The 56,683-nt window shown below is 33.4% G+C and carries 61 protein-coding genes; 11 read left to right on the top strand and 50 right to left on the bottom strand.

Features of this window, described 5'->3' with window-relative positions; genetic code table 11:
• Positions 1-272: 272 nt before the first annotated feature.
• The 5 genes from rsgA to NK213_RS06805 all read right to left on the bottom strand — a co-directional run bounded on the left by rsgA (position 273) and on the right by NK213_RS06805 (position 4,863).
• On the bottom strand, positions 273-1,349 hold the full coding sequence (gene rsgA, locus NK213_RS06825) for a ribosome small subunit-dependent GTPase A (protein ID WP_253348138.1): 1,077 nt from the start codon (positions 1,347-1,349) through the stop codon (positions 273-275).
• A gap of 323 nt (positions 1,350-1,672) precedes the next feature.
• On the bottom strand, positions 1,673-2,146 hold the full coding sequence (locus NK213_RS06820) for a heme-binding protein (RefSeq protein WP_253348136.1): 474 nt from the start codon (positions 2,144-2,146) through the stop codon (positions 1,673-1,675).
• 206 nt (positions 2,147-2,352) lie between these two features.
• Positions 2,353-3,120 (bottom strand): SDR family oxidoreductase, encoded by a 768-nt coding sequence (locus NK213_RS06815; protein WP_253348133.1) that lies wholly within the window; start codon positions 3,118-3,120, stop codon positions 2,353-2,355.
• 168 nt (positions 3,121-3,288) lie between these two features.
• On the bottom strand, positions 3,289-3,915 hold the full coding sequence (locus tag NK213_RS06810; RefSeq protein WP_253348131.1) for a flavodoxin family protein: 627 nt from the start codon (positions 3,913-3,915) through the stop codon (positions 3,289-3,291).
• A gap of 96 nt (positions 3,916-4,011) precedes the next feature.
• Complete coding sequence (locus NK213_RS06805) at positions 4,012-4,863, bottom strand: RluA family pseudouridine synthase (protein WP_253348130.1); 852 nt, start codon at positions 4,861-4,863, stop codon at positions 4,012-4,014.
• 165 nt (positions 4,864-5,028) lie between these two features.
• On the opposite strand from NK213_RS06805, the gene pstB reads away from it, so the two are divergent.
• The 5 genes from pstB (at position 5,029) to NK213_RS06780 (ending at position 9,370) form a co-directional block, all read left to right on the top strand.
• Positions 5,029-5,832 (top strand): phosphate ABC transporter ATP-binding protein PstB, encoded by an 804-nt coding sequence (gene pstB / locus NK213_RS06800; RefSeq protein ID WP_371926384.1) that lies wholly within the window; start codon positions 5,029-5,031, stop codon positions 5,830-5,832.
• 21 nt (positions 5,833-5,853) lie between these two features.
• On the top strand, positions 5,854-6,567 hold the full coding sequence (locus NK213_RS06795; protein WP_253348128.1) for a PhoU domain-containing protein: 714 nt from the start codon (positions 5,854-5,856) through the stop codon (positions 6,565-6,567).
• A gap of 24 nt (positions 6,568-6,591) precedes the next feature.
• On the top strand, positions 6,592-7,290 hold the full coding sequence (locus tag NK213_RS06790) for a response regulator transcription factor (RefSeq protein WP_253348125.1): 699 nt from the start codon (positions 6,592-6,594) through the stop codon (positions 7,288-7,290).
• A gap of 125 nt (positions 7,291-7,415) precedes the next feature.
• Positions 7,416-8,585 (top strand): cell wall metabolism sensor histidine kinase WalK, encoded by a 1,170-nt coding sequence (locus NK213_RS06785; RefSeq protein WP_253348123.1) that lies wholly within the window; start codon positions 7,416-7,418, stop codon positions 8,583-8,585.
• A 140-nt stretch (positions 8,586-8,725) separates the two neighbouring features.
• On the top strand, positions 8,726-9,370 hold the full coding sequence (locus NK213_RS06780; protein ID WP_253348121.1) for a TMEM175 family protein: 645 nt from the start codon (positions 8,726-8,728) through the stop codon (positions 9,368-9,370).
• A 19-nt stretch (positions 9,371-9,389) separates the two neighbouring features.
• Here the strand turns inward: NK213_RS06780 and NK213_RS06775 are convergent, their stop codons facing one another.
• The 5 genes from NK213_RS06775 to NK213_RS06755 form a co-directional block, all read right to left on the bottom strand.
• The gene (locus NK213_RS06775) at positions 9,390-9,659 is read right to left on the bottom strand and encodes a type II toxin-antitoxin system RelE/ParE family toxin (RefSeq protein ID WP_253348119.1); all 270 of its coding nucleotides are present in this window, start codon (positions 9,657-9,659) and stop codon (positions 9,390-9,392) included.
• Positions 9,631-9,936 (bottom strand): CopG family transcriptional regulator, encoded by a 306-nt coding sequence (locus tag NK213_RS06770; protein WP_253348117.1) that lies wholly within the window; start codon positions 9,934-9,936, stop codon positions 9,631-9,633. Before NK213_RS06770 ends, NK213_RS06775 begins: the two co-directional genes overlap by 29 nt.
• A gap of 132 nt (positions 9,937-10,068) precedes the next feature.
• Positions 10,069-10,338 carry a hypothetical protein gene (locus NK213_RS06765; RefSeq protein WP_253348115.1) on the bottom strand — a complete coding sequence of 90 codons (270 nt, stop codon included), beginning with the start codon at positions 10,336-10,338 and terminating at the stop codon, positions 10,069-10,071.
• Between the two features lie 3 nt (positions 10,339-10,341).
• Entirely contained in the window at positions 10,342-10,632 is a 291-nt protein-coding gene (locus tag NK213_RS06760; RefSeq protein ID WP_253348113.1) for a hypothetical protein, read from the bottom strand.
• Positions 10,633-10,643: 11 nt separating this feature from the next.
• Positions 10,644-10,850 carry a hypothetical protein gene (locus NK213_RS06755; protein ID WP_253348111.1) on the bottom strand — a complete coding sequence of 69 codons (207 nt, stop codon included), beginning with the start codon at positions 10,848-10,850 and terminating at the stop codon, positions 10,644-10,646.
• A 522-nt stretch (positions 10,851-11,372) separates the two neighbouring features.
• On the opposite strand from NK213_RS06755, the gene NK213_RS06750 reads away from it, so the two are divergent.
• On the top strand, positions 11,373-11,846 hold the full coding sequence (locus NK213_RS06750) for a MarR family winged helix-turn-helix transcriptional regulator (protein WP_253348110.1): 474 nt from the start codon (positions 11,373-11,375) through the stop codon (positions 11,844-11,846).
• 137 nt (positions 11,847-11,983) lie between these two features.
• Positions 11,984-13,213 carry an MFS transporter gene (locus tag NK213_RS06745; RefSeq protein WP_253348107.1) on the top strand — a complete coding sequence of 410 codons (1,230 nt, stop codon included), beginning with the start codon at positions 11,984-11,986 and terminating at the stop codon, positions 13,211-13,213.
• Between the two features lie 114 nt (positions 13,214-13,327).
• Here NK213_RS06745 and NK213_RS06740 read toward each other — a convergent pair whose 3' ends face one another.
• Positions 13,328-14,587 (bottom strand): DKNYY domain-containing protein, encoded by a 1,260-nt coding sequence (locus NK213_RS06740; protein WP_253348105.1) that lies wholly within the window; start codon positions 14,585-14,587, stop codon positions 13,328-13,330.
• A 511-nt stretch (positions 14,588-15,098) separates the two neighbouring features.
• On the opposite strand from NK213_RS06740, the gene NK213_RS06735 reads away from it, so the two are divergent.
• The 4 genes from NK213_RS06735 to NK213_RS06720 all read left to right on the top strand — a co-directional run bounded on the left by NK213_RS06735 (position 15,099) and on the right by NK213_RS06720 (position 20,535).
• Complete coding sequence (locus NK213_RS06735; protein WP_253348103.1) at positions 15,099-16,652, top strand: PTS transporter subunit EIIC; 1,554 nt, start codon at positions 15,099-15,101, stop codon at positions 16,650-16,652.
• 24 nt (positions 16,653-16,676) lie between these two features.
• Positions 16,677-18,053 (top strand): adenylosuccinate lyase family protein, encoded by a 1,377-nt coding sequence (locus NK213_RS06730; RefSeq protein WP_253348101.1) that lies wholly within the window; start codon positions 16,677-16,679, stop codon positions 18,051-18,053.
• A 15-nt stretch (positions 18,054-18,068) separates the two neighbouring features.
• Positions 18,069-18,857 (top strand): carbohydrate deacetylase, encoded by a 789-nt coding sequence (locus NK213_RS06725; protein ID WP_253348099.1) that lies wholly within the window; start codon positions 18,069-18,071, stop codon positions 18,855-18,857.
• 106 nt (positions 18,858-18,963) lie between these two features.
• Positions 18,964-20,535 (top strand): hypothetical protein, encoded by a 1,572-nt coding sequence (locus tag NK213_RS06720; protein WP_253348096.1) that lies wholly within the window; start codon positions 18,964-18,966, stop codon positions 20,533-20,535.
• A 97-nt stretch (positions 20,536-20,632) separates the two neighbouring features.
• Here the strand turns inward: NK213_RS06720 and gdhA are convergent, their stop codons facing one another.
• The 39 genes from gdhA to NK213_RS06530 form a co-directional block, all read right to left on the bottom strand.
• Positions 20,633-21,970: an NADP-specific glutamate dehydrogenase gene (gene gdhA, locus NK213_RS06715; protein WP_253348094.1), complete on the bottom strand. Its 1,338-nt coding sequence runs from the start codon at positions 21,968-21,970 to the stop codon at positions 20,633-20,635.
• A gap of 229 nt (positions 21,971-22,199) precedes the next feature.
• Entirely contained in the window at positions 22,200-22,712 is a 513-nt protein-coding gene (locus tag NK213_RS06710) for a YfbM family protein (RefSeq protein ID WP_253348092.1), read from the bottom strand.
• Positions 22,713-22,809: 97 nt separating this feature from the next.
• On the bottom strand, positions 22,810-23,217 hold the full coding sequence (locus NK213_RS06705; protein ID WP_253348090.1) for a type II toxin-antitoxin system HicB family antitoxin: 408 nt from the start codon (positions 23,215-23,217) through the stop codon (positions 22,810-22,812).
• Positions 23,218-23,261: 44 nt separating this feature from the next.
• On the bottom strand, positions 23,262-23,444 hold the full coding sequence (locus tag NK213_RS06700; RefSeq protein ID WP_253348087.1) for a type II toxin-antitoxin system HicA family toxin: 183 nt from the start codon (positions 23,442-23,444) through the stop codon (positions 23,262-23,264).
• Positions 23,445-23,577: 133 nt separating this feature from the next.
• The gene (sufU, locus tag NK213_RS06695; RefSeq protein ID WP_253348085.1) at positions 23,578-24,024 is read right to left on the bottom strand and encodes a Fe-S cluster assembly sulfur transfer protein SufU; all 447 of its coding nucleotides are present in this window, start codon (positions 24,022-24,024) and stop codon (positions 23,578-23,580) included.
• Entirely contained in the window at positions 24,021-25,220 is a 1,200-nt protein-coding gene (locus tag NK213_RS06690) for a SufS family cysteine desulfurase (protein WP_253348083.1), read from the bottom strand. Before NK213_RS06690 ends, sufU begins: the two co-directional genes overlap by 4 nt.
• A 10-nt stretch (positions 25,221-25,230) precedes the next feature.
• Positions 25,231-26,358, bottom strand: coding sequence for a Fe-S cluster assembly protein SufD (gene sufD, locus NK213_RS06685; RefSeq protein WP_253348081.1), 1,128 nt, complete (start codon positions 26,356-26,358; stop codon positions 25,231-25,233).
• A gap of 12 nt (positions 26,359-26,370) precedes the next feature.
• On the bottom strand, positions 26,371-27,783 hold the full coding sequence (gene sufB, locus NK213_RS06680; protein WP_256478669.1) for a Fe-S cluster assembly protein SufB: 1,413 nt from the start codon (positions 27,781-27,783) through the stop codon (positions 26,371-26,373).
• A 16-nt stretch (positions 27,784-27,799) separates the two neighbouring features.
• On the bottom strand, positions 27,800-28,546 hold the full coding sequence (gene sufC, locus NK213_RS06675; RefSeq protein ID WP_253348078.1) for a Fe-S cluster assembly ATPase SufC: 747 nt from the start codon (positions 28,544-28,546) through the stop codon (positions 27,800-27,802).
• 495 nt (positions 28,547-29,041) lie between these two features.
• Complete coding sequence (gene acpS, locus NK213_RS06670; RefSeq protein ID WP_253348076.1) at positions 29,042-29,413, bottom strand: holo-ACP synthase; 372 nt, start codon at positions 29,411-29,413, stop codon at positions 29,042-29,044.
• A gap of 234 nt (positions 29,414-29,647) precedes the next feature.
• Positions 29,648-29,893 (bottom strand): hypothetical protein, encoded by a 246-nt coding sequence (locus NK213_RS06665; RefSeq protein WP_253348074.1) that lies wholly within the window; start codon positions 29,891-29,893, stop codon positions 29,648-29,650.
• 95 nt (positions 29,894-29,988) lie between these two features.
• Positions 29,989-30,318: a DUF4870 domain-containing protein gene (locus NK213_RS06660; protein WP_253348071.1), complete on the bottom strand. Its 330-nt coding sequence runs from the start codon at positions 30,316-30,318 to the stop codon at positions 29,989-29,991.
• Positions 30,319-30,398: 80 nt separating this feature from the next.
• A complete protein-coding gene (locus NK213_RS06655) occupies positions 30,399-31,154 on the bottom strand; it encodes a TatD family hydrolase (protein ID WP_253348069.1) in 756 nt (251 codons plus the stop codon).
• A gap of 88 nt (positions 31,155-31,242) precedes the next feature.
• On the bottom strand, positions 31,243-31,725 hold the full coding sequence (locus NK213_RS06650; protein WP_253348068.1) for an S-ribosylhomocysteine lyase: 483 nt from the start codon (positions 31,723-31,725) through the stop codon (positions 31,243-31,245).
• 27 nt (positions 31,726-31,752) lie between these two features.
• The gene (locus NK213_RS06645; protein ID WP_253348066.1) at positions 31,753-32,670 is read right to left on the bottom strand and encodes a D-alanine--D-alanine ligase; all 918 of its coding nucleotides are present in this window, start codon (positions 32,668-32,670) and stop codon (positions 31,753-31,755) included.
• Positions 32,671-32,924: 254 nt separating this feature from the next.
• Positions 32,925-33,410, bottom strand: a complete 486-nt coding sequence (locus NK213_RS06640) for an STAS domain-containing protein (protein ID WP_253348064.1) — start codon at positions 33,408-33,410, stop codon at positions 32,925-32,927.
• A 140-nt stretch (positions 33,411-33,550) separates the two neighbouring features.
• A complete protein-coding gene (gene hslO / locus NK213_RS06635) occupies positions 33,551-34,444 on the bottom strand; it encodes an Hsp33 family molecular chaperone HslO (RefSeq protein ID WP_253348062.1) in 894 nt (297 codons plus the stop codon).
• Positions 34,445-34,462: 18 nt separating this feature from the next.
• Positions 34,463-35,704, bottom strand: a complete 1,242-nt coding sequence (locus NK213_RS06630) for an NAD(P)-dependent oxidoreductase (RefSeq protein ID WP_253348060.1) — start codon at positions 35,702-35,704, stop codon at positions 34,463-34,465.
• Between the two features lie 74 nt (positions 35,705-35,778).
• Positions 35,779-36,417 carry a hypothetical protein gene (locus NK213_RS06625; protein ID WP_253348058.1) on the bottom strand — a complete coding sequence of 213 codons (639 nt, stop codon included), beginning with the start codon at positions 36,415-36,417 and terminating at the stop codon, positions 35,779-35,781.
• A gap of 128 nt (positions 36,418-36,545) precedes the next feature.
• On the bottom strand, positions 36,546-37,556 hold the full coding sequence (gene lpxD / locus NK213_RS06620; protein ID WP_253348056.1) for a UDP-3-O-(3-hydroxymyristoyl)glucosamine N-acyltransferase: 1,011 nt from the start codon (positions 37,554-37,556) through the stop codon (positions 36,546-36,548).
• A 14-nt stretch (positions 37,557-37,570) separates the two neighbouring features.
• A complete protein-coding gene (locus tag NK213_RS06615) occupies positions 37,571-39,622 on the bottom strand; it encodes an outer membrane protein assembly factor (RefSeq protein WP_253348054.1) in 2,052 nt (683 codons plus the stop codon).
• 14 nt (positions 39,623-39,636) lie between these two features.
• Positions 39,637-44,148 carry a translocation/assembly module TamB domain-containing protein gene (locus tag NK213_RS06610; protein ID WP_253348052.1) on the bottom strand — a complete coding sequence of 1,504 codons (4,512 nt, stop codon included), beginning with the start codon at positions 44,146-44,148 and terminating at the stop codon, positions 39,637-39,639.
• 34 nt (positions 44,149-44,182) lie between these two features.
• Complete coding sequence (locus tag NK213_RS06605; protein ID WP_253348049.1) at positions 44,183-44,989, bottom strand: ParB/RepB/Spo0J family partition protein; 807 nt, start codon at positions 44,987-44,989, stop codon at positions 44,183-44,185.
• Positions 44,990-44,998: 9 nt separating this feature from the next.
• Complete coding sequence (rsmG, locus tag NK213_RS06600) at positions 44,999-45,694, bottom strand: 16S rRNA (guanine(527)-N(7))-methyltransferase RsmG (RefSeq protein WP_253348047.1); 696 nt, start codon at positions 45,692-45,694, stop codon at positions 44,999-45,001.
• Positions 45,694-47,580: a tRNA uridine-5-carboxymethylaminomethyl(34) synthesis enzyme MnmG gene (gene mnmG, locus NK213_RS06595; RefSeq protein ID WP_253348045.1), complete on the bottom strand. Its 1,887-nt coding sequence runs from the start codon at positions 47,578-47,580 to the stop codon at positions 45,694-45,696. The genes rsmG and mnmG overlap by 1 nt, the downstream gene beginning before the upstream one ends.
• A 13-nt stretch (positions 47,581-47,593) precedes the next feature.
• Complete coding sequence (locus NK213_RS06590) at positions 47,594-48,253, bottom strand: TrkA family potassium uptake protein (RefSeq protein ID WP_253348043.1); 660 nt, start codon at positions 48,251-48,253, stop codon at positions 47,594-47,596.
• Positions 48,254-48,268: 15 nt separating this feature from the next.
• A complete protein-coding gene (locus NK213_RS06585) occupies positions 48,269-49,624 on the bottom strand; it encodes a TrkH family potassium uptake protein (RefSeq protein WP_253348041.1) in 1,356 nt (451 codons plus the stop codon).
• Between the two features lie 509 nt (positions 49,625-50,133).
• Positions 50,134-50,265, bottom strand: a complete 132-nt coding sequence (locus NK213_RS20405; protein ID WP_256478668.1) for a hypothetical protein — start codon at positions 50,263-50,265, stop codon at positions 50,134-50,136.
• A 410-nt stretch (positions 50,266-50,675) separates the two neighbouring features.
• A complete protein-coding gene (locus NK213_RS06580; protein ID WP_253348039.1) occupies positions 50,676-51,023 on the bottom strand; it encodes a hypothetical protein in 348 nt (115 codons plus the stop codon).
• Positions 51,024-51,200: 177 nt separating this feature from the next.
• Positions 51,201-51,521, bottom strand: coding sequence for a hypothetical protein (locus NK213_RS06575; protein WP_253348037.1), 321 nt, complete (start codon positions 51,519-51,521; stop codon positions 51,201-51,203).
• Positions 51,508-51,828: a hypothetical protein gene (locus NK213_RS06570; RefSeq protein ID WP_253348036.1), complete on the bottom strand. Its 321-nt coding sequence runs from the start codon at positions 51,826-51,828 to the stop codon at positions 51,508-51,510. Before NK213_RS06570 ends, NK213_RS06575 begins: the two co-directional genes overlap by 14 nt.
• 16 nt (positions 51,829-51,844) lie before the next feature.
• The gene (locus tag NK213_RS06565) at positions 51,845-52,189 is read right to left on the bottom strand and encodes a hypothetical protein (protein ID WP_253348034.1); all 345 of its coding nucleotides are present in this window, start codon (positions 52,187-52,189) and stop codon (positions 51,845-51,847) included.
• Positions 52,190-52,308: 119 nt separating this feature from the next.
• Positions 52,309-52,830, bottom strand: coding sequence for an N-acetylmuramidase (locus tag NK213_RS06560; protein WP_253348032.1), 522 nt, complete (start codon positions 52,828-52,830; stop codon positions 52,309-52,311).
• A gap of 2 nt (positions 52,831-52,832) precedes the next feature.
• Positions 52,833-53,240, bottom strand: coding sequence for a hypothetical protein (locus NK213_RS06555; RefSeq protein ID WP_253348030.1), 408 nt, complete (start codon positions 53,238-53,240; stop codon positions 52,833-52,835).
• Between the two features lie 12 nt (positions 53,241-53,252).
• Entirely contained in the window at positions 53,253-54,083 is an 831-nt protein-coding gene (locus NK213_RS06550) for a hypothetical protein (RefSeq protein WP_253348028.1), read from the bottom strand.
• The gene (locus NK213_RS06545) at positions 54,080-54,751 is read right to left on the bottom strand and encodes a hypothetical protein (protein WP_253348026.1); all 672 of its coding nucleotides are present in this window, start codon (positions 54,749-54,751) and stop codon (positions 54,080-54,082) included. The genes NK213_RS06550 and NK213_RS06545 overlap by 4 nt, the downstream gene beginning before the upstream one ends.
• A complete protein-coding gene (locus NK213_RS06540) occupies positions 54,735-55,670 on the bottom strand; it encodes a baseplate J/gp47 family protein (RefSeq protein ID WP_256478667.1) in 936 nt (311 codons plus the stop codon). Before NK213_RS06540 ends, NK213_RS06545 begins: the two co-directional genes overlap by 17 nt.
• A gap of 172 nt (positions 55,671-55,842) precedes the next feature.
• Positions 55,843-56,226, bottom strand: a complete 384-nt coding sequence (locus tag NK213_RS06535; protein ID WP_253348022.1) for a hypothetical protein — start codon at positions 56,224-56,226, stop codon at positions 55,843-55,845.
• A 2-nt stretch (positions 56,227-56,228) separates the two neighbouring features.
• Positions 56,229-56,555 (bottom strand): hypothetical protein, encoded by a 327-nt coding sequence (locus NK213_RS06530; protein WP_253348020.1) that lies wholly within the window; start codon positions 56,553-56,555, stop codon positions 56,229-56,231.
• Between the last annotated feature and the right edge of the window lie 128 nt (positions 56,556-56,683).

Here is a 56,683-nt window from a genome sequence, read left to right as displayed (position 1 = left end):
TAGATAAATCAATATATGAAAAACAAATCTTTTATTATATCAGATTTAATTTACAGACTTTCTTGCACACTCCCAAACCTTAGCTTTATTCCCTTCATTATGGTTCTATAAAAATTTATAACTAACATAAAAAGTTCCCCGCAATGGAGAACCTTTTTTATAATTTCATCTGTTATTTTTTATTTCACTATAGTTTATTCTGTCTTATGATACTTGATTCGCCGGGAAAATCAAATATAATTAGCGATTTCCCAAATAAATATACCTGTATCTTATCTGCTTTTTTTATTTTTCATCTGTTTCATCACTTTTTTCATTTCCTTTTTACTTCCAAACATTCTGTTAATTTTTTCCTGTTCGGTCTGACGTGAGTTCAAATTGCTGTATTCCATCTCACGCTGTAATTTTTGATAATTTCTAAAGCGTTTTTCAGATAAAGTCCCGTTTTCAATTGCTTCCCTGACCATACAGCCCGGTTCCGAAGTATGCGAACAGTTTTTATATTTACACTGTGCGGCAAATTCTTCTATATCTTCAAACGTCTTTGACAAATCACCTGAATAAAGCTGTAATTCACGCATTCCCGGAGTATCTATTACAATTCCTCCGTTTGGCAATAGTTTTAGCTGTCTGTAAGTAGTGGTATGCTTTCCTTTGTCATCACCGGAGCGAATCTCACTAACAACCTGATCTTCATTTCCTGCCAGCCTGTTAATCAATGTAGACTTCCCCACACCTGACGAACCTATAAATGCTATTGTTTTTCCTTCTGCGATATAATTATTAACATCATGATATCCGTTTTCATTTTCCGATGAACAGACAATTACATCTATTCCAAGACTCACTGTTGATAATTCTTCCAGCTTTTCTTCCAGATTATCACACAGGTCAGATTTTGTAAGTACGATAACCGGTGCAGCCATACTATCCCACGCAACTGTCAGATAACGCTCGATCCTTCTTACATTAAAGTCTGAATTCAAAGACATACAGATAAATATCGTATCTATATTAGCAGCAACTACCTGCTGTTCATTTGATGTGCCGGCTGTCTGACGCACAAAAACGCTTTTCCGCCCTAAAATATTCTTGATTACTGCATTTCCCGAAGCACTGTCTGTTCTGTCTATCATCACCCAGTCGCCCACTGCCGGAAAACTCATAAGATCTTCTGCGTGATAAGCTAAATTCCCTGAGATACCTGCAATAAGTTCCCCATGCTCACACATTACTTTGTACAAATCACGGTGCTGTTCTGTAATTCTCGCCGGAAACAGATTTCTATATAATGAAGCTTCCTGTTCAAAACGGTCGCTTAGTCCATATTTTTTCAAATTTAAATACATTATTTTTTTCCTCCAAAATTATTTTTATTGTTTGAATTCGGAGGGAAATTAATTTATCTTTTTTTAGATCCCTCCTTTTCTGATACACTATCCATTAGTTTTTTATTTAACATAAATAAGTCTCCTTTCTGTTTCATATTTCCATATTTAAAATGCACCATATTATAGCACATTATTACTTATTTTTCGCAGATATTATCAAATAATAGTCATAACTGTTTTTTAGTAAGTTTTTCTCTATTTAATTTATATGATAATTTTAAAAGGACTATGCCAAAAATAAAATTACATTTTCGCATAGTCCTGTATCTCAAATATATTAATTATTTCAAAAGATTGCTTATTCTCGAAAGAGCAGCAGCTCCGATCTTTTCATCTATCGCTCCTGAAGGTGCACCGCCGATTCCTATTGAACCTATAGTTTCATTCCCGACTTTTATAGGAATTCCTCCTCCTAAAGTAGTTGTATTCTCAATCTGAGTCAGATTAGGAACTTTTTCAACACGTGAAGCAAATTCTGTAGTGGTAATTCCGAATGAAAGAGCTGTAAATGCTTTCTTCTGTGCAGTTTTCATTGTATGCACAGCAGCATTGTCTTCTTTCATAGATAAGACTACATTTCCGCCCTTATCAAGTATTACCAGTGATATATTAACTTTTTCCTTTTTTGCCTCTTTTAGTACCTCAGTCGCCAGATTCTGCGCAATATCAAGTGAAATATTTTTTTGTACAAGAGCATCGCTGAATGAAGTCAGACTTAGTACCAATAACCCCAAAATGTAAATAAACTTTTTCATGAAATCACCTCTTATTATTTTTTCATTATATCGATTGTATATAAAAATATCCATAATGTCAAATAAAAACGACTTATTATTCATAATATATATATGATAACACCTCACCATATAATCAACCGTATAATTATTTACAGACAAAATAAAAAACCATCTCTGTTTCAAGATGATTTTTTACGAATACGATTCTCATTTACGACATTGTTTTAATCTTTCATTGTCTGGCTTTGTCTAAAATTGAAAACAGGGTCTGTCAGTTTGAACTCATATGTCTGAATATCTACAATACCAATTATTTTATCTGATTCATAAAGTTTCATCAAAAACTCTGCCATTTCCTTCGCTGTATGAAATCTTGGTGTACTTTCTTCATAATCAAAATTATTAACTCCCAGAGCAACATTAGCAAACTCTGTTTCAGTAGCAGCAGGAGCCAGAACCTTTACTTTCATTTTCCCGCCTCTTTTGCCAAGTTCCTGTGCCAATCCTTCAGTAAAAGCACTTACATAAAATTTTGTTGCTGAATATGTAACGTTATTGTCTACCACGGAATAACCGCCCACAGAAGAAACATTAATCAGCTGTGTCCCTTCCGTATCACTGTAATCCTTTGTAAAAAGTGTAGATAAAATAGTCAGTGCTTCTATATTCAGATTCAGCATCATTTCTATTTTTCCGAGCTCCTGATCCTTAACCAGACCTGTATTCCCAAAACCGGCATTATTAATCCATGTTTCCAGCTCATATTTTTTTAAATCTTCATAAAGTTTATACACATTTTCCATAACAGATAAATCCGAAACCTTTACAATAACATCTAAATCAGGATTAATCTGCTTTATTTCTTTTTCCAGCTGCTCCAGTTTCTCCTTGCTTCTCGCAACAATAATAAGGTTTTTATTTTTCCCGGCAAAAGCAAGTGCTGCTTCATACCCTATCCCTGTACTTGCTCCTGTAATAACTGTATATTTCATTTTCTGACCTCCTGTTTTTTATTTTATACCAGCCTGTAACAACTGATATTATTTTCTATATTGTTATTATATAATATGGAGCTGACTCCAAGTCAAGACATAAATTATTTTTTGATAAAAAAATCTGATCTATTTACCAAAAATAAACAGATCAGAACCTTTATTTATTTATCTTATAAAATGTGTCCACTTTCTCTCTTCCCTCTCAGGTTTTTCTACTTCACCCTTAGAAACTTCCAGACTTTTCATAAGCCATGCCATGCTCTTCCCTACTTCACGGATAGTCTGGACACCTTCTTCATCCTGCAGCACTTCACCAGGTCTTCTTCCGTGTATGACACTCCAGTAATGCGAAGGTACTATCAGCATTTCGCCTAGATTAAAGTAATTATTCAGCTGATGAAAAGTATCCACACCTCCTGAACGTCTTACAGCTGCAACAGCAGTACATACCTTGTATCTAAAATAACTTGACTTGGAATAGAAAACCCTGTCCAAAAAAGACTTCATAGTCCCTGCAATTCCGGAATAATAAACAGGCGAACCCAGGATTATACCATCCGCCTCAGCCATTTTCAGTGCAGTTTCATTAACCGGATCATCATTAAAAATACAGTTGTTTCCTTCTGTTTTCTGACAATGGTTACACCCTGTACAGCCTCTTATCACCTTATTTCCAATATGAACAATTTCTGTTTCAATCCCCTGATTTTCCAATTCTCTGGTTATTACAGCCAGACTTTCATAGGTATTTCCGTTTTTATGCGGACTTCCGTTTATTGCTACTACTCTCATTATCATTCCTCCTGTTCTCTTTATCTTCTATTATATTTACTTCATAAAAAATTCTCTCACTGCATAATTTGTTCTGTCCGAACAGAATAAATATTTCTACATAAACTCTTTCATATCATCATACATCCCTATTTCCAGTTCCTTTATTTCTTTTGTTCTGGGATGAATAAAACTTACTTTATATGAATGAAGCATCTGCCTTTTCACATTATCATCTATATCACCGTAAAGCTTATCTCCGAGTATAGGGTATCCTTCATTCGAAAGATGAACTCTTATCTGATGCGTTCTCCCTGTAAAAAGTTCACATTCTGCGAGAGTTATATTTTTATCTTCATTTCGCTTTATAGTTTTTACCACAGTTTTCGCATACTGGCCTTCATCGAGAATCTGCCTTCTCAAATCGTCACCCACACGTGCAATAGGCTTTTCTATGGTTATCGTATTTTCTTTTATAATTCCGTGAACCAAAGCCATATAGTATTTTTTCACATCTCCGAAGTTTTGTAAAAATGCCTGTGCAAAGCTGTTTTTAGCTATTATTATCAGCCCTGAAGTATCCATATCCAGTCTGTTATAAAATCTCGGAACCATTTCTTTTCCATATTTTTCCTGAAAATAATAAACTATTCCATTTGCCAGTGTTACATCTACTTTTTTCTTTGTGGGATGTGTAACAAGATACGGCTGTTTATTTACCACCAGTACATCATCATCTTCAAATACAATATCCAAAGGTATTTTTATAGGTTTTATATTAGTTCCTTTTTCTTTTTCCACTACTTTAAGAATACCTTGTTTTCTTATCTTCTTTGTAGTCTTCACTTTTTTCCCGTCAAAAAAAACTTCGATATTCCTCAGACTTCTTCCAGAATAGTTTTGTATCTCACGAAGGTATTGCGATATTTTATACCCGTAATGTTCTTTTTCTATTTTAAATCTTTTCATATAACAGCCTTTCTTAAACATACTTCTTTTAATTTTACCATATTATCGTAATATAAGCAGTTATTTTTTTACAATTCTTTTACATAGGGTTTATATTTCTTTTACATTTACATTTTATAATATCACTGATATAATTTAAATAAAGAAAGTATTCTAGGAGGAGAAATGGCTGAGGCAAAATTAGATAAACCGGTGATAAATAATGACAACGGCTTGACAAATATAATTTCGGTTAGAAATTTTAATTTTTTTTATGGAGATTTCCAGGCACTATATGATCTGAATCTGGAAATACCCAAAAATAACGTTACGGCGCTTATAGGTCCCAGCGGATGCGGGAAAACTACTTTTCTTCGTTCAATAAACAGAATGAACGACCTGATTGATACCTCAAAATATGTAGGAGATATTGTCATCAACGGAAAAAATATATTTGAACCGGGATATGATGTCGTAGAACTCAGAAAAAAAGTTGGTATGGTTTTCCAGAAGCCGAATCCATTCCCTAAGTCTATTTATGAAAATATAGTATATGCTCCGAGACTTCACGGACTGAAAGATAAAAACAAACTTATGGAAATTGCGGAAAAAAGCCTGAAAGCTGTTGCTTTATGGGATGAAGTAAAGGACAAGCTGCACAAGTCAGCTATGGGACTTTCAGGAGGACAGCAGCAAAGATTATGTATCGCAAGAGCAATATCAATAAAACCGGATATTCTTCTTATGGATGAGCCTACTTCGGCGCTTGACCCCCTTTCTACATCAAAAGTAGAAGAATTAATAAGAGAATTGGAAAAGAACTATACTATAGTTATAGTTACGCATAATATGCAGCAGGCTGCGAGAATTTCCGACTATACGGCATTTTTCTACAAAGGTGTAATTGAAGAATATGATAAAACAAGTACAATATTTACAAATCCAAGTAATAAAAAAACAGAAGAATATATAAACGGAAAATTCAGTTAAAAAAAATGGGAGGACAATATAATGAGAAACTTAGATGAAAGAATGGAAGATATCAGAACTCTTATTTCAGAGGCCTTAAAAAACTGTAAAAGATCCCTCACTATTATCAGAACTATACTTAATTCAGGTACTTTTGACAAGGCATTATACGGTGAGGCAAAATCAATAGAAGAAACAATGAATCACACTGAATTAAAAATTGACGAGGAAGTAATCACTACTATTGCGAGATTTCAGCCTATGGCTATAAATCTGAGATTTCTTATCGGTGTTATAAAAATAGGAAATGCCACTGAAAGAATAAATGATCTTGCACTGAATATACTAAAAGTATTAAAGCATTCTGACAATATAAAGTCTCTGGAAAAACAGAGCATACTTGAAATGCACACAAAAGTCGAACAGATGTTTGATTTATTTCTGAAATGCTACTATGAGGAAGAGCTGAACTATGCTTACCTTATACTAAGCCTTGATGATGAAGTTAATGCTTATAAAACCAATGTTATTGAAACTACAAAAAAAGTAATGAATGATAAAACTGCTTCCGAAAAGGGAGGAAACGGCGAAAAAGGAGAAATCTACCTTGGAGCACTGTTTATATCACAGCATCTGGAAAGAATCGGGGATACAATAAAAAATCTTGCCGAAACTGTTATTTATATTTATAACGGAATTGATATAAGACATATCGATTATGAAGAAGAAAAAATAACCTTAAAAAGAAAAAAATAGACTTTTTAAAAGGCGGATATTAATATGAAAAAAAATACCATTCTTGTTGTAGAAGATGACCTTGAGATAAAAACTCTCATACAGTTTTTTCTTGAGAAAGAAAATTACAATGTCATCACTGCCCAAAACAGCGGTAAAGCTTTGGAAATGCTGCAAAATCATAAACCCGACCTTGTTATTCTGGATATTATGCTTCCGGGATTAAACGGACTGGAAATTGCCAAATTAATAAAAAAAGAATCACATAAATACGGGACTCCTTTTATTTTTATGCTTACTGCAAAAACTGAAACAGAGGATGTTATTGACGGTTTTCAGGCGGGATGCGACGACTATCTCCGGAAGCCTTTTGACCCGCGGGAACTTATTCTGAGAATAAAAAAACTCCTTTCTTTGAAAAAAGAGGGTTTTGCTCCTGAGAAAGAAAGCGGACTTTTGCAGTATGACCAGATAGAAATTAATCTTGATAAGCATACAGTAACCGAAAGCAGCAGTGAAATTATTCTTTCCAATAAAGAATTCAAGCTTCTTGCCTTTCTTATACAGAATAAAGGTCTTGCCCTCAGCAGGGAAACTATCCTCAGCAGGGTTTGGAATGAAAATTATCATCTCGGGGACAGGACAATTGATGTCTATGTTGGGAAAATCCGTGAAAAGCTTCCTTCTATATCTAAAAATATAAAAACTATAAAAGGAGTTGGATACCGATTAAAAGAAATTTGACTTTAGTTATTGTTTTTGAGATTTTTATTTTATTTCTGGCATTTATTTTCCACGAGAAAATAACTATACTTCTTTCATTCTCAGCTATATTTCTGATATTTGACTTTTTACTGTACTCCCTTTATATGAGCAAAGAGAAAGAGATAGAATTTTTAAAAGAAAATGTCATTAATATTATTGACGATAACTTTACACTTAATATTGATTATTATATTAATAATAAATCCCTTGATTTTTTTCAGAAGGTCTTTAATATAAAGAAAGAAACAAAAAATTACAAAAAAACACTGGAAAAAGAAAGCCAAAAGCTGAAAGAAATTCTTAGAGCCATTGATGATATTATTTTTGTAATAAATAATAACGAGATAATATTAAAAAATAAGAATGTTGATATTCTTACATATAATTCAAAATCAAAAAAATATTTTGATACAATAAAATATAATTCTCTTATAAAAAAAATAAAAAGTATTCTTACATCAAAAGAAAATATAAAAGAAGATTTTTTCCTTACTGAATTGAATAAATATTATCTTATAGAGTCATACAGGCTGGAAACCGAACATTCCATCATTATAAGTCTCAGAGATATTACTATCACAAAAAACTTTGAAAAAATACAAAAAGATTTTATCTCAAATGTTTCCCATGAGCTGAAAACACCTCTTACAAATATAAAAGGATATACAATAGCTCTTGAAGAATCTATAGAAAATAAAGATGAGAATATGAAGACTTTTTTCAAAATCATAAATTCGAATATAAACAAAATAGATAATCTAATCTATGATTTCTTGAATTACTCAAAATTTGAAGGTTTCAAAATCCTGAATCTCTCATATATTAAGGCAGATGAGCTTATTAATGAGACTTTGTTCGGGCTGACCCTCCTTATTAATAATAAAAATGCAAAAATACAAACAAATTTTGACCTTTTTGATGAAAATAACTACATCTATATTGATGCGGAAAAAATAAAACTCGTTATGAAAAATCTTATTGAAAATGCACTTATATATTCCTCGGAAAAACCGGAAATAAATGTGGAAATTGCAGAAAATAACGATACTTATACATTTAGAATTGCAGATAACGGACTCGGAATATCTGAGGAAGAGCAGGATAAAATATTTGAAAAATTCTACAGGGTTGATAAATCAAGACCTATGAACTTTTCAGGATCAGGACTCGGACTTGCCATAGTGAAAGAAATTGTAAATAACTATAACAGTGAAATAAACTTAACCAGTAACTCAGGAGTAGGAAGTACATTTTCTATTATTATTCCAAAATAAATTTACACAAAAAGTGTACCGGCAGAATATGTCAGTATACTTTTTTATTTTCAACAGATATAAAATTTTAAATGTGTGGTATAATCTTACTGACATGATAATTAATTATTTTGTTATTAAATTATGCAAAGGCGGAAAATATGAAGTTATCAAAACAGAGGCTCGAAGCCCTCAGTGACGGAATCATTGCAATAATTATTACAATTATGGTTTTAAGCATTCCTCTGCCGCCGGCATTTGACCGCAGCAGTCTCTTACAACTGGCAGAAACACTTGTCATCTACTTTGTCAGTTTTATAGTTGTAGGCTCTTTCTGGAGCCAGCACAGCAGAATTTTTTATTATATAAATAATATTTCCGGTAAAATTACATGGGTTAATCTTCTGTTTCTTTTTTTCCTTTCACTGATACCTATTTTTACAAAATGGGTAATGGAAAATCCGTCGAATATTATTCCTGCAGTGGGATATAATGTAGTTTACCTCTTTGTTAACCTGAGTTATCTTTTGATATTTGAATATATAATATATAACAGTGAACATGAGGGAATAAAGAAAGTGAGAGAATCCAGAGCTGATTCCCGGAAAAGAAATTCTGTTTTTAGATTTTTTATTACTTTGATTATAACAATTACTGCAATATCTGTTTCAGTTTATGTTCCGAAAATACCCGGTACTTTTTTACTTATATTTCCGGTACTTTCTTCAACACTTAATCTGCTGCTGGAAGATTACAGAAGAGAATTGAAAAAAAATATTATACAGCAAAAACTTTCAGACATATAGATGTAGTTTATATGTCTGATTATTTATATATTTGACCTCTGCTGTCTGTATAGATCACCAAGATCAGCAGTTCATTATCAATCACTCTAAATAAAGCTCTGTATTTTCCTAATCTCAATCTGTATTCATTATCTCTTCCAACAATTCTTTTGATGTCATAACCATCAAAATTCTCAAGATCATTTGCCATAGTTTCGAAAGCTTTATAGAATTTTATTGCTTCAATTCTATGCTTTTTTAAAAATTTTACTGCCTCCTTTTTATAACTTACCTTGTATGATATCTTCAAGAGTTATTTCCTGCCCTTCATCAGAATCGTAGTCAGAATCAGAGTTACTCTTTAATTCTTTAATCCAATTATCTAAATCTTTTTGTTCTTCTTCAGAAACAAAATCACAGTTTTTCTTCAAATATTCACTTAAATCCATACTTTCCTGAACATTTATATAAAAAATTGCAGCTTTCCTTAGAAGTTCTGAAACTGAAACTCTATTTCTATATGCGAAGTCTGATATTTTTTCAAAATCTTCTTCTTTTATTGTTATATTTTTTCTTAGAGTTGCCATAAAATCATCTCCTTTTTCATACTTAGTATACACACCATACGTATAAACGTCAAATAATTTATATAAAAAAAGCCAGACTATACAAAATCCGACTTTCACTAATTAATTTTTAAAATTTATAAAAACTTCTTTTTATCTTATATTGTTTTCTGCTTTATATTGCTCTATTCTAAATAGTAAATCTTCTATTTCTTTTATCTCAGCCACTTTTTTGTCAATCTGGCTGTCTACCTTTGTAAGTTCTTTTTCCAGTCTTGTTCCACTGTTTAAATGCTGCCTGAGATTCAGCCATTTTCCTCTTGCACCTTCTCTAAGCTCTCTTTTATACTCATAAGTAGAAGCTGCACTCACGCAAATTCCTGCTGCTACACATAATACAGACATTATTCCTAATCTTCTCATTAGTTACCTCTTTCTTTTCATTCTTGCCTGTTCATCAGGCATTAGTTCATTTTCCTCGTCTTTTATCTTGTCCAGAGTAGAATACCATTCGCCTCTTCTTTCAGGCAATGTTACATATACTGACCCCTGTGCACGTCTTAATGCTTTTTCATACGACGAGTATACTCCGTCCTGATCATAATCTTTTGTTATGCTGTCTTCTACTGCTTTACTTACTTCCGGAACTGCATCTTCCGCACTGTATGATACAAATATCATTGTTCCCGCAGCGCAGATCATTAGTGCTTTTTTCATAAAAACTCACCTCACTTCTTCTTTTTCAAATATTTTAATACTTTATTATACTCGGTTTTGTGCCATGCGCTGTCTTTTTTTGCCTTATAACTTTCTATTTTATCTGCTTTTTCCATTTGTGCTTCCAAATCAGGAATTGCAGGTTCTGTTTTGCCTTTTTCCGCTCCCAGTGTCAAAGCGCTCACCACCATTAACACTCCCATTATTGTTTTTTTCATTCCATCTCCTTCTTTTTGTTGATTTTTACATTTTTATTATGATTCCCGCCGCTTTTATATAATTTCACCAATATAACAAATATAAAGAAGTATCATCTGCTTTTTATTACGCACTGTTTTATTTAACAGATAATAATTAAGCATATCTGGTATATTCGATAAAAGTCTTATAAACTATCCCTCCGTTCCAAGAGATATATGCTCATATCTCTGAATTTTGATGAAATATTTTGTATGTTTCATTTTGCTTATAATATAAGAATACTCCTGTCAGATTAGTTCAAACTTTCTTTTATATTAGATTTTTATTTAATTATTCTAATTATTTTCAAAGATTTCTTATATATAGAAGCTTCACATGGTTATTTCCTGTAAATGTACTTAAAAGACAATAAATGAAGGCGATTTTACTATCTCTTTTTTTGTGCTGCCGCAGAAATCATTCTTTTTATATTTTTTCGTTGACATAGAAACAAAAACGAAATATGATATAGTTAATGACATTAGACAGGAGGACAGGTCATGAAAAAAGAAGAACAGGTTATGAAAGGTTTTAGAGATATATTAAATAAAATAGTCCTGCTTAATAAGCCTAAAATGGAAAAAAATCTGGAAGGTTATACATCTTCCGAAGTCCATTGCATTGAATATATTGGAAAAACACCGGATTCTAATGTAACAGAGCTTGCAGAATCTTTCTATATGACCAGAGGAGCCATAAGTAAATTAACTAAAAAACTTATGAGTAAGGGGCTTATAGAAAGCTATCAAAGTCCGGATAACAAAAAAGAAATCTATTTTAGACTTACAGAGCAGGGAAAAACCGTTTATAATATCCATGAGAAACTTCACAAAGAATTTGTTAAGCGGGATGAAGTTATATTTGAACAAATATCCGAGGAACAGTTCGACAGTATGATCAGTTTTATCAATAAATATACCGAACATTTAGATGCAGAAATGAAAAAACAAAATATAAATGCAAAATCAAAATAAATTTAAATAATAAATCACATTGCCTGATTCTAACATAATCAGGTTTTTTTGATTTTTGTTGACAAGGATACAATATTATGTTATCATTCAAATATGTTTCCAAGGAAACAAATTTCAAATAAACAGGAGTAATTAAAATGAACATTGAAAAATTATTCAATCAGGACTTTACATTGATGGTTATCGATCAGATAATCTCTTTATTCGGCAATGCAATTTTACGTTTTGCCCTGCCATTATACATATTGGACAAAACTGGGTCTCCTGCGGCTTTTGGTACTGTTTTGGCAATTTCAATAATTCCGGCAGTAATTTTTTCACCTGTGGGAGGAATTCTGGCTGATCGGGTTAACCGCAGAAATATTATGGTAATACTAGATTTTATCACAGCTTTTCTTATAGCATTATTTGGTCTTGTTTTTACAGATCATAATGTAATTGTGCTGATCAGTATTCTGATGATCTGTCTGTCTGTTATACAATCTTTTTATGAACCCGCTGTACAGTCAAGTCTGCCAGTTCTTGCATCTAAAAAGAATTTATTAAAAGCTAACGCTGTTATAAATCAGGTTGAGTCTCTTTCAGGTTTTGCAGGCCCGGTTTTAGGCGGACTGTTATACGGTATTCTGGAAATAGTACCTATTATTATTATCAGCGGCATCAGCTTTTTTATTTCTGCCGTAATGGAAATTTTCATAAAAATTCCTTTTACAAAGCAGCCGGATAATGATGGTATTTTATCTATAATAAAAAGTGATTTAAAAGAAAGCATAAAATTCATAGGCAGAAGCAACCCCGCAATATCTAAAAGCATACTGATCATATCATCATTTAATCTGTTTCTGACCTCGATGATTATAGTTGGTATCCCGATCATTATTAAAATAACGCTGTCACTCTCAAACGAACTTTACGGATTAACACAGGGACTTATGGGAATAGGTGCACTTACAGGGGGAATTTTAGTCGGGATACTGTCTTCAAAACTAAGAATACAAAGAGTCTGGCTGATTTTATTAGGTGCAGCTCTTGCAGTAATACCTGTAGGTATTGTTTTGCTTTTCCACTTGCCGCCAATGCTTTCTTATGTGATTATAACAGTTTCCTGTTTTATTTTTATGGCAATAGGAACCATGCTGGGAATCACGATGATAACTTTTATTCAAAAAGAAACCCCTAAACATATGATCGGCAAAGTTATGTCATATGCTATTGCGGTAATTACCTGCGCCCGTCCTGTTGGTCAGATACTGTACGGCTTTTTATTTGGCACATTAAAAGATCAGACATATCTAATTATTTTTTCAGCTGTGCTGATTACCTCACTTATTGCAGTTATATCAAGGAAAGTTTTTTATCGGCTGTAGATTTGAATCAATAAAATATTTTCACAGATAAATTATCATCATAAAAAAACAGAGACTTATGATCAACTGACCTAAGTCCCTATTTTATTAGGAATAAAGAAACATTCCCTTATATTATCCCGGTATAATAAATGTTTTTGGGTCTGCCCCCTCTATGAATCTGCCGCTGTCATAAACTCTGTTTTTATCTCTTGCATATCCCCAATATAACACCTCAAAAGTTTTTAAATCTGCCCCTTTTATTTTTTCCCCATACCAGTATATATTATTTTTATCTTTATAATAATTTTCTCCTAAAGCCTGAAATGTTTTCGGGTCAGCATTTTTTATTTTTTTGGATAAATGATATACATTATTTTTATCTTTTGAATAATTATCATCAATAATATTCATTGTTTTTATGTCTGCTTCAGATATTTTTTCATCTTTGTAGTAGAAGTTAATATTATCCTTTGAATAATTTTTACTCTCTATTTTAAAATATTCAGGATTTGAATTCTCTAGTTCTCTTATTTCATTATATCCTTTTATATAATATACCCGAGAATCATCCCTAAAATATTCAGTACTGACTATCTCAAATGCAGCCGGATTGATTTTATCCAATTTCCGGCTAAAATAATAAACATTGTCTTTATCTTTATAAAATCTGCTGTCTATTTTCTGAAATGTTGCTGAATCTGTTTCCTCATTTATTTTCCCATTGTTATATACGTTATTTTTATCCTTTGAGTATATTGTATCTATTACTACGAATGTTTTCGAATCAGAATTTTTAAGTTTTTCCCCTTTGTAGTATACGTTGTTTTTATCTTTCCCATATCTGTGACCTAAACTAAAAATCATTTTGCCTTCTTTTTGAATATCATTATTATCAGTCACTAATACAAAACTCTTCGCATCAGCATCTGCTATTTCATTTTCTTTGTAATAAACCTTGCTTTTATCTTTTGAATATCCGTAACCTAATGCTTGAAATGTTTTGGAATCAGCATTTTTTATCTTATTATTTTCAAAGTAAATACTGTCTTTGCTGACATATGTAACATCAGGTATCTGGCATGAAGTCCCCCATACTCCTGCATGTTCAAAATCTAAAGCCAATATCCGAAATGTAGCAGCATCCAGGTTTCCCATAATTTTACCTTCAAAATATACGTTCTTTTTATCTTTCGCATACCTTGAATGGCTGGCGCCGACAAAATCCTCAGATATAAATGTAGATATATCTGCTTCCGGTATTAATATTCTACCCTCTCTATTAGAAGAATAATAAACTCTGCCGTCTTTTTTCTCATATCCCAAAACAGAACAATCCAGTGAAAAAATAAGATTAGATAATAGAAAAAAGAGCATAAAATATAATATTTTCATTTTAACTCCTTATTTTCTTTTAATTATAGTCCATTCAGTATTTTTAATCAATCTTTTTAAATAATCTCCGCCATTTTATAATTCATATAAAATTATTTTTCATCCTGAATCAGTTATTCTTTAAAATATCAAACAAAAAACAAGAGATCAGCCTGAACTGATCTCTAAAAATAAGTCTTTTCTTTCCTACTCCGTATTTTTTTACACTCCGACTCCGCCCATTACTGTTACCGAACCGCAGCTGGTAAGTAAAAACATAATAACTGACAATACTATTATTTTTTTCATATTTTACTCCTTTCGTTACATGCTAATTCATTTTAACAAATTTTTCTGTTTCAAACAATATTATTTACTTAGAATATAAATAATTTTAGATATCACAAAAATATTTAAAGGGCACTTTTTGAATTATTTTAGTATAAATATTCTGCCTTGTAAAAACCTTTAAAAATTCCTATACTTGCTTTAAGAAGATAATTTGAAATATAATAAATTTGGAGGAGATTAAATGAAAGAAAAGCTAAAACAGGATATTCAGACCTTTGGACGGTCTTTACTTCTGCCTATAGGCGTTATGGCTCCTATAGGAATGTTAATGGGTATCACGGGAGCACTGACGCAGGCTTACCTTATAGAAAGAATGCCCTTTCTCGGAAACGGTGTTCTTCAGGCGGTATTTGAAAGTTTGAAAAATATTTCCACTGTTATTTTTAATAATATACCGTTATTATTTGCAATGGGTGTTGCTTACGGATTATCAAAAAAGGAAAAAGGGATAGCTGTTTTTTCATCTGTACTTGGTTATCTTACTCTTCTTGTTACTATGAATGTCTATCTGACACTTACAGGAAATATCGTTACGGAAAACCCCACAGTAGTAGGTCAAGGAATGGTTTTGGGTATACACACTCTTCGTATTGATGCCATAGGAGGTATTATTTCCGGAATTGTTGCTGCAAGAGCGGCTGACAGATATTATAAACTTGAACTGCCTCTTGTCTTTGCATTCTTCGGAGGGAAAAAATCCGTGCCTATTATTACATTTGCCTATATGATACCTATTGGATTTATTATACCTTTTATATGGGGATTTCTTACAAAATTTCTGATTAGTATATCATTTATATTTATGAATAAATATTACGGAGTAGGTATTTACTGGTTTTTAAACCGTGCCCTTATACCTTTTGGTCTCCATCACGTACTGGCTTCTGTGGTAAGATTTACTCCCGCAGGAGGAACATATATTATAAACGGCGAATCTTACATAGGTGTCCTTAACGCTACAAATGAAATTTTATTTAAACTGGGACCAGAACACGAAAGCTGGAAAAGACTTATGCCTATGCTTACTTCATATCTCGGTGCAGGTCAGATGCTGAATACTATGTTTAGAATCCCTGCTATAGGACTGGCTATGTATCACACTGCTTTCAAGGAAAATAAGAAAATAGCCAAAGGTATTATACTGACAATTGTACTTACTGCATTTCTCGGCAATGTAACAGAACCTGTGGAATTTTCATTCCTGTTTCTGTCACCGCTGTTATATATAATTTATTCTGCATTATGCGGATTAATGACTATACCAATGGCATTTTTGGATATAGCCATCGGTTATATAAGAGGAACTATCTTTGATTTTGCTATATTCGGACTGCTTTACGAACATACAAACTGGCTGAATCTCATATTTCTTGGAATAATAAACTTTGTTGTTTTCTATTTTGTATTCAAATATTTTATTATAAAATTCGGACTTGCCACTCCGGGAAGAGAGCAGGTAGTGCAGAATTCAGATCTTTTAAAAAGCAAAAAATATGATGAAATTGCCGATATGCTGGTAACAGCTCTCGGCGGAAGAGAAAATATAGTACACGTGGAAAACTGTATTACACGGCTGAGAATAGATCTGAAAAATCAGGATATTGTGGATAAAGACCTGATAAAGAAAGCCGGTGCTTCAGGTACATTTTTCCCGCAAAAAAATCACATCCATGTTGTTTACGGACCACATGTGGAATTTGTCAGAAATGCAGTTGACGACAAACTCGGACACTAATAAATAAAATCAGGAGGAAATACAATGCGGGCATTATATGATTCAAAAACATTAACAATGGACGACAGAGGAATTAGAAAACTTTTTACAAAAGAAGCCAAGTATGAAAGCTGGTTAAAATTAGAAACTGCACTTGCAAAAGCACAGGCAGAATACGGAATTATCCCGAAGGAAGCCGCTGATGAAATAGAAAAAGCTGCAAAACTTGAAAATATAGACTTAATTGAAATGGAAAAAATTTATCAGGAAATCGGACATGGTTTTGTACCTTTTTTAAAGGTACTCGTAAAAGCCTGTCCCGGAGACAGCGGAAAATATATCCACTATGGTCTTACTACACAAAATATACAGCAAAGCGCACAACTCCTTGTCACAAAACAAATCCATCAGAAATTTATGGAACTTACGGCTGATATTCTGCATAATCTGTCAAAGCTTGCTTATGAGCATAAAGACAGTGTTATGCCGGGACGTACTCACGGCAGACATGCCACGCCTATTACATACGGGTATAAAGTTTCCGTGTGGATCAGTGATTTTCTGAACTGTGCAGAACGTATGAGGGAAGCTGAAAAAAGAGTATTTACAATTATGATGGGCGGTGCTGTGGGAACATTCAGCACAATGGGAGAAACAGGACTAAAAATACAAAAGCGCGTGGCGGAAATTCTGGATATGGAGCCTATGCTCGTTCCGTCACGTAATATTACTGCTCATAAAACAGAATATATTATGAATCTCGCACTTCTTGCCAATGCGTGCCATAAAATAGGCGAGGAAGTGTACAGCACTACTCTTGAAGAAATAGGTGAAGTTTCTGAAAGTTTTAAAGACGGCACTGTGGGAAGCAGTACAATGCCTCATAAAATAAATCCTAAACTTGCTAAAGGCATCATTGCTAATTCACAAAAACTTTACTCATTGATTCCTGTGGGGATGTATTCAGGTGCAAGGCCTTATGAAGGAGACAGTTCTTCTTATATGCTATTTGACGGATTACTTGAAGAAGCACTGGAACTAATGACAGAGATTCTTCTGCGTTGTGAGGAACTTACAGGAACACTTTCTCCTCATAAAGAAAAGCTTCTTTCCAATGCTAATATGAATAAGGGACTTGATAATAGCGAATTTATAATGATGAAATTATCAGAAACACTTGGAAAAGATAAGGCTCATGAGCTGGTATACGAAATAGCCATAAAAACTGCTAAAGACGGTGAGGATTTTTATAAAAATCTTATTGCCAATCCTCTTATTTCCAAACATTTTTCTGATGAGGATATAAAATTTATGATTGATCCCCGTAATTACACAGGATTATCTGAGCAGACAGCCGTAAATCTGAGCCGGATTGCTTATGAAACTGCTGATAAAATAAAAAAAGAAAACATCGGAAAATAACAGGGGGTCTTTATTATGGGGAAAATTGTAATAAATGCAGATGATTTTGGCTATTCTAAAGCAATTAATCTTGGAATTATCGAAACACACAGAAACGGAATTCTTACTTCTGCTACTATGATGGCTAATATGTACGGCTTTGACCACGGTATAGAATTAATGAAAGAAAACCCAAAGCTTGGAATAGGAGCTCATTTGACTCTTACCTGCGGAAAACCGATTTTGGATAATGTGGACAGCCTCACAGATAATAACGGAAATTTTAAAAGCTTAAAGACATATAAAGAAAATTCTGATACTGCTGACCTTGATCAGCTGTATGAAGAGTGGAGCGCACAGATCAGCAGGCTTCTTTTAGCAGGAGTCAGACTTACGCATCTGGATTCGCATCACTATGTTCACTCTTTTGAAAAACACTGCAAAGTATCAGAAGCACTGGCGAAAAAATATGATCTTCCTTTGAGAAACTGCTTTGATATTGAAAAAAACATCACAGATAAAAATATATTAAAAACAGATATTTTTTGGAATCTATTTAATTTTCCCGAAATGAAAAAAATGGATTTTTCATATGAATATATTAAACAGGATTTACATAAAATTATCAGGGAAAATGCTGAAATCTATCAAAAATATATGAGTGTGGAAGGCTCATGCCATCCCGGATACATAGATTCCCAAATTTATTTCGGCTCTTCATTTAATCTTGCGAGAATGCGTGAAGTAGAGATGTTATGTGATCCGGATATTGATAATATTCTCAGGGAACATGGCTTTGAATACTGTAAATACTCTGATTTATAGATAAAAGGACATTTCAATACGGAATGTCTTTTTATTTTCAATATTTCAAAAGTATGCTAATATATATAAAATTATTGATTATATAATAAATCAGGCGGTGAAAAAATTGAGTATAAATCACTTTGAATTAAAACTGTTAAATGACCTTCAGGAGAGAAGAGATATTTTTCTTGATATACTAATGGAAAAATATAAAAAAGGACTTTCCACTATAAAACGTAATATTGAAAATCTTAACTTTTATCTGCCTAAGGATAAGCAGCTGAAAATCTACAGAGGAAAAGTCATAAGCACTATTACATACAAGGACAAAATAGAATTTGTACAAAGACTGGAACTAAATGAATATTCCCCTAAAAAAGAGGAAAGAACGGCTATTATATTAATTCAGGTTTTTCTTAATGATTATATTAATCTGTCAAAAGCATACGAGGAAATGGGGCTTAGCCTCACTACCAAAAAGAAAGATTCCAGATATTTGAGAACTTATCTTGCTGAAAATAATCTTACAGTAAAAACTATACCCAGAAAGGGAATAAAGATTTACGGTGATGAAGGCAGATTTCGTATTCTTACTGCACAGAGACTTATCAGTGTAATTGAACTTGACGAAAATGATGTTATTTACAGCAGACAGGCAAATAATCCAATAGAAAGAAAGCTATTTGAATTTTTTAAAAAATCCGTGGAAAAATCAGAAGAAAAAAACAGAAAAAAAATACAGGACTTTATCAGAAATAATAGCTTAAACATGGATTATGCATCCAAAAAACTTCTTTATATTTACTATAACCTCAGCCTGATCAGACAAAAACAAAACTGCCGTATTGATATACAGGATAAAAACCATCTTCTTACTGCAAGTCCCTACAAAATTTTCCCTGATAAAAATGAAAATACTTTTATTAATTATCTGATTGCGTCGCTGAATTATGATAAAAATATTGAATTTCCTAAAAATGAAAATATTCGCGATATTACGGAATTTTTGATTACATTCATAGAAGAACAGATAAATACAAAATTTTATCTTAAAAACAAGGTTTTTGACGCTGTATACGCATATCTCTATAAGTCTGCATTAAAAAATTATCTGAGATACTCATTCTATGACGATAAATTAGATGATACATTCAGAAAATACTCCAAAATTTCCAATGCCATACTGAAAAAAACAGGATATCTCGAAAGAGAGTATAAAATAAAACTCACAATTCACCAGATTTCATCGCTCACACTTATTTTTGAGACTTTTCTCCTGAATAACAGAATATTTGGTGAAAATACAAAAAAAATAGTTATCATTACTAATTCATCTATAGAAAAAATTAATTTTTTTATCCAGCGTTTGAGTCATTATCTGGAATTTAAGATGGTTGCTTATTTGACTATTAATGAAATTCATAAATTAAAGCATATTGATTATGATTTTATTATAACTTTTTCAAACAGAATTACACTGGTATTATTTCAGGAATTTAATATAGAAAGTTTGAAAACAAAATTTTACTTTGATTATACCGATATTCAAAAATATATAGACAATGGTTTTACAGAAGCTGTAAATAAAAAAATTAACAAGAAAGAGTTTATAAAAAAAATTTTGAAAAAAGATCAGAATGAAATTGAAGCGATACTGGACGAAGAATATCCCGAGTATTTCTGGTCAAATATGTAATTTCAGCAGATTTCCCGATTCTGCAAAATATAAAAAAATCCTTTACGGATACCGTTTTAGTATCTGTAAAGGATTATTAAATTATATATTAAAAAAATTATATTACTCCCTGTGCAAGCATAGCATTAGCTACTTTCTTAAATCCTGCAATATTTGCTCCTACTACGTAGTTTCCAGGCACTCCGTAATCTCTTGCCGCTTTTTTTGATTCTTTGAAAATATTTTTCATTATTTCATGAAGCTTTTTGTCTACTTCTTCGAATGTCCATGCAAGTCTCATGCTGTTCTGGCTCATTTCCAAAGCTGAAGTAGCCACTCCGCCGGCATTAGCAGCTTTACCCGGACCTAAAAGAACTTTATTTGCAATAAAGTATTCCACTGCTTCATCAAGACAAGGCATGTTTGCTCCTTCTCCCACAGCGACAACACCATTTGCCACCATTTTTTCAGCTTCTTTCAGAGTTATTTCATTTTGTGTGGCACATGGAAGCGCTACATCGCATTTAACATCCCATATTCCCTGAAACCCTTCGTAAAATTCAGCATCTTTATGAAATTCCAGATAATCCTTTATTCTTCTTCTTTCTACTTCTTTCAGTTTTTTTACAGTATCCAGATTTATTCCGTTTCTGTCTATTATATATCCTGATGAATCACTCATGGCTATCACTTTTGCTCCCAGCTGTGTAGCTTTTTCATGTGCATAAATAGCAACATTTCCTGATCCGGAAATAACAACTGTTTTATTTTCAAAAGTCGAATCATGCTCCTGAAGCATTTCTTCCATAAAATAAACCAGTCCATACCCTGTAGCTTCTTTTCTTACAAGAGATCCCCAGTATTCGAGTCCTTTTCCTGTGAGAATTCCTGTATCATATGAATTTTTTATTTTTTTATACTGCCCGAATAAATAACCTATTTCTCTTCCTCCGACACCTATATCTCCCGCCGGAACATCTGTATTTAAACCTATATGTCTATATAATTCATTCATGAAACTTTGGCAGAATCTCATTATTTCATTATCTGATTTCCCTTTAGGATCAAAATCTGATCCGCCTTTTCCCCCGCCTATTGGAAGTCCGGTAAGGGCATTCTTAAATATCTGCTCAAATCCCAAAAATTTTATTATTCCCAGATTAACTGAAGGATGAAGCCTTAGTCCGCCTTTATATGGTCCCATGGCGCTGTTATACTGTACTCTGTAACCTCTGTTTACCATTACTTTCCCTTCATCATTTACCCACGGTACTCTGAAGATTATTTGTCTTTCAGGCTCTACCAGTCTTTCAAGAATTCCGTTTTTCTGATACTCAGGATGCTTTGCTATAACCGGTTCTAATGACTTTAGTACTTCTTTCATTGCCTGCATGAATTCCTTCTCATGTCCGTCTCTTGATTCTACTTTTTCTAAAATACTATCAATATAATCCACTATCCTACTTCCTTTCCTACTTAGTATTCTCAATATATAAAATATCATAAATATTTTATATTGTCTAGAATGTAATCGATATAAAATATTTATACCAATATAAAAATGAAATATGATTTAGCTATTTTCTTAAAAAATAAAAATTATTGAATTTTTTTTTATTTTATGAAAAATATTTCATCAAATGCATGAAAAACTAAAAAATAACAATAAATAGAAAGTTCTTTTTCTACTGATCTACAGTAAAAATCACAGATAAATTATTTTTAGCTGCATAATCCCAAAATTCAAATGTATCAGACAGCCATCCCCATGAATACTCAAAATCTTCTTCACTTAAAGGATACTCATACTTTTCTTCATCAATTTCAAAATATTTTTTCCTGAATTCTTCCTCAGAAATATTTCTCAGGGCTTTTGACACTGATTTTACCTGCTCCGCGCTTTTGAACGACACTATATAGTCATCTTCTTCGTCTGCATCGCCGTATAATATTTCACCGTCCAGTATTACAAGACTCAAAGGCTGCTCTCCATCCTCAAATAACAGTTCGCTATTACAGAAAGCCCTGTGTATAGCGTCCCAGGCTTTATCTAGCTGTGCCAGCTGTTCCCGCTTTTCATCAAAATAAACTTCTTCTATTTCCTCCTGAATATACTCCACGATATCTTCTCTCTTAATCTTTTTCAGCTTTTCGGCTTCAGTATCATCAATGCTGAAAAGTACACCTAAACATGACATAAATATACCTCCTGAACTTTTTAATATTATACCATATTTCTATATTTTCATAATAAAAATTACTCTTTCTGATAGTTCAAAGAGTAATTTCTTAAATTTATTTTCTATAACCTAATTTTTCTTTCAAAGCTGACTCTAAAACTGCGGAGAAATTTATCTTTTTCTTTACAGCCAAGTCATTAACCCATTTTGAAATAGTTACGTTTTTTCTTATATGCCTATTTTCCTGTTCATCCCTTATCGGCGGCATATAAACTTCAATTAGCTGAACAAATTGATTATCTTTGACTTTTATTCTATTAGGTAATGAAGGCTCTGGTAATTCTGTCCCATCCTCTTCTAAAGTATATAAATATAACCCTAACACATCTTTAGCCATGAATAAAGAATCACTTAAGTCATCCCCACATGTAAGCGCCCCCTCTAAATTTGGAAAACTAATATTATATCCACCATCCTCCTCTTCAAAAATAGCAGGATAAATATAAATATCTTTTCTAGCCATAATAAAAAACCTCCTGAATCAGGTAAACTGGGTATTAAACCCAGTTATTTCAGACCTGACTGTTTTAAAATTGCATTATACGTCCCATATTTAAGATCTTTTCTGGGATGTGGTACTGTCACAACCCGCCCACCTTTAATATACTGGTGATGGCTTCCATTACAACGTTTCAATATCCACCCAGCTTCTATTAATCGTTTAATGAGACCTCTTGAACTATAGTCCATTAGCATCTCCTTACAAATTTGATCAGATGAAAACTTCATTGACGGTTTTAAATCTGTATGCTAATAAATATATTATACGTATTTTTTATGCGCATGTCAATATTTTTTTAAAAAAAATAAGCAAGATAAAATCCTACTTATTCTCTTCATTTTTATCAATAATCACTCTGAGCGAGTGCCAGCTGAGCGTCGCACATTTTATCCTTGCAGGCATATTAGCCACATATTCCATAAGCACTGCATCACCCAGTTTTTTCATTTCATCGCTGCTTAGCTTTTCTTTCTGCCCCATCATCTTAAAGAAAATATCTACTTTTTCCTTTGCTTCCTCTATGCTTTTCCCTTTTATAAGATCAATAAGCATTGCTGTGGAAGCTGATGAAATCGCACATCCGTTTCCTAAAAAAGCAGCATCTTCGATTATATTATCTGAATTTAGTTTTATTTCCAGCGTAAGATCATCACCACAGTTAGGATTATGCCCTCTTTCTATATAAGTCGGGCTGTCCATCTCTCTTTTCAGGTCTTTTCTATTGCTATATTCTAAAATCGTCTGTTGATATAATTTTTCTAAATTCATAGCTTGAACACTTCCTTTACTTTTCTAAGTCCTTCTATGAGCTTTTCTACATCTCCTGCATCATTATACACACTGAAACTTGCCCTGCAGCAAGATGGTATCTCCAAATAATTCATCAGCGGCTGTGCACAATGATGTCCGGATCTTACACCAACTCCGTAATAATCCAGTATAAAAGCTACATCATGCGAGTGAACTCCTTTTACATTAAATGCAATTACTCCCACTCTTTCCACATTTTCAGTATGATAAGTTTCTACGAACCCAAGATTGCGAAGTTCAAAAAGAGCTTTCATTTCCAATTCATGCTCTATTTTATTTATCTGGTCATATCCTATTCCTTCAAGATATTTTATCGCTTCTGAAAGTCCGTAAGCTCCTTCTACATTCTGCGTACCACCCTCGAATTTATTCGGAATAGGTGCAAACGTGGAATTCTGCTCAGTTACAAACTCTATCATATCCCCGCCGAATAAAAACGGCGGCATTTTTTCAAGAAGTTTTCTCTTTCCGTATAAGACCCCTATCCCCATTGGTGCAAATAATTTATGTCCGGAAAAAGCAAGAAAATCAATATTACTCTTTAGCACATCTATAGGAAAATGCAGCAGAGCCTGTGCAGCATCTACTAATACATAAGCACCGTTATTATGCGCTATTTCCACTACCTCATCTATAGGATGAATTACTCCTGTTACGTTAGAAACTGCCGAAAAAGCTACAATCTTTGTCCTTTTACTAATTTTATATTTAAAATCGTCCAGATCAAATTGACCGTTTTCATGCAGATAAATATACTTTATTTTTGCCTTTTTCTTTTTGGCTACCATCTGCCACGGAACTATATTTGCATGATGATTGGTAATACCAAGTATTATTTCGTCACCTTCGTTGATAAATTCCAGACCAAATGAATAAGCCAGCAGATTTATAGATTCAGTTGTGCTTTTGGTAAATATTATTTCCTCTTTTTCTTTTGCATTCAAAAACCTTTGTACTGTCTTTCTTGAATCCTCAAAAATTCTTGTGGAATCCATCACCAGCTTGTAGGAACCTCTTCCGGGATTCCCGTTATAGGTTTTATAATATCTCTCTATACTGTCCAGCACTACCTGGGGTTTTTGCGATGTTGCGGCAGTATCAAGATAATGCAGATTTTCATCATCAAAAATTGGAAATTCTTTTTTTATTTCCATATTGAGCTCCTTATATTCTTTTTTCCAGTTCTTCCAGCAGTTTATTTTTCATTTCAAGGTCATCTATACTGTTTAGTATAGGTTTGAAAGAAGACTCTATTATGAGCTTCTTAGCATTATTTTCTGTTAAACCTCTGCTCATCAGATAAAACAGTTTACTTTCATCTACTTTACCTATACTTGCAGAGTGTTCTCCTATTACATCATCCTCATCACAGAATAATCCCGGAATAGAGTCAGATCTTACACCTTTATCCAGCAGAATAGCAAACTCCCCTTCTTTTCCCACAGAGTGTCTTGCGCCTTTCTTAAAATAAAGATTTCCTCTGAATACCTTTCTTGCAGTATCCTTTACAGCTCCTCTTCCTTCTATTACACCGGCAGTATCTCTTCCTCTGAATATTACCGAGTATTCAAGGTCTACCTTTCTGTCTTTGTCAGCAAGATAACCGGGCCATATTTCTATTTTGGAACCATCTTCCTCAAGATAGTTTTTATTACTCACGGCATTTACCTTTGCTCCCATTTCCATACTGTAAATAGCCACATCAGCACTTCCAAAAACCTCTGCTTTGCTCCCCTCGAAGTTATAACTGTTCAGATTCAGATTCTGTATCTTTATGACCTTAATCTTCGAGTTTGGCTTAGCTATTATTTTGATCATTCCGTTATGATATGCTTCTGTATCATCTTCTGAATTATAATTTATAATAATTGTTCCTTCTGAAAAATCCTCTGCTACAATTACGTTATAATCAATAAGCAGATTATTTTCCTTATTAAAATTATAATTTATGCATACTGTATTTTCAAGTTTTTTTCTTTCACCTATATGAATAAATTTCCCGCTGTTATAAAATGAATATACCTGTGTGTTAAAAAATTCATTCAGCCCGTATTCATTGTCATTATTGTACTTTCCCATATCCTGAAATGCTTCGTTTATATTCTTTACTGTAAGACCGTCCTGTTCCGCATTTGATACAGAAACCCCGTCAAATTTTTTATAATTTTCAGGAACCTCCACATTATGACTGATTCTTTTCCATTTCGGTGCTGACAAAGCTGAATATTTTTTAAAGTTATCTATTCTAAACTGATAATTATCAAGCTCTTTTATATTATCTTCGTTAAACATCAAAGTGTCCTCCTATCCTATAGTACCTTCCAGCTCCAGCTCTATTAGTTTATTTAACTCAACTGCGTATTCAAGCGGCAGCTCTTTGGAAATCGGCTCCACGAATCCTCTTACTATCATGGCTTTTGCCTCATCCTTGCTAATCCCTCTTGACATTAAATAAAAAATAGCTTCTTCGCTTATTCTTCCAATTTTGGCTTCATGCCCGATATCAATGTTATCATTGTGTATTTCTATAATAGGTATAGTATCTGATCTTGATTCATTATCAAGCATCAGTGACTCGCATTCCACGGTAGACTTACATCCGTGTGCATTGGGTGCCACTCTCAGAAGTCCTCTGTATAAAGCCGTACCTCCGTTTTTGGAAATAGACTTGGAATGTACATTAGATGTAGTATACGGCGCTGCATGTATTACCTTTGATCCTGTATCCAGATACTGTCCTGTAGAAGCAAAAGTAATTCCTGTAAATTCACATCTTGCACGCTCTCCTTTAAGTATACTCATAGGATAAAGCATTGATACTCTTGATCCAAATGATCCTGATACCCATTCTATTACTCCGTCTGTATCCACTGTTGCTCTTTTGGTATTCAGATTATACATATTTCTAGACCAGTTTTCTATAGTCGAATATCTTAGTCTTCCGCCTTTTTTTATAAATAATTCCACTGCTCCGGCGTGAAGCGCGTTTTTCTGGTATTTCGGCGCTGAACATCCTTCTATGAAGTGCAGATCTGCCCCTTCTTCCACTACTATAAGTGTATGCTCAAACTGTCCTGCTTCAGCAGCATTTAGCCTGAAATATGACTGTAAGGGTTTGTCTACTTTTACACCTTTCGGCACATATACAAATGATCCCCCTGACCACACAGCTCCGTGCAATGCGGCGAATTTATGATCATTCATAGTTATCAGCTTCATAAAATACTCTTTTACTATATCTTCGTGTTCTCTTAGTGCTGTCTCAATATCGGTATAAATAACTCCCTGTTTTACCAGTTCCTCATGAATACTATGGTATACCACTTCTGAGTCATACTGCGCACCCACTCCTGCAAGTGACTGTTTTTCAGCCTCAGGTATTCCCAGCCTGTCAAAAGTATTTTTTATATAATCAGGTACATCATCCCATGAATCACTCATTATTTTGCTGTCAGGACGCAGATAGTGGATAATATCGTCTACGTCTAAATCAGATAAGTCAGCACCCCATTTAGGCATAGGCTTGGAATTATATACTTCCAATGATTTCAGTCTGTGTTCAAGCATCCATTCAGGTTCATTTTTTTCTTTGGAAATTGTTCTTATTATCTCCTCTGTCAAACCCTTTTTAGTGGTAAATTCATGTTTCATTTCATCTTTTATATCATAAACGCCTCTTTCAATATCGGCGATATAAGTTTTCTTTCTGTCTTCCAAATCATTCACCTCTTTTTTAAAGTCCTAATTCTTCCCTCATTTTTTGGTATCCCTTTTTCTCAATATATTCCACCAGCTCTATCCCGCCGCTTTTCACTATTTTTCCATCCATTAATATATGGACAAAGTCAGGTTTCAGATAATCAAGTACCTTGTTATAATGAGTTATTATAAGAAGTGCGTTATCATCATTTTTCAGCTTTTGTACACCTTCAAAAACTATCTTTGTAGCATCTCTGTCAAGTCCGGAATCTGTTTCATCCAAAATTGCCAGTTTTGGTTCCAAAACTGCCATTTGCAGTATTTCATTTTTCTTTTTTTCTCCCCCTGAGAATCCCACATTCAGATGTCTGTCTGCATATGTAGGGTCTATATGAAGTTTTTCCATTTTTTCTACTAATTCCTGATGAAACTGCATAAAATATTGTTTTTCTCCTGATACTGCTTCTTTAGCAGCTCTCAAAAAATCTTCCACAGTTAATCCCGGTATTTCCTCAGGATACTGAAAAGATAAAAACATTCCTTTTTGTGCTCTTTCATCCACACCCAGATCATTTATCTCTTCACCGTCAAAAATTATGTCCCCGCCTGAAATTTCATATTTAGGATGTCCTACCAAAACACTTGCCAGAGTTGATTTTCCGGCTCCGTTAGGCCCCATAATAACATGTACTTCCCCTTTATTTATATTAAGGTTCAATCCTTTTAAAATTTCTTTATCTTCAACTTTAGCTTTTAGTTCCTTAAGCTCCAATAAACTCATTTCGACCTCCATAAATAATATATATACAATTATTCTACTATATAATACCAAAGTAGTCAATCATCAAAATTATTTTGGTTTCAAAATATTTTGATTCAAAATATTCGATACCGAGCCTATATTAAGTAATTCGAGTATAAAATTGTAATAATTACAATTTATTTTTCGATAAATTTTTATTTATATATTTTTTATATAGCTACATACTATTATAATATAAATAAAAAAAATCATGAATTCATATTCTTATTTTCCATGATTTTTTCTAATGTTCAGGATATTCTTACAAATTTGTTTCTAAAACAAAAAAGATATATTTTTTCATATAAAATAAAACTCCGTAAAGGAATATTAAATAAATTTTCTGCTTTCTTCTTATATTTTTATCAGAAAGTATTTCAAATGTTTCAAACATCTATTTTTTTATTTGATTTACAAAGTAATTTTTTATTTTTATTTGTTTTCAAAAATAATTTTTTTATATGGTAGTTTACATTATTCTTCTTTATACAAAATAACTGTTGAAACTGCATATTCCTTACTATGTGATATACTTATCTGAAATTCCACATCCTTCATTAATTCTTTCAAATCGTTATAAAATCTCAGGTAAGGCTTACCCAGTTCATCATTATATACTTCTATATCTACGAGATTAAATCCTCTGAAACCTGTCCCTATTGCCTTAGACACCGCTTCCTTTGCTGCGAATCTTCCGGCATAGCTGGGATAAGGATTTTTTCGCTTTTCTACATGTTCTATTTCATTTTTGGTAAAAACTCTTCCTTTAAATGTTTTTACGTTATTTATAGCATCTTTTATCCTGTCTATTTCTATTATATCTGTTCCTATTCCTATTATTTTCATAATTTCTCCTTATGTATAAAAAAATTTTATTGAAACTTCATGTCTTATACTATTCTACCTCTTGTCAGAGTTTTTTTCAATTCAATTTTTTGTATAAAAAATGCTCTTTATAATATTTACTAAAAATAACTTGATATACTAAAAGCATTATTTTCTTAGAACTATTTCTCAGTAAATAATTTAAATATATATTTTGAATAATTTTGCAAACCAGATTTTTATCTTTAATAAATATTAACTATGTACATGATTTTTTAAAAATATAAAATTTTTCCCTTCATATTCTTTTAGATACCAAACCGATTGTATCAATTCAAAATCTTCATTCACATCTTTGTCATCATTGTATATTATATGTATGTATTTATTGCCGTTTAAATTTAAAATGATCTCTTTTCCAGACTTACACATAACTATAACAGCTTCAGTCGGTATTATTCTATTATCTGGTATATTTTTATAATTTATCTTTAATAACATATTTCCTCCATTATTATAAAGTATTTGATTAAACAAAAAAGACATACAAAATAATAATTTTGAATGCCTTTTTATGATATCTTCTGAAATAACTTTTATTTTACTAAATTAAAGTTGATAGGAAATTCTGGAGTTTTTCCTTCTTCAACTGCTTTCATTGCTTTATAATCAATAAATGCATGCCATACCCAAATCACTAAATATGCTAAAGATAAAATCATACCTATAGTAGGCACGATAAAAGTTATTATATTAACTACTACCCCTACTACAAACATAATTATTGTATAGCTAATTTCAAAATTCAAGCTTAATTTTGCATCTTCCTTTTCTTCTGCTGATTTTGCATTTATAAAGAAAATCAACGGTGAAATGAAGCTAATAAAAATTGCCAAAATGTACATTAATTTTGTGTTTTTTTCCATAAATCTCTCCTTTTTTTTAATAATTAACACCGTTATATGATATCATTTTAAGATTTTTTTGTCAAATTTTTCTCTGAAGATCATATGGAATAAATATTTTTTGCATTATTAGTAGTAACTTCTATAACCTGTTCCAAAGGTATTCCTTTTATTTCTGCAATTTTTTCTGCTATATATTTTACATATACAGGTTCATTTCTTTTTCCTCTGAACGGCTCGGGTGTAAGATAAGGACAGTCTGTCTCTATTACTATTCTTTCCAGCGGAAGTTTTTTTACTGTTTCTTTTGTAATCTTATTATTCTTAAAAGTAACTACCCCGCCGATTCCAAAATAATATCTGTCCATTACTTTTTTCGCTGTTTCATAAGAACCCGGATAACAATGCAGTATTCCTCCAAGATCCTTATATTCTTCAAGTATATTTACAGTATCTTCCATAGCATCTCTTGTATGGATAACCACCGGAAGCTTTGCCCTTCTTGCGAGTTCCATCTGCATTCTGAATATTTTTTTCTGCTCTTCTTTCGGATCTTCCATCCAATAATAATCAAGCCCGATTTCTCCAATCGCCACTACTTTAGAATTCTTAGCAAGCTCTTCAAGCTTTTTTTCTGCTTCTATACTGTATTTTTTTATTTCTGTGGGATGAAACCCTATTACACTATATATTTTTTCGTATTTTTCAGATAAAGCTATACTTTTTTCCGAAGATTCCATATCATAACCAATACTAACCACGAAGTCCAGTTCATTATTTATTCTGTTCATTATATCGTCAAAATCACCTGCGAACTTCTCGTCATATATATGTGCGTGTGTATCCACTAATTTCATATTTCTTCTCCTATTTTAAGTAAAGTGAAATTTCCAAAAACGGGATTTTCCCTGCTTTTTTCACTTTCACTAAATTTATATTATGATTCTATTCAGGATATACTAAGTTACTTTCTGTAAACTTTTCCATTCTTTCCAGATATTTTTTTGCTTCATATCTTGCCATTGGAAGATTTTGATCGAGGTAATTTCCACAGTCTTTAGCAGTAGCTCCCGGAATATCCCCGTCAAATGTGCTGATAAACTGCCACATTCTTTTTACCAGATCAAGTATATCTTTTGATTCAAGTCTTCCCTTTAACAGCAGATAACATCCTGTTCTGCATCCCATCGGCCCGAAATAAACCACTTTATCTTTCCATTCTTCATCATTTCTCAGAAAAGTAGCTCCTAAATGCTCTATTGTATGCAGTTCTGCTATATTTATCACAGGCTCCGCATTTGGTTTTTTCAGTCTCATATCAAAAGTAGTAACATAATCTCCGCCTACTTCATCTATTCTTGAAACATAAATTCCGGGTTCCAGTTTTATATGATCTATTGTAAAACTAGGTATTTTATTTAATTCCATATTATCACCTCTCCAATATTTATCTTTTTATCTTTTTATCTTTAAAGACACTTCTATAAGTTTATCCAGCAATTCTGAATAACTCACACCGAGATGCTTCAGACTTTTCGGTACAAGACTTGTCATTGTCATTCCGGGAAGCGTGTTTATTTCCATCAGGTAAGGTTTATTGTCTTTAAGCATAAAGTCTATTCTAGCATACCCTTCACATTTCACTGCATGGTAGGCTCTCTCTGTCAGATCGTTTATTTCATCCTGAAGTTCCTTTTCGAATTCCACTACATACTCATCAGCACCGCCTACTTCATATTTTGATGCATAATCAAAGAAAGTACCGGCTTTCGGCTCTATACACAGTGTGGGATAAACTTTCCCGTCAATGATCGGTACGGATATTTCCACGCCTCTCAATACTTCTTCTATCATCACTTCTTTATCTATAGTGAATATATCCTTTAATGCTTCGCAAAATTCCTGCTCATTCTTGATAAAATGAACTCCTACGCTGGAACCGCCTGAATTAGGTTTGGCTATTATATCATCGCCCAGATAACTTATTACTTCAGAATAATTACACTCTTCGCCATCTCTAATGGCAATCCATTTAGCAGTTCTAATACCGTAACTTCTCATTATGTGCTTAGTTATATCTTTATCCATACATAGTGAACTAGCCAGAACACCGCATCCTGTATAAGGTATATCCATTGTTTCCAGTATCGCCTGAATCTTTCCGTCTTCCCCGAATTTTCCGTGTAACCCAAGAAACACAAAATCCAGTCCGTCCAAAGAAGTAAAAATATCATTTTTCTCATTTAATATTATATCTTTTACATCATATTTATCTTTATTCAGTTCCTTTATTATTCCCTCACCGGATTTAAGTGACACTTCTCTCTCAGAAGAGATTCCTCCTCTTATGACTCCTATTTTAAGTTTTGACATTTCCGACTAATCTCCTTTATTATAAATTATATGTAAGTGTTTACTATTTTTTATTATGTAATATTCAACCGGATAATAGCATGAGTACAGGTCTCACATACAGCCGGCTCTTTCAGGCTGTAACCCGCCTGCCCTCTGCCAAACTCCGGCAAATTATCTTTTTCACTATATTCAAAAACAAGAAAAACTGAAAAAGGTACTCCCCTAATCAGCAAATTCTTATTTATTATTCACAATGACAAAATTCTGATTTCCTATTTATTCAGATCTTTTTCTATCATATTTACTACATTCTGAAATGTCTCTTTATTCTTTTCATTAAGTTCCATCAAAGTTTTATGCATTTCCAGAATATGCAGTGTTTTTTCTTTTTTATCGCCAAAATCCTGTTTTTCCAGCTCTGATGCCTTTAATTGCAGTGAACTGTCCTCTATTTTCTCCACGAATTTATCTATTCCTGTTTGTTTCAAACCGCTTAATACCATATTTGAAGCATTCATTATATATAATGTAGAATTCCATGTTTTCTTTATTTCAAGGGCACATTTGGCTATCAAACCCAGAAATGTACTATCCAGGTAGTTGCAATCAGACATTTCAAAAACCAGATTCTTCTTCTCACCTTTGAATATTTCGGCTAAAAGATCTGATAATGTTTTACTGTTCTTCATAGTGGCATTTCCTTCTATTTTTATAAAAATAGTATCATCTGCCTCACTATATAAAAATCTGTCTTCCATTTTTACCTCCTGAATTTTATTATATCATATTTTAAAAGCTTTTAAGCCTGTTAATTTAAAAATATTTTACACATTGCAAAAAAGTGTTTCCTGTTTTACACAAATGAAATACTTTTGTTATATTTGTCTTCATTCTGATACTAAAAATCTATACCATCAAAGTCTTCTTTTGTGAATTCGTATTTTTTCATACAGAAGTGGCATTCCACTTCCATTTTCCCGCCGTCTTCTTCAAGAATCTGCTCTATTTCTTTTCTTCCAAGTGTTATAAGTCCTCTCAGATATCTTTCTTTTGAACAGTCACATTTATAAGAAAGCTCTGATTCCTCAAGTATTTCGTAATCTTCTATGAGTTTCCCCTCCACATCGCTTCCCATATCTTCATAAAGCAGTTTTGCTATTCTGTATATATCAAATCCGCCTTCAAAAAGCTCTGTAACTGGTCTTATTGCTTTTAATTTTTCTTCTAGCCTGTCTATAAATTCATTTTCCGCTCCGGGAAGCAGCTGGATAATAAATCCTCCGGCGCATGATATTTTATAATCCTGATTTACTTTTACCCCTAGCGCTACTACTGACGGTATTTGTTCCGATGTATAAAAATAATATGCGAGGTCATCGCCTATTTCTCCTGTTTGCAGCTGAACAAGCCCGGAAAAAGGATCTTTCAGTCCCATATCTTTTATTACATACATTGTCCCGTTCCCCACGGCTTTTCCTATCTGTATCTGTCCTGTGTCATGTTCTTCTGTATCTACCTGAGGATTGCTCATATACCCCTTTACTTCACCATTCATGTTGGCAGTAGTTATAATTGTTCCTGCAGGACCGTCGCCGTTTATTCTTATTGTCAGCGAATCACTTTCACTTTTCAGATCTTTTCCCATCATTCCTGCTGCTGTAAGAACTCTCCCCAGTATTGATATACCGGTAGCACTGCACGAATGTATATCCATAGCTTCCTGAACCAGATCTTTTGTATCACATATAAAAAATCTGGCATTTTTGCTTACGCCTTTTATTAATTTTCCCATTATGTCTGTCCTTTCTTGTTATTTATATTCGTTTCTCATATATTCATCCATTTTTTCTGCTATTATTTTAGACATCTTTACAGCTTCAACCACTGTTTTAGCACCTGTAACTACATCTCCGCCTGAGAACACTCCCTTTTTAGTGGTACTCCCGTCTATATTAGTCACTATCAGTCCTCTGTCATTTATCTCCAGATCTTTATTCGCAGAAACTATATTTGACCTTGGTCCCTGGCTTATTGCCACTACTACAGAATCGCATTTATAAAAGCGTTCACTGTCATAATCCACACTATAGTCTGTTACACCGTCTTTTTCAGTTAACTCTGTATTGGCTATTACTACACCGTCGTCTTTTATTTCAAGTACGGTTTTGAAATTCATTACCTGTACGCCTTCAGCTACTGCATCATTAAACTCTTTTCTATTAGCAGTTATTCCTGTTTCTCCCTCTCTGTTCAAAAGAAGAACCTCTTTGGCACCATTTCTTATCATAGTCCTTGCTGCATCTATCGCCACATTTCCGGCACCTATTATTACTATTTTTTCCCCAAGTTTATAGTATTCAGGCGACTTTAAATAGTCAATTGCATAATGAACATTACCTAAAGCTTCACCTTTTATTTTTAATTTTCTTGGATTCCATGTTCCTGTGCCTATGAAAATAGCTCCGTAACCGTCATTAAAAATATCATCCAGTGTTAAAGTAGGGCCGATCAATATATTCGGTCTTATTTTTACACCTATTTCCATAAGTTTTTTCTCCAGCTTGTCAATTGTAACCTTTGGCAGTCTGAATTCAGGAATACCATATCTTAGGACACCGCCGATCTGTGAATGTGACTCATATATTGTAATATCATATCCTTTAAAGGCCAGTATAAATGCAATAGCTATCCCCGCCGGTCCGCCTCCTATAATCGCAACTCTTGATTTTCTGTCATTCAGCTTATGTATGGCAAAGTCTACATTATCAATATAGCAGTTTGAAATTTCATTTTCTATTTTTCCAAACTCTACCCCTCTTGATTTTCTGTTCAGAATACAGCTTCCTTCACATTGCTTTTCATGAGGGCATACAATAGAACATACTATTGAAAGAGGATTATTTTTAAATAAAATATCACCGGCTTCAAGTATTTTATTATTTAAATACATTTGTATTATTTCTTTTATAGGTGTACTTACCGGGCATCCTTTCTCACAGAAAGGTACTTTACAGGCTATGCATCTTTTAGCCTCTGTTACATTATCATACATATTTATCTCCTTATCTCTCCAATAAGTTACTTAATTAACAAAATTCCGTGCAGTAAAAAAGGCACTTATGTGCCTTATTTTTTCTGCATTGGTTGTGGTTTTGGCTGAATATCCTCAGGTTCTGTTTTCTTTTCTTCAGAACTTTCGTCCGATTTTGCAAAACCTCCAAGTGATGAAATCTGACCGAACATAATATTTACATTATCCGGAGTCAGCTCTATTTTATTTCCGTCTTTTGTGTTATAAACTGCGAATTCAGTTACTGCTTTTGTTTTAGGTACATTTTTATCATTCAGAATTTCTATGAGCTTCTTTTCCAGCGTGCTGTGATCATCAGCTTTTGATTCCTCACCACCTGCTGACATATCCTGTATTGTTTCCTCAAACAATCTCATAAAAACACCTTTTATATCTACGTTTTCTATTTCTACCTTCACTATAGTCAGCTCATCTGACTCTTTTTTTGTCTGAAGTACTTTATAATTCATATTCTTAAATAATGCTTCAAAAATAGCTTCCTGTGTTTTATTTTTATAAGATATTTCCATTATTTCCATATCTTTAGCAACATTTTCATTTTTTACATATTTCATTGCTGCATCAATTTTTTTGCTTTTAATGTTGTCTATAAATTTCTCCACAGTATTGTCTGCCTGCTTTCCACAACTCACCATGAACAGACATATTATGATCAGAAAAAAAAGTCTTTTCATTTATACAACTCCCTCTTATTTATGGTGATTTAATTTTACATTATTTATTATTCATAGTCAAGATAAACTTACGACTGCCCTACCCTGCCGCTGTCATCACTATGAAAATATTAAACGACCATAAATTATTATTTCTCTTCTTTTTTTAATATTTTTTCCAGTTCTTTTACTCTTTTGATTAATTCCGGAACTTTTCCCATAGACATTTTTATTCTAAGGTCTTCCATATGCGGTCTCAGCGGATAACCGGACATTTTTGAATTATCGGGTATATCGTTTGTAATCCCTGATTTTGCTGCTACTACTACATTATTCCCTATCTTCAAATGCCCTGCCACTCCTACCTGACCGGCAAGAACAGAATTATTCCCTACTTCCACACTTCCTGAAATACCTGTTTGTGCTATTATAAAGCAATTTTCACCTATTATGTCATTATGGGCTATATGTACAAGATTGTCTATTTTAGTTCCTCTTTTTACAATTGTAGAACCTATGGCCCCTCTGTCTACACATGAGTTAGCCCCTATTTCTACGTCATTTTCCAAAATTACATTTCCTATCTGCTCTATTTTTACATTATTACCATTTTTATCTTTTATAAAACCAAAACCATCTGCTCCTATTACTGCTCCCGGCTGTAATATCACATTTTCACCTAATATACAAAATTCTCTTACTACTGCATTGGAATAAATTATAGAGTTTTTCCCTATTTTTACGCCTTCCATAATAGTCACATTAGGGTAAATAACTGTATTTTCACCTAATTCCACATTATGTCCTATATATGAATTTATTCCTATCGTTACGTTTTCACCTATTTTAGCACTGTCCTCTGTTTGTTTTTCAGGTTTTTGCATTTTTAGTTTAAAAAAATTAAGAAGTATCGGAAGTACATTTCTTGGATTCTGTTCCAAAACAATATATGTCTTTCCTGTAGGATACTCTTCCATGACAGGAACTATAACTGCTTTTGCTTTAGTTCCGCTTATATTTTTCAGCATATTTTCATCAGCTGCAAATGTGAGATCCTCAGGATCTGCTTCAAAAAAAGGAGATAACTTAGAAAATTCTAAGTTATCCTCCCCTATGATCTTTCCATTTATTAATTTTGAAATCTCATTTATATGATACATTTCTCCTCCATTTTTTACCAGCTTGGCCCAAAGTTAAAGTAGAATTTACCGTTATCTTTTTTAGTATCTCCAGGTGCTATATCAAGCGGCCATGCATAGTCAAATTTTAGCGGTCCTACAGGTGTAAGTATTCTTACTCCTACTCCTGCTCCTGATTTCAGGTCTTTAAATTTATCTGCTCCGTCTCTGTCAGGTCTTTTATCTGTTGTCTGCCATGCGTTACCAATATCAAAGAAAGCCACTAACTGTATACTGTTAGTTATTTGTGTTCTGTTTTCTACGTTGAAGTAAAATTCATTATATCCTTCAAAGTCACCGTAGTCATATCCTCTTATCGAATCTGCTCCACCCATTTTGAATCTTAATGCTTCCGGCGTTTCTGATCCTGTTGTTCCCCAAACTGCTCTATATGCCATTATGTTTTTATCTTTAAAGAATGTTCTGTGATATCCTCTTAAATCAATTTCAAACTGGTTATAGCTTCTGTGGTCAGATACTATTTTACCTATTTCATCACTTAAATTTAAGTATATACCCTTTTGAGGGCTGAATCTGTTATTTCTTGTATCATATGTAATTGACGGAGTGAATGCTACTAAATCGTAGTCATCTCTTTTTGTACCGTCTCTGTAGTATTCCTTAACATCTTCGTATCTGATTGCCCCTCTTACATATATATCATCGCTCAGACCTTGTCCAAGTGTCCATCTGGTACCGTATCTTTTTACTTTGTATAAGTCTGTTCCGTAAGCATCATCATCTTTTGTCTGTCTGTAGTAAATACTTGCTCCTGCCTGAAGTCTTTCAGTCCCTCTTATCCAAGGATCAAAGATACTTATTTCATATGTCTGGTCGCCTTCATCAGAAATCTCTATAGCTGCTTTGAATTCCTGAGCTCTTCCAAGGAAGTTCGAATCTGTATAGTTGATTCCTCCTAAGAATCCTACTGAAGTTCCATATGATATATTTCCGTTAATAGATGCTGCCGGTCTTTCTTCAGCTTCCATTTCTATTATTCTTGCGTTAGGATCTGTTGCGCTTGGCTTAAAGTTAGGCTGTACTGATGTAAAAAGCCCTGTTCTATATATATTTCTTATTGTTTGTTCCATTTTATCTCTCTGGAAAATTTCCCCGACTTTCATTCTTGTTTCTCTTTCAAGGATATAGTCCTGAGTTCTTAAATCTGTACTTTTTGAAGTTCTTCTTTCCCCTTCTCTTTTCTTACCTATCTTTCTATACTCTATTGCTTCAATTGTTCCTTCTGAAAGGATTATTCTTACATTTCCGCTTTCATCAAGTTTCATATCGTCAATTCTTGCCAGAGTATAACCGTTATCCTGATATTTTTTGATTATACCGTTTTTAGAAGGATCCATTTTTTCTATATTCAGTATATCTCCCTTTTTTACTTCAAGGGCACTTAATAATTCTGCCTCTGTAAATATTGTATTTCCTTCTACTGTAATATTATTTACTCTAGGATTTTCCTCAACAACGTATTCTACGCTGATTGTATTATCTGCTCCCCTTACTACTTTAGGTTCAACACTGCTGAAATATCCTGAATTAAATAACTTTGAAGCTCCGTCTATAGCATTCTGCGGTACAAAAAATTCTCCTGTTTTCAAAGGAATATCTTTTATAAAATCTGCTTCTTTCAAAGATTGTAATCCTGTTATCTTTACACTTGATACGATAAATTCAGTTTTTCTGCTGAGTTCCTCTCTGGATTCTTCTCTTTTTGCTATTTCCAGAGCATTAGGCATCTCATCTACTTCTATTCTGATATCTATATATTCGCCTTCCACTTGTGTATAAAAGTTAGCATCATTAATGTAGGGTAACTCCCTTAGAGCCAGATAAGTATCACTTATTTTCTTTGTGCTGTATACTTCTCCCTCTCTTATTTTTAATTTGCTCATTACTAATTCTCTTGGCAGCTCCCTTAAATTAGAGACGAGAATATTCCTAACCCTCAGTTCGTTATTTTCTGCAGCTTGGATATTAAATGTTGCCAAAATAAGTATAACCATCACAATTATAATTGATGATAACTTTCCTTTCATAATTACCTCCAAATTCATTTTAGTTTATCCTGTTCAGGAACAACTTCCAACTTAGGTTTTCTGAGACTTCTTACGAAATCCCCAAAATCGTAAAACCTAGTGGAAAATTCCACACCCAGATAGTAGTCTGTTTTATTTACAAGGCTGTCATTTCCTCTTAAATTTTGTAATCCCAAATTTACACCAAATTTTTCGCTTACCTTATAAGTAACCCAGAAATTATAATCTAATCCTGCACTTGCTGTGCTCTCTTCTCCATAACCTAATTCAACATTCCAGAACAATCTGTCTTTATAAAGATTATCCTGAATATATATAGATGGTGCTATTGTCGGTCCTAAATCCTGACCATTTGCTTTTTTGTCCGCGCTCTGAGTCTGTACGTTTGTTTTCAGAGATACCGCTGACAATCCAAAAGTTTCTTCTATTGTACCAATTACAGAACCAAAAATCAATTGATTTAATATAGGATCTGCGAGATTTCCTAACTGCTGATTTTGATCTCTTGTTTCAAAATCACTATTTTCAGTTGTTCTAGCATCAAAAATCAATAATGCCAATATTTGTTCTTGACTCAATCCTAAACTTGAATTAAACTTAATTTGAGGATCACTTAAGTTACCACTAATACTTACACTTATCTGATCATTATTTATATTTGTGGTAGCAAGTACAACTACAAAAGGATTTCCAATTTCCGATCCTGCAAAACCGCTATTTCCATAATAAAACTCTGCTTGATCCAGAACAAAATTTCTGTCGCTCAAAGTAAACTTACCTTTGGTTACATAGAAGTCTCCTGATGCTGAGATATTACCGGAGTTAAGCATTATTACTCCTTCTCCTTTCAGTACACCTCTTATATTTCTCACAAGACTTACACTTGGTATTTCCAGATCAATTCCTTTTATCATATTTATTCTTATATTAGCAGAATACTGCCCCATTATAATATCTACAATTTCACTTTGAAGACCGTCTATTATAGATTTTTCCCTTTTCTTTCCGGCAGTTTCCTCACTGTCTTTTTTCTCTCCCACAAACTGAGATATATCCGCGATTTTTCCTTTATCTACAACTACAGATCCTAAAAGTTCCTTTTCAGTAAATGACAGATCAGCAGACAGCACTCCGTCAAATGTTTTTCCATATTTTATATTTGTCTTATCCAGTGTTATCCTTAAATCGAAGTCTCCCAAATCCAGTTTTTTACTCTCTGCAAAATCAGGAGCAAGTCCCGGTATATCCAGATTACCTGATATATTAACCGTTCCTCCGTTATAATTGCCGTGGAAATTATTAACCACCAGTTTTCTGTTATTTATGTCAATATTAGCATTTAATTCCGATATATCCACGCTTCCTTTTTGATCCTTAAATACAAAGTTCTGCAGATCAATGACTCCTGATGTATTATCAGGCGTGAATGTTACATCCAGATTGGCAATACCGCCTGCATCCTTCATCCCTTTTCCTGCTTTCAGAAAATCAAGATTAAAGTTTTCAGCCAGAACGTTTATATTATAGTCTATCGGTGTAAATGTAACATAACCGTTTACCAGTAATGGGTTATTTTCATATTCCAGATATAATTGCCCTATGTTAAGCCCTTTATTATTAGCCTGTGCATCTATCGATAAATTATTAAAACTAAATCCTGATACGCTGAAATTATCACTTTCAGCTTTCAGATCCACGAAGAAATTATCTATATCTCCTCTTAAAATAAGTGAATAATTTATAATTCCGCTGTAGCCTTTTTCTTTAAGTCCTTTTATCGAAGTCAGATCCAGCACCTTGTCATTAAGTACAAAATCCAGCTGTGATGTAGCTAAATCATCTACTTTTGTACTTGTATTAAGTATTTCTTCCCCTTCTTCGCCCCTTACAATAAATTTAGTTATATCAAGACTTCCCTTTTTAAGAATACTTTTTATATCTCCGTTTTTGTAGGCTATGGTAGATTCTATAGCCGGAAGCTTTATATCACCATACTGCATATGCCCTATATTAATATCTCCTGTTACAGTAAAGTCGTCAAGTCGGCCCTGAAGCCTGATATCACTGTTCAGAGAAACTACAAGATTATCCATACCATATAATTCTTCCAGCTTTGATTCCTCTATATGAACATAAACATCAGCTGACTGTGTATTTAAATCATATGTTCCTTTTAGTGTATTTTTTCTCCACGCAAGCTCATCCAGAATCAAAACACTGTTTCTTACATTTATATTTCCCTTCAGCTCACCGCTGTATCTGTTATCTATTGTTACCATTGACGGACTTATGAATAATGAACCGTTCAGTGAGTTTACATTTCCGCTCAGATTTACATCAAGTCTTTCTAATTTCAGATTAAATTCAGGCTTGCTTACATTATAAAGTATATAATTATGTATCTGTGCATTAAGATTCACATTCTGATCCTTTATATTAAATGCTACATTAGCACTTAAATCTTCATTTTTAAAATTAGTCACTGTAATTACGTTATTTTCATAACTGACATCACCGGTAAGATTTTTGAATCTCTGATAATTCAGCCATATTTCACCTGCACTTACTTTTGCCTGAAGTCTTCCTGCAAGAAGGTCTTCTATGTCTCCGCTTATATTAAGTTTCTCATATTCTACAAAATATTTACCTCTTTGACTCGCAATGTTAAAGTCACCTTTTAGTTTCCCTCCATTGCTGTAAATATTCGCATTAAAATCTGCCGTTAAATCTGACTTATCCATTCCGGCTACCTTTATGTCAAATCTGTCAAGAAGCTTTTTTACATGTATGTTTGAACCGCTTACCTTATATCTGTGATTAAATTTACTGTCAGTAGTACCCGTTGCCCTTATATTCTGCCCGCTTATTACTGCATTTGCATTTATGTCGAAATTCCCGTTTCTTACTACTGCTGACACCTTTGCCGTATCAAAATATTTATTTTTGGCTATATCTATATCAGCAGAACCTGAAACCAAAAGGAATTTATCCAGATTTATTTTCAGATTTCGTATTACAGGCTTTAGTGTAAATTTATTTTCCCCGTATTTCAGATCAAAAAACTGCTTTCCGCTGGCATTTACTTCCAGTGACTTATTTCTGGTATCAAAAGCGAAGTTACCGTCTGTTTCCTGTGAGAAAAAATTACTTCTTACTACATTATTTTTGTCTATTTCAAAATTCCCGTTTATTCTTTCTATGCTGAAATCTGAGCCTTTATTATCCAGTTCATATGTTCCGCTTCCTGCTTTTTGTTTTGTATTATATGAAAACAAAGCCCTTGCATCTGCTGCTATATGTACATTTGAAATAGTTTCATTAAAGCCGAAACTTATATTATTCAGAGTCAAAATACTGTTTTTATCATAAACCAGATTAGTTTTCAGATTTCTAAAATTATAACCGCTGTATCTTAAATTAGGTGAAGACAAAAATCCGTCAAATTCATATATCTTTTTGTCCAAATCCAGATTCGCATTAAAGGTTCCTGTTATTCTCCCCGAAGCTTCTATATTTTGTTCCTTTATAAGTTTATATTTTCTTATGTCTGAATAGTCCATGTTATTGGATTTTATCGCCAGCTTAACTGTTTTCGTTTTTTCCAGAAATTTTATTCCCAAATCAAGTTTACCGCCGTTAAGCTCTGCACCAGTTGCTATATCTACATTATTATCTTTTAAGATCACATCTGCATTTACATTTTTCAAAATTTCATCATAATCTACATATTTTACCGTACCATTCTCAACATTCAAGTTTCCTGAAAACTTTTTATTAAGTCCCATTTTCAGCTGTCCTGATATTTTACCGTCATAAACCTCTAACCCGTCAAAAGGGACGTATTGTATCGCTTCGGGAAATATTCCGAATTTATCAAAGTTCAGCTCAAAGTATATTTTGCTTTCACGTATTGCTTTTCTTTGTAAAAATAATTCCGGTGATCTCTTCTGAGGATAAAATATTTTCAGAACCACTCCTATTTTTTCACCGTTATTGTCTCCTGCCGCTTCAAGGGATATTCCTTTAGCTTTGCTAAAGTGTACATAACCATTCACATTATTGAGATTTTTCTGAATAAGCTTGTCATAGGAAGTATCCCTGTAATCCAGTTTTGCATTATAAAAATTTATTCTCCCTATCCGCGATGTTCTGTCTATCTTGTCGGATTCCCCGGCAAACATCTCTACAATATTGAATTTCATTCCTTCTTTCTTTTCCAGAATTACATTCGGAGAATATACATCTATTTTTCTGACTCTTGATATACTGAACGGATTAATATATATATAACCTTCATTTGCTTCAATTGCAGGCTTTTTGTCTTTATCATAAAGAACCAGCCCTGTAATTTTTATTTTGCCGTAACCTACAAATTTCGCATCTTCTACTTTTATATCAAGATTAAGGCTTTTTATAATGCCCTGAATATCCTTACTGAATAATTTACTGTTAATATACGTAACCACTCCTGTTATAACCATCAAAAGGAGAATAAATACTATTATTGTTTTCTTAAGATATTTCATGATTTTTCTCCTTTCGTTTTTGGGTTTCGTATTTTTATTCCAAGTCCAGTTTCAAAATATTCAGAATTCTTTCCAGATCTTCATAACCATAAAATTCTATCTCAAGTTTTCCCTGACTATCATTCAGCAGCTTAATATCTACCTTTGATTCAAAAAATTCTATTAATTTACTTTTTAAATATTCTATTTCATCGGAACTTCCTTCAAAAACAGCTTCTGCTTGTTCTTTTTCCGGCTTATCTTTTTTCTGGTTTCTTTTTGCCATTAATTCCAGTTCCCGCACTGAATATTGTTTTTTCACAATTTCATCAGAAAGTTCTTCTATCTGTTTTTTATCCTTAAAAGCCAGAAGTGTTCTGGCCTGACCATAAGAAAGTTTATTTTCCCTTACCATCTGTTTTACTTTTTCCGGAAGATGCAAAAGACGAAGCTTATTTGATATTGCTGATCTTGTCTTCCCTAATTTTTCTGCGAGTTCTTCCTGTGTATAATTATATACTTCTATTAAATTATTATAAGCCTCTGCTTCCTCTATGGAATTCAGATTTTCCCTCTGCACATTTTCCAAAACAGCTATCTCAAAACTTCTTATATTATCACTGGCTATTTCTATCACGGGTACTTTGGAAAGTCCGGCCATCTGCGAAGCACGGAATCTTCTTTCACCGGCTATTATCTCATACTTATTCAGCGATACTATTTTTCTCACAATAATAGGCTGTATTATCCCATATTCCTTTATAGACTTTGAAAGTTCCTCAAGTTTTTCATTATCAAACTTTTTTCTGGGCTGCTTTGAATTTAAAATTATTTTTCCGGAATCCAGATTTAAGAGCTTCATATTCTCTCCCTATAATGGTTTTTTTGCAGGTATCCCTGTTTTTCTCGGATACTGGCTGTCTGTTTCTTTTAGTTTTTGAATTTCTATTATTATTCTTTCATCATCTGATTCAGGAAGTCTGAATCTATGGATTTTTAAAATTTTGGAATTTAATACTTTCAACGCATTTCCAGATTCTGATATTTCATTTTCATTTAATTTTTGCGGTAAAAACCTTCCGTCTGTTTTTAAGAACGGAATCATATACTCAAGTATTATCCGAAGATTTGCTACTCCTCTGCATAATCCCACATCAAAAGAACTTCTGCTGTTTTTTATGAGATCTTCGGCTCTTTCATAGCTTGTTTTTACATTTGTCAGTCCTAAAATTTCTGCTGTCTCGTCTATAAAAGCGACTTTTTTTCTCACTGAATCCACAAGCAGAAAGTCCTTTTCCGGAAATACTACTGCCAGAACCAGTCCGGGAAACCCGGCTCCTGTACCTATATCTATTATTTTCTTATCTGTATGTAAAAATAATTCTGATAAAAGCAGCGAATCTATAAAATGCTTTTCCAATATTTCTTTTTCTTCCCTGATTGCAGTGAGATTCATTACTTTGTTCTTTTCTGTAAGCAGCCGGAGATATTCGAGCAATATGTCTATCTTAGAATCTTCCAGCTTTATATTTGATTTTTCCAGAAGCTGCTTAAAATAATCCTTCATTAACTCAACACTCCTTCTAAATACATCAGTAAAACAGAAATATCCGCAGGTGTCACCCCGACTATTCTGGATGCCTGCCCGATATTATGCGGTCTTTTTTCATTAAGTCTCTGCTTTGCTTCCCTTGTTATTCCCTGCATTCTGTTATAATCAAAGTTTTCCGGGATCATTTTTTCTTCCAGTCTTTTTTGTCTTTCTATTATCTGGTACGATTTTTGTATATAACCTTCGTATTTTACCTGAACTTCTGTCTGATATTCTATATCTTCGTCATAAGACAGATTAGGAACATCATTCATTATTCCGGCTATGTATTTTATATCATCATAAGTTACTTTCGGACGTCTGAGAGTTTCCTTCAGGGTAGTTCCGCTTTTTAACGAATCCCCGTATTTCTCAAGTATTTCCACGAGTCTTCCGTTACTTGTTCCCAGTTTCGTATTTTCAAGTATTTCTATGATTTTTTTCACTGACTCTCTTTTATATACTGTCTTTTGGTAGTCTTCCTCACTTACAAGCCCTATTTTATAACCAGTTTCTGCCAGTCTCAGATCTGCATTATCCTCTCTCAGAATTAATCTGTACTCTGATCTTGCGGTAAACATTCTGTACGGCTCCATTATTTCTTTATTAATCAGATCATCTATCATTGTTCCTATATATGAATCTGCTCTATCCAATATAAGAGGTTCTTTTCCTTTTAGCTTTTGTACAGCATTTATACCCGCGACAAGTCCCTGAGCAGCTGCTTCTTCATAGCCGCTTGTCCCGTTTATCTGCCCTGCCAGATATAAATTTTCAATTGCTCTTGATTCCAGCGTATATTTCAGTCCGCTTGGATCCACATAATCATACTCGACTGCATAACCGTATCTCATTACATGTGCATTTTCAAGCCCGATTACGTTATTTACTATTTTCTGCTGTATTTCTGCCGGAAAGCTTGTCGAAAGACCGCTTATATACACCTCAGATGTATCAAAACCTTCCGGTTCCAAAAATAAATGATGACTGTCTTTTTCACTGAACTTTACTACTTTGTCCTCTATTGACGGACAGTATCTCGGGCCGGTACTATCAATCGAACCGTTATACATAGGAGCCTTATCCAGATTTGACAGAATTATACTGTGTATATTTGGTGTTGTTCTTGTAAGATAGCATGAAAGCTGCTTTCTTCCTTTTATGTCCTCGTCCTTTGTTCTAGCGGAAAATTTTAACAGCTGCTCTGTTTCTCCCGGCTGTTCTTCAAGAATATCAAGATTTATCGTTCTTATATCTACTCTCGGAGGAGTCCCGGTTTTAAAACGTCCGAGTTTCAACCCTTCTTTTGAGAGAGAATCAGAAAGCTCCTCGCTGGAAAGCTCTCCCATACGTCCGCCTTTTATTTTTCTGTCGCCTATATGCATCAGCCCTTTCAAAAAAGTCCCTGTGGCAAGCACTACAGTTTTCGCAGAAAATTCAAGTCCTGTTTTTGTACTTATCCCAGTAACTTTTCCGTTTTCCGTTCTTAATTCCGTTACTATATCCTGTATAACATCCAGATTTTCCTGTTTTTCTATGGTTTTTTTCATTTCTCTGTTATATACTTTCCTGTCAGCCTGTGCTCTCAGCGATCTTACCGCAGGCCCTTTTTTAGTATTCAATATTCGCATCTGTATAAAACTTTTGTCCATATTATATGCCATTTCACCGCCTAAAGCATCTATTTCCTTCACAAGATGGCTTTTCGCCGGTCCGCCCAATGACGGATTACATGACATCACCCCTATATTATCAAGTGTTATTGTAAATATTGCAGTTTTCATTCCAAGTCTTGCACTTGCCAGTGATGCTTCACATCCTGCATGACCCGCTCCTACCACAATAACATCATAATCTCTCATCTGTTCCTCCAAACTACTTCATTCTGTTTAATTCATTTAATTTTTTATTATCTGCCACCACTATAAGTGTATCTCCTTCTCTTATCACAGAATCTGGAGCCGGCGAGATATTTACCTCGTTATTTTTATCTTTTATTCCTATTATATTTATTCCGTATTTTTTTCTTATGTCAAGCTGTATCAGAGTCTTATCACTGAAACTCTTAGGTGCAAGAACCTCTACTACTGCATATTTATTAGAAAGCTTAAAATGCTCCACTATTGTTGGTCTTAATATTTTATTTGCAGTACGTTTTCCCATGAATTCCTCAGGATATACTACTTCGTCTGCACCGATTTTTTCAAGCACCTTTCCCTGAGCCCTGCTTTGTGCTTTGGCAATTATTTTTGGTATGCCTGCTTCTTTCAGCAGAAGAGTAACCATAATACTTGCCTGCATATTTGACCCTATACACACAAAAGCCACATCAAAATTATCCTTAATAACGTTTTTTATCGCAGTTTCATCACTTGCATCCAGCACAATTGCCTCACTCACCACATCTGAGTCTATAGCCTGCTGGACTGTCTCCTCATCATCATCTATTGCAAGAACATCCTGATTATTTTCATACAGTGTTCTGGCTACGCTTCTTCCGAATCTTCCTAATCCCACTACTAAATAATTAGCCATTTATACCTCCAAAATTTATCCTACCTGTACATCCTCCACGGGATATTTATAACTTCCTCTTCTCTTGCTGTGCTCTGATAAAGCCATTGCTACTGTGAGCGGCCCGACCCTTCCTATGAACATGGTTAATGCTATCAGCAATTTTGATACACTGCCAAGTTCTGGCGTAATGTTCATTGATAACCCCACTGTCCCGAAAGCTGACACTGTTTCAAATACCAGTTCCAGAAATCCTTTGTCTTTTTCCAAAAGGCTCAGCAAAAAAACTATGCAGATTATATATGTCAAGGAAATAAAAACTATGGATGTCGCCTTGTTAAAGACATCCCATGCTATTTTCTTTCTCTTTATTTCTATGTCTTCCCTGTTTGTCAGTGTGCTGTAAACACCTAATATTATAACACCTATTGTCGTAGTCTTAATACCGCCGCCTGTTGATCCCGGGGAAGCCCCTATATACATCAGAAAAATGTATGATATTAAAGTAGCTATTCTCATATGTGCCAGATCCATGGTCTGAAAACCTGCTGTTCTCGTGGTAACACTCTGAAATAAAGATGCCAGCAGCTTATCATGCAGTGAAAAACTCTGCAATGTAGCCGGATTATGTGACTCTACGGCAAATGTTATCAAAAGACCTGCTATTATCAAAACAGCAGACATTAACACTGCCATTTTCGTGGTAAGACTGAGTCTTATTTTATTCTTGTCTCTTTTTATTTTTTTCTTTATATAAAGATGAATATTATTCAGGACTGCAAATCCGATCCCTCCGAATACAATCAAAGCACAGATAACTATATTTACAGAGAAATTTCCCCTGTATCCGCCCAGATTATCTGAAAATAATGAAAAACCCGCGTTACAAAAGGCCGAAACCGAATGAAACACAGAATAATAAACAGCTTTCCAAAAACTATACTTTTTTATAAAAGTAAAAAACAGGCAGAATGCTCCGATAAACTCTATAAATAAAACTGTTTTTACTACATTTTTTATATATTTCTGTATGTCAAATAAAGTGTTGTAATTCAGGTCTTCCTGAACTATTTTCTTTGTCCGGTAGCTTATTTTCTTAGATATAAGCAGCACTATTATTGACGAAAAGGTCATTATCCCCAGACCGCCAAGCTGTATTAGAACTATTATTACCGTTTTACCAAACAGGCTGAAAGTAGTACTCACATCATTTACCACAAGCCCTGTTACTGCCACAGCTGATGTTGTGGTAAAGAGACTGTCTATTACCGGAACTCTTTCTCCTGTAGCGCTGGATATAGGCAGCGTAAGAAGAACTGTTCCTATAAATATTATTATTATAAATGAATCAAGTAATATCCAATAAGGGGATATACTTTTTTTTCTCGACATTTGTTCCCTCCATTGCGAGTATAAACTTTTTTCTTATCAATTATACAATATAATTATTTATTTTTCATCTACTTTATTAATTTTACTTGCATTTGTCTATTTAAAAAATCATTTTTTTGCTGTTTGTCGACCATTTGTCGACCAAAATTTTTTCGTCGACAAAGTATAAAAAATAATTACCTAATTGTATCATTTTATTTTTTCTCATTCAACTTCTTTTATGTATAAATACAAAAGGCACTTCGGAAGTGCCTTATATTTACCTTTCAAGTTCATTTTTTATTCGCTCTATTAACAATGTGTCTATAGCATCGACCTAATATAGGTCATATTTCAAGTTATTGTATAAAAGTTGACATAAAAAAAAGAGCAACCACGCTCTTCATAAACTACCTTGTTATTCCACCCGTTACTTTCTTTATGAGGCATAATAGCCTCATGCCTAACCCTTTACACTTCAAAACCATGAACAAGTGTAATACTCTTAGGAAGTTACAAATAAGCAATCCTCACTTCTCAAATTTTATATTATTTTTTTTGAGTGTGACAAGTTTAAGTGTATCTTTGCAATACTCAATCAGATAGAACCCGTCTTTATTTTCATAAATAAAAATTAAAGGCTCGTCAGATTTTTCTTTCAATAGGACCACCTCGCGCTTATAAGTTACCACTCTTATTCTAACAAAATTGTAAACAAATATCAAGAAATTATTTTATTGAGTAAATTAAAAAATAGCCGTCCCCAGCTACTTTTTGAAAAATAATCTACTCACCCCAGCATAAGCCCCTTTTGTCCCTTATTATTGTTGTTTCTGTATCAGAAATAATAATAATCTCTCTTTCTCCTTCTATAATTAAAAACTCCTCATCTTCCATTAACAACACCTCTTTTCAAAAAAAACAAAGAGTTTATCAGTAAAACCAATAAACCCCCTATCTATATTTTAACTTTTCTTACAACCCTAAAACAATCATAACACATTCATTGACAAAAAGCAATGTATTTTTTCAACAAAATAAAGTTTTTTCTTTTAAGCAATAAAACTTTTAATTATGAAAAAATTCCCACTCCTATACCTAAAAATTCATACATTGAATTTCTCATAATTTCATTTCTATTTTTGAAAGTATAATCAATCATGTCGCTTTCTTTTCCGTTCATTGATCTGTAAGTCGCTTCGTCCCAAACTAATATCATAGAGTTTTTAAATAAATAAACCTCTTCTTCTATTAACTTTTTAGTTCTTTCTTCCCCGTATTCCTTTATCAGATCCGACACTTTTTCATTCCTATAATTATTAGGAACTTTTATTCCTGACATTTTTTCTCTTATTGTCTGCATTTCTTGAGGTGTATAAAACTTTTCTCTTTTTGGGCTTTTTACTTTTATCTTTCTCATGATAAATACCTCCAATTAGTTATTTTATATAATAAGTTTATCACTAAAAAACAAAATAATCGAAGTCGGATACTTCGGAATATTGTCATTTTCAAAAATATACTTTTATTGTTTTTTTGACATTTAAAACAATATTTTTTATTTTTCGTAGTTTTTCTATGAAATAAAAAAGAGCTTTTAACAGCCCTCTTCTTTATTATCAAAATATTTTTTATCATATATATATAAAGCCCCAATTATACAACTTAATTTAAGTATTAATATAGAAACATTCAAAGTATCACTAAATTGTATTTTTTTTCTTTCCTCTTCTTCCAACTTTTTTTCTTCCTCCACGCCTTCATATTTAAAGGCTATTTCCCGAACTGATTTAAAATTTTTTTCAATTTGATTGTGCCTTATAGTTTCCTGTATTGTGCTTAATAAAATGATTATAAATGCAATTCTCACAATGATTTTACGCGGATAATTCAAAATATCTTTTTTACTTTTTTTCATTATTACCACCCTTAACCCTCTCGCTCCACTTCTCTATAATCAACGGTACTTTTTTCGCGATTAATTCGCTAGAAAAGCCTATTAAAAATATCGGAAACGCATTCAAAAGATTCAGTTCAGTTATTTTTAAATAATTCTGCAACACAGATAAATATATAGCTACAGCAAAGAAACCCCATAAAACACGCACCGAAATTGGTTTTATTGGCAACCTTCTTTCTGCCCTATATGTTACATTCCCCAGTGCCCCCAATATTACCGCATATACAATAAAAAGTATATGCGGTATTTCTATTATAAAACTCATTTTTGCCCCCTCTGTATTAAAATTTACGTCCTAATGTTACCCCTATTCTTGCCTTATTCTCATTTAAAAAGTCTTTTAACTCATTCTCTGCGTATAACTCGACATAATTCTTTTTATCCAGCTTCTTAAAATCGAAGTCAGAAAGATCGAAAGTATTATTATATATCCCTGTAGCCTGTTTTACATTAAGATCTGTATTGACTATTTTTTCGATCTCTTTAGTTGAAAAGAGTATATTAACGATTGCCAGTAGCCATTTACTTGTAATCTGTGTTTTAAGCCACATTAGAAGCAAATCTCTTAATAGCCTGAATTTAGTGTCTCCATTCCCGGAGCCGATTATCTTTTCGACTATATCCATGAATAAGCTTATTGCCTCCTTGACCTTAAGTTTTTTCACTTTACAGTAGATTACGAAACCACCTGTTAATATTAACACCGCCACAGCTATTATTATATACATTTTCATTCTGAAACCTCCTAAAAATTATTTTTTATATACTTTTCTTTTCTGTCTACTCTATTAAGCCAGCCTTTCAAAAAAACCGCCTGACTGCCTTTTCCTATGCTCTTATAAAATGCTCTTTGTAACTCATGATAAACTTTTAAAAATCTATCAGGATCTACAGAGTTAATATATTTTATTGAGTTATTCCCGATTATCCCGTCAACAGTTAAAATATTCTTTCCTAATATCTTGTTAACTGCCGTTTGTGCCTTTTTACTTCCCCATGTGCCAGAGTTTACTATCCAGTCACAAATACTTAAGGCGACACGGTCGTCTTTTATCTTATCCAGATTATTTTTTAAGTAATACTTTTTCTTGTATATGTCTTCGGCTATTGACTTCGGCATTTTCCGCATTTCACCCTTATAACCGTATTTTCTCGCCTCACTTTCTATTATTCCGTACATTGTTTTACCACCCTTATCCGCTGGGTGATCACTGTAATTACCTTCGACAATTAGCAAATAGTCAAATATTTTATTAAATCTTTCCACCTTTACCCCTCCAATTCCTTAATTTTATTTTCCATTTCTTTTATCTCTGTTTCTTTTATTTCAAGCTGTTCTTTAAGTTCTGCGGTATCTTCTTCGAATTCCTCGAAGTCCCTTATATCCTTTTTGAGCTGTACCCTCCCCCTTTTAAGAATTAAAAGCATATCCTTATAATGTTTTAACTCTGCCTCTGTATCTTTCGCAATTTCCCCAGAATCATTTATATATTCAAATTCATTCAATTTTATAGATTCAAGTTGCTTTTTCTTATTGTTCCAACAAAATACAAAACCTTGTGATTGTTGATCCATAAAGTCAATATGTTCTTTTTCTGTGATTTCTATATTTTTATATCCTTCCTCTTCTTTAAGTGAAAAACCTATGAATTTATTACTTTCTAATACTATATACATTAATAACCTCCTTTAATATCCTATTGCTATAACGTGTACAGTTCCTGTTGCATAAGTTCCGCCCGTCACTTCTTTCGACCATATACGACAATTAAAACGATTTACTAAGCCAGCGGAAGCACTCTGCGCCCCTATACCTACATCGTTTGCCGACAAGCTCAAACAATTATTATCAAAAGCAACGGGAAAAGTAATTGTTGTACCACTTGAACCATTACTAGAATTCGCTATTCCCGTGAACCATTGCAACATAAGACCATTCGATAATTTTATATATCCAGGATTGGCTAAATTTTGAATATAAGAATTTAGAATTAATTCTTCAATTTTATTCAAACTTATAATTCCAGAACCGTCTGGCGTGGCTGGCAACGATCCGTTTTCAACAATGAATTGCGAGCCGTTAAAAACTAAGTTATAAAACTGCCCGGCTTTTAGCATTCTAGTGTCAAGAGGTTTAAAATCCTCGTTTTCCGGCTTATATAACATTGTATATTCTATGTTATTAAGCTTTATTTTTGGCTGGTCGAATTCGTTCGGCATATCTACAAGCATTTTTATAAAAATATTCTTATATATTCCGAAGTCGTCCAGCCCTTCTATTTCACAGTTATAAATATCTATTGAACTACTATTAACAGTGTGTACCGTCTCAACTTCATAAACTCCATTTTTTTGTATTTGCTCTAATAAATCACGGTCGACTGGTGTCGCGCTATCCAAATTATTTGTTCCGGGTTCAGGAACGAACCTTTTTATATCATTACCCCGCCCACTATCTAAGATCTTATAGTCAAGCGGGTGATCCATTTCTTCATCTATTACTTTTATTATTTTACTCACTTTTTCCCTCCTGACATTTTTATCATTTTGTTTAAATTGTTTCCGGCGGAATTGAAACTTCCGGAATACTTCGAAGCTGTATAAATAAAATCGCAAATCGGCGCCCGCCTTGCCCCGTGCCTTAAGCCTCGACCTCCTGATTTAAAGCCTTTCGCATAACGTACGGTTTTGTAATTATCAATACATTTTCTTGTATTAACTTTTATTCCACCGCCTGCAATTCTATCGAGGTCTAAATCATCTATAAGCGAAAAATTAAAATCTCTATTTGCAACAAAGTCGACGTCATAACGTCCCGGCTCTCCATCTTCTTCCCAGCCGAGCCGTATTTCTGGGTTTAAACCTGTATAAAATTTACATATCTCTAACAAGCTGTTTAAATGAGGCACAAAATTAGTGAGTTTGAAAGCTAATTTTATTCTTTTTCTGTATCTTTCATCATCATTATTATTTCTTTTCTCACCCACCAGTTCACCCAGATCGTCTAAAAATTCGCCTGTGGCTTCGTCTATTAGCCACATTCTATTCAATTTATTGAGGTTATTGTCTATATCATCGAAGATTAAAGAAATAGCTTTAATAAATGCCTGCACCCGCTTATTTCTTGCTAAATAGTGAGGCAGATATGACAACATAAATTCATAATTATTTTTAACTGTTAACTGCATAACCCACCTCGTTAAAGTTTAATTTCAGTACCTTGCTGTACTCTGTTTCACTTTCTCTTTTAAAATATACATCAATGTTTAAAAGCTTAGTGTTATCGTAAACAGATCTTATAGTCTTATTTTCGCAATCATATGATGTCAGATACCCAGCAAGATTTATATTGTTGATATAGTTTTCTACTAATATCTTTAAGTCATCGTCCGTTATGTTTATCCCATTGACTGCTGTGTATTCTATCTTATATTTTATTGTTACCTTTTCCGGTCTATAAAAAGATACTTTTCTGACATTCCCTTGCACATCTAACACATCAACTTTGACATTTCCGATTGATTTTATCGCCGTGTCTTTTTTTAACCACAATGTTTCCCCGATTTCTTCATCTGCTCCGCCGTCAACAACAACAATTATAGACTTTGCAGGTACTCCGTTAACTTCTTCATTTTCATGATTTTCATCGGCAAATACACTCTTTACACCATTTAATTTAAGAAGTGCCGAATATATCGCGTCAAGATTCCATGAACCTGATTTTCTTGAAAGCTCCCAGCGCATTAAATAATCATTGTCGCTCTCTTCTTCCTGTCCACCCGTTGCTGGGCTATCCTGCAATAGTTCATAAACTCCGGACTTTATTTTCATGAATTTTATTATCTCCCCAGCTTCTTTGTTTCCTATGTCTCCGGGAATATCGCATTCAAATTTAAACTTGCCTGCACTGTTAAGAATTCCGTCTTCTATCAAGGTGTATTGCGTCCCGTCTTTAGCTTCGACAATCAAGTCGCCGGCATATAACTGAACATTTATACCGCCCTTAAGCGTCAAGCTTACTGTTGCATAGTTTGCATTTTTCCGAGGAAAGGCGAAGTTGTTTAGCTGGTCGTCTATTTCAATGCCTTCGCAACTATAAATTTTCATCTTATCCGCTAACGTCTGTATTTGCTCGTTTTTTATTCTTGCTAATAACGAAATCGGGAAAAGTAACATATATAAAGCACTTCGTGGATCTGCTGTTAATTATCCACCTAATAATTTACGCATTTCATCAAACATCAAGTTTTGATTTTCTGGTACTGTAGTTACTTCAATTCTAGCCAAATATATTCACCCCCTCTAAGCCGTACCCCTTACCATTTTTCAGAGTAAAATTTATATTCAATGATAAAGCCCGCATATATTCACCACTCCATTCCATTTCAATATAAAATATCTTGTCCACTTCATCAAAATACTTTAAAATTTGATTTCTGACATGTTCTTTTATAGTCTGTATATTATTTCCATGCCCTTCGAAAAGAATAGCCCACGACAAGCCATATTTTACGTTATATGGCAATTCACCCTGTCTTATGTTTAGCATTAAGACAATTTTTTGAATTATCTCAAGATCGTTTTCGGCTTCCGTGTAAAATTCTATATCCAACTTGTCATTTAAATATATTTCACCTGTATTTGTTATAAGTTTTATATCCATTTTTACCCCTCCGGCTTTCCTGTTTTCCCTGAACCCGGTGTCACTCCGCTGTGTAAATGATCTTTGCCACTTATCCCGCTTGAAATGTGATCTTCTGCGGTACTAGTCCCGTTTATCGTCACATTTCCATTTATAACAATATTTCCGGTCCATGTTCCAGAGCCATTTATTTGTATTTCTCGTGGCACTGCTGACGGTGTGACAGTGGTCGGTACCCAAAAGGGCAAAGCTACAGCATTATTTATATTATGTCGCTTATTAGTGTTCGGCTTTATATCTTCGTTTATTAGCCAATTACTTATGTCTTGTGACGCTATTAATAGAATCACAATATCACCTATAGCAGCGTTCATTTTTATGTTGAAATTCTGATTCCCTATTGTAATGGTCAAGCAAAATGGGAACATTAGGATCCAAAGAAATTGAATCTAGCCTGGTAAGGAGTAATAAACCCATT

Source organism: Sebaldella sp. S0638, from assembly GCF_024158605.1.
Taxonomy (GTDB): Bacteria; Fusobacteriota; Fusobacteriia; order Fusobacteriales; family Leptotrichiaceae; genus Sebaldella.
This window is presented reverse-complemented; position numbering and strand designations above follow the sequence as displayed.

What these genes read in the sequence shown, in the direction of transcription:
- NK213_RS06740 (WP_253348105.1), bottom strand. Translation starts at nt 14,587, where the DNA reads ATGAAAATATTATATTTTATGCTCTTTTTTCTATTATCTAATCTTATT.
- NK213_RS06760 (WP_253348113.1), bottom strand. Translation starts at nt 10,632, where the DNA reads ATGAAAAAAGCACTAATGATCTGCGCTGCGGGAACAATGATATTTGTA.
- NK213_RS06765 (WP_253348115.1), bottom strand. Translation starts at nt 10,338, where the DNA reads ATGAGAAGATTAGGAATAATGTCTGTATTATGTGTAGCAGCAGGAATT.
- NK213_RS06795 (WP_253348128.1), top strand. Translation starts at nt 5,854, where the DNA reads ATGAGAAACTTAGATGAAAGAATGGAAGATATCAGAACTCTTATTTCA.
- NK213_RS06820 (WP_253348136.1), bottom strand. Translation starts at nt 2,146, where the DNA reads ATGAAAAAGTTTATTTACATTTTGGGGTTATTGGTACTAAGTCTGACT.
- NK213_RS06735 (WP_253348103.1), top strand. Translation starts at nt 15,099, where the DNA reads ATGAAAGAAAAGCTAAAACAGGATATTCAGACCTTTGGACGGTCTTTA.
- NK213_RS06790 (WP_253348125.1), top strand. Translation starts at nt 6,592, where the DNA reads ATGAAAAAAAATACCATTCTTGTTGTAGAAGATGACCTTGAGATAAAA.
- NK213_RS06745 (WP_253348107.1), top strand. Translation starts at nt 11,984, where the DNA reads ATGAACATTGAAAAATTATTCAATCAGGACTTTACATTGATGGTTATC.
- NK213_RS06570 (WP_253348036.1), bottom strand. Translation starts at nt 51,828, where the DNA reads ATGAGTTTTATAATAGAAATACCGCATATACTTTTTATTGTATATGCG.
- NK213_RS06655 (WP_253348069.1), bottom strand. Translation starts at nt 31,154, where the DNA reads ATGAAATTAGTGGATACACACGCACATATATATGACGAGAAGTTCGCA.
- rsmG (WP_253348047.1), bottom strand. Translation starts at nt 45,694, where the DNA reads ATGAAGGATTATTTTAAGCAGCTTCTGGAAAAATCAAATATAAAGCTG.
- NK213_RS06705 (WP_253348090.1), bottom strand. Translation starts at nt 23,217, where the DNA reads ATGGCTAGAAAAGATATTTATATTTATCCTGCTATTTTTGAAGAGGAG.
- rsgA (WP_253348138.1), bottom strand. Translation starts at nt 1,349, where the DNA reads ATGTATTTAAATTTGAAAAAATATGGACTAAGCGACCGTTTTGAACAG.
- pstB (WP_371926384.1), top strand. Translation starts at nt 5,029, where the DNA reads ATGGCTGAGGCAAAATTAGATAAACCGGTGATAAATAATGACAACGGC.
- NK213_RS06640 (WP_253348064.1), bottom strand. Translation starts at nt 33,410, where the DNA reads ATGGAAGACAGATTTTTATATAGTGAGGCAGATGATACTATTTTTATA.
- NK213_RS06755 (WP_253348111.1), bottom strand. Translation starts at nt 10,850, where the DNA reads ATGAAAAAAACAATAATGGGAGTGTTAATGGTGGTGAGCGCTTTGACA.
- NK213_RS06815 (WP_253348133.1), bottom strand. Translation starts at nt 3,120, where the DNA reads ATGAAATATACAGTTATTACAGGAGCAAGTACAGGGATAGGGTATGAA.
- NK213_RS06535 (WP_253348022.1), bottom strand. Translation starts at nt 56,226, where the DNA reads ATGGATATAAAACTTATAACAAATACAGGTGAAATATATTTAAATGAC.
- NK213_RS06650 (WP_253348068.1), bottom strand. Translation starts at nt 31,725, where the DNA reads ATGGAATTAAATAAAATACCTAGTTTTACAATAGATCATATAAAACTG.
- NK213_RS06575 (WP_253348037.1), bottom strand. Translation starts at nt 51,521, where the DNA reads ATGAAAAAAAGTAAAAAAGATATTTTGAATTATCCGCGTAAAATCATT.
- NK213_RS06785 (WP_253348123.1), top strand. Translation starts at nt 7,416, where the DNA reads ATGAGCAAAGAGAAAGAGATAGAATTTTTAAAAGAAAATGTCATTAAT.
- NK213_RS06700 (WP_253348087.1), bottom strand. Translation starts at nt 23,444, where the DNA reads ATGGACTATAGTTCAAGAGGTCTCATTAAACGATTAATAGAAGCTGGG.
- NK213_RS06605 (WP_253348049.1), bottom strand. Translation starts at nt 44,989, where the DNA reads ATGAAGCTCTTAAATCTGGATTCCGGAAAAATAATTTTAAATTCAAAG.
- NK213_RS06770 (WP_253348117.1), bottom strand. Translation starts at nt 9,936, where the DNA reads ATGGCAACTCTAAGAAAAAATATAACAATAAAAGAAGAAGATTTTGAA.
- NK213_RS06585 (WP_253348041.1), bottom strand. Translation starts at nt 49,624, where the DNA reads ATGTCGAGAAAAAAAAGTATATCCCCTTATTGGATATTACTTGATTCA.
- acpS (WP_253348076.1), bottom strand. Translation starts at nt 29,413, where the DNA reads ATGAAAATAATAGGAATAGGAACAGATATAATAGAAATAGACAGGATA.
- NK213_RS06590 (WP_253348043.1), bottom strand. Translation starts at nt 48,253, where the DNA reads ATGGCTAATTATTTAGTAGTGGGATTAGGAAGATTCGGAAGAAGCGTA.
- NK213_RS06540 (WP_256478667.1), bottom strand. Translation starts at nt 55,670, where the DNA reads ATGAAAATTTATAGTTGCGAAGGCATTGAAATAGACGACCAGCTAAAC.
- NK213_RS06625 (WP_253348058.1), bottom strand. Translation starts at nt 36,417, where the DNA reads ATGAAAAGACTTTTTTTTCTGATCATAATATGTCTGTTCATGGTGAGT.
- NK213_RS06710 (WP_253348092.1), bottom strand. Translation starts at nt 22,712, where the DNA reads ATGTCATGTTTAGGTGTACTTTTCAGCATTGATGATACTGAAGCCGAA.
- NK213_RS06780 (WP_253348121.1), top strand. Translation starts at nt 8,726, where the DNA reads ATGAAGTTATCAAAACAGAGGCTCGAAGCCCTCAGTGACGGAATCATT.
- NK213_RS06810 (WP_253348131.1), bottom strand. Translation starts at nt 3,915, where the DNA reads ATGAGAGTAGTAGCAATAAACGGAAGTCCGCATAAAAACGGAAATACC.
- NK213_RS06580 (WP_253348039.1), bottom strand. Translation starts at nt 51,023, where the DNA reads ATGAGAAAGATAAAAGTAAAAAGCCCAAAAAGAGAAAAGTTTTATACA.
- NK213_RS06555 (WP_253348030.1), bottom strand. Translation starts at nt 53,240, where the DNA reads ATGTATATAGTATTAGAAAGTAATAAATTCATAGGTTTTTCACTTAAA.
- NK213_RS06805 (WP_253348130.1), bottom strand. Translation starts at nt 4,863, where the DNA reads ATGAAAAGATTTAAAATAGAAAAAGAACATTACGGGTATAAAATATCG.
- sufD (WP_253348081.1), bottom strand. Translation starts at nt 26,358, where the DNA reads ATGTTTAACGAAGATAATATAAAAGAGCTTGATAATTATCAGTTTAGA.
- NK213_RS06645 (WP_253348066.1), bottom strand. Translation starts at nt 32,670, where the DNA reads ATGTCAAAACTTAAAATAGGAGTCATAAGAGGAGGAATCTCTTCTGAG.
- sufC (WP_253348078.1), bottom strand. Translation starts at nt 28,546, where the DNA reads ATGAGTTTATTGGAGCTTAAGGAACTAAAAGCTAAAGTTGAAGATAAA.
- sufU (WP_253348085.1), bottom strand. Translation starts at nt 24,024, where the DNA reads ATGAATTTAGAAAAATTATATCAACAGACGATTTTAGAATATAGCAAT.
- NK213_RS06665 (WP_253348074.1), bottom strand. Translation starts at nt 29,893, where the DNA reads ATGTTATTAAAGATAAATTATAAAAATATACCAGATAATAGAATAATA.
- NK213_RS06750 (WP_253348110.1), top strand. Translation starts at nt 11,373, where the DNA reads ATGAAAAAAGAAGAACAGGTTATGAAAGGTTTTAGAGATATATTAAAT.
- NK213_RS06660 (WP_253348071.1), bottom strand. Translation starts at nt 30,318, where the DNA reads ATGGAAAAAAACACAAAATTAATGTACATTTTGGCAATTTTTATTAGC.
- NK213_RS06725 (WP_253348099.1), top strand. Translation starts at nt 18,069, where the DNA reads ATGGGGAAAATTGTAATAAATGCAGATGATTTTGGCTATTCTAAAGCA.
- NK213_RS06565 (WP_253348034.1), bottom strand. Translation starts at nt 52,189, where the DNA reads ATGGATATAGTCGAAAAGATAATCGGCTCCGGGAATGGAGACACTAAA.
- NK213_RS06690 (WP_253348083.1), bottom strand. Translation starts at nt 25,220, where the DNA reads ATGGAAATAAAAAAAGAATTTCCAATTTTTGATGATGAAAATCTGCAT.
- hslO (WP_253348062.1), bottom strand. Translation starts at nt 34,444, where the DNA reads ATGGGAAAATTAATAAAAGGCGTAAGCAAAAATGCCAGATTTTTTATA.
- NK213_RS06615 (WP_253348054.1), bottom strand. Translation starts at nt 39,622, where the DNA reads ATGAAAGGAAAGTTATCATCAATTATAATTGTGATGGTTATACTTATT.
- NK213_RS06730 (WP_253348101.1), top strand. Translation starts at nt 16,677, where the DNA reads ATGCGGGCATTATATGATTCAAAAACATTAACAATGGACGACAGAGGA.
- NK213_RS06610 (WP_253348052.1), bottom strand. Translation starts at nt 44,148, where the DNA reads ATGAAATATCTTAAGAAAACAATAATAGTATTTATTCTCCTTTTGATG.
- lpxD (WP_253348056.1), bottom strand. Translation starts at nt 37,556, where the DNA reads ATGTATCATATAAATGAGATTTCAAAATTAATAAATGGAAAGATCATA.
- mnmG (WP_253348045.1), bottom strand. Translation starts at nt 47,580, where the DNA reads ATGAGAGATTATGATGTTATTGTGGTAGGAGCGGGTCATGCAGGATGT.
- NK213_RS06630 (WP_253348060.1), bottom strand. Translation starts at nt 35,704, where the DNA reads ATGTATGATAATGTAACAGAGGCTAAAAGATGCATAGCCTGTAAAGTA.
- NK213_RS06545 (WP_253348026.1), bottom strand. Translation starts at nt 54,751, where the DNA reads ATGCAGTTAACAGTTAAAAATAATTATGAATTTATGTTGTCATATCTG.